The organism is Nitrosomonas communis (assembly GCF_024102715.1).
GTDB classification, from domain to species: domain Bacteria; phylum Pseudomonadota; class Gammaproteobacteria; order Burkholderiales; family Nitrosomonadaceae; genus Nitrosomonas; species Nitrosomonas communis_B.
Window position 1 is genome coordinate 1 of record NZ_JAGFJM010000143.1, and the last position, 43,464, is coordinate 43,464.

Consider the following 43,464-nt stretch of genomic DNA (forward strand, 5'->3'; position numbering starts at 1 on the left):
TCGCATGGTTGGAAAAATGCCGTCGGCTGTGGAAAAATTGTGAACGTAAACTCAACACCAGCCTACAGTTCGTCCATCTTGCTTTCTTGGCATTGTTACTGCAAAGACTTTGAACAGACTCTAAGAAGCGAGCCACAGAAGATTAACATTAACGCGAAATGCTCATTTACGGTTAAAATGCACGATTTAATTTCTGAGAGGTTAATTCAATCATGTATCGCATCGCTCCGAGTATTCTATCGGCAAATTTCGCCAAATTGGGCGAAGAAATCACCAATGTGCTCGATTCGGGCGCGGATATCATTCACTTTGATGTCATGGATAATCACTACGTCCCCAATCTGACGATTGGCCCGTTGGTATGTGAAGCAATACGCCCACTAACCAACGCAGTGATTGACGTGCATTTGATGGTTGAGCCGGTGGATCGCATTATTCCTGATTTTGCCAAGGCAGGCGCTAACATTATTTCTTTCCACCCGGAAGCATCCAATCATATCGACCGCACGATCGGTCTAATCAAAGAACAAGGATGCAAAGCAGGCTTGGTCTTTAATCCCGCTACACCACTAAGTTATCTCGATCATGTCCTGGATAAACTGGACTTAGTCTTGATCATGTCGGTCAATCCCGGCTTCGGCGGTCAAACATTCATCCCGGAAGCGCTTAACAAATTACAAGCCGTACGTAAGCGCATCGATGCCAGCGGCAAAGATATTCTGTTGGAAATCGACGGTGGTGTAAAAGTTGATAATATTGCTGAAATCGCGCGGGCAGGTGCGGATACTTTTGTTGCTGGATCAGCCATTTATGGCGCTGGCAAAGACAGTGACCCCCATCGCTATGATACGATCATCTCAGCAATGCGCGCAGAGCTAGCAAAAATTTAGTATTGATTTTTACCTACCACCCTAATAAAAACGAATGGATCAGAATAATTTGCAACGCACTGACTGCTGTACCACAGAAATTGAGTTTCCTCTCCAGATTAAGGCTGTCGTCATCGATTTGGATGGCACGCTGCTTGATACAGCCATGGATCTCGCCTTTGCCGCGAATAAGATGCTACTTGAACTGGGCAAACCGGAATTACCGCTCGCTACCATCCAATCCTTCATAGGAAAAGGCATTCAGAAATTGGTGAAACGTTCGCTGACAAATAGCCTGGAAAATGAGCCAGATCCTGAATTATTCACCAAAGCTTTGCCTATTTATGAGCGAAATTATGGTGAAAATTTGTATACTCATACCCACCCCTATCCGGGGGTGGTTGATGGATTAAATGCGCTCAAAAAGGAAGGGTTTCAGCTAGCCTGCATCACCAATAAAGCTGAAGCATTTACTTTGCCATTGCTACGTGCAACCAACTTGCTGGATTATTTCGAGATCGTATTGTCGGGTGACAGCTTGCCAAAAAAGAAACCAGATCCCATGCCATTGCTGCATGCCTGCAAACACTTTCAAATTGAACCTTGTGAATTATTGTTAATCGGCGACTCTCTCAATGACGCGATTGCAGCAAGGGCAGCAGGCTGCAATATCTTCTGCGTGCCCTACGGTTATAATGAGGGGCAAGACGTACGCAAGCTAGACTGCGATGCAATCATTGCTTCACTGCTTGAGGCATCCAAATTAATAAAAAAACGAATTAGCAGTTAACAAGGCGTGCTGAATAATTTTCCATGGCAGTCACGTCGCTCTATATTCTGGATAAACAATCTGCTTGATGCGCATCATTCTTTTTTTCGATGAGGTAAGCGTGTGACTCAAAGTGAATTCAATGATTTGGTAGCACAGGGCTACAACCGCATTCCTCTGGTACTGGAAACCTTTGCTGATCTTGATACACCGCTTTCAGTTTATCTCAAACTCGCCAATCAACCCTATTCCTATTTACTGGAATCAGTACTAGGTGGCGAGCGTTTTGGGCGATACTCTGTCATCGGGTTGCCTACAAAGACGCGCATAGAGGCGTATGGCAATAACGTCGAAATCATTGGGTATTCTGGCTCCAATAAAATCAATGTTGAAAATGTGCTGGACTTTATTGAATCCTACCTTGCTCATTTCAAAATTGCCCCCTACCCCGGCCTACCTCGTTTCTGTGGAGGGCTCGTTGGTTATTTTGCCTATGACACAGTACGTTATATCGAACCAAGACTGGTCGGCCATGCGCGCCCTGATACGTTGCATACACCGGATGTGCTGCTCTTGTTATCCGAAGAATTGGCCGTAGTTGATAATCTTTCTGGCAAACTTTATCTCATCATCTATATTGATCCAGCATCAGATAATGCTTATCAAGCAGGAAAAAACCGGCTAAAAGAGCTGTTGAGCAAACTGCGACAGCCATTAACTATTCCCATTGAGAAACCGAGCAGTCCCAGTGCTGCCGTGTGTGAATTCAGTGAAGCTGATTTCATCGCAGCCGTGGAACGGGCAAAACACTATATTGTCGAAGGGGATATCATGCAGGTCGTCCTTTCACAACGTACCAGCAAATCTTATTCAGCTTCCCCGCTTGCGCTTTATCGCGCGCTGCGCAGTCTTAATCCCTCCCCCTACATGTTTTATTATCATCTGGATCATTTTCATATCATTGGCGCCTCTCCCGAGATTCTGGTGCGGCTTGAAAATAACATGGTAACAGTGCGACCAATCGCCGGGACGCGTCCGCGTGGCAAGAGTATGCAGGAAGATTCAGCACTGGCGGCTGATTTGCTAGCAGATCCCAAGGAACGTGCCGAGCATGTCATGCTGATGGATTTGGGGCGTAATGACATCGGGCGTGTCGCCCAAACCGGCACAGTCAACGTCACTGAGAACATGCAAATCGAACACTATTCGCATGTCATGCATATCGTTTCCAATGTGGAAGGCCAACTCAAGCCCGGCTTGAATGCAATCGATGTATTACGCGCCACTTTTCCAGCGGGTACGGTCAGTGGCGCACCCAAGGTCAGGGCAATGGAAATCATCGATGAATTGGAAATTTCCAAACGTGGTATTTACGCCGGTGCAGTCGGTTATCTGGGCTTCAATGGTGATATGGACCTGGCCATTGCAATTCGTACCGGTGTGATCAAGGATGGCAAATTACACGTCCAGGCAGGCGCCGGCATTGTTGCCGACTCAGTGCCCCAGAACGAATGGATTGAAACACAAAACAAAGCCAAAGCCATCCTGCGTGCCGCTGAGATTGCCGAGAGCGGACTGGACAGTCAACTCGATTAGAATATTATGCCGCTACCGGCTCAGTCCAATCGCATCGATCTGGAAAGCCGCTCCACAATTTGAACCACTCTGGACGGGTGCATTCGCCATCAACCTTTCGAGATCTTCCCCCATTGTCAGCTCAGCACCCAGACTCATCTGCACTTCCACCAGCATGCCCTGCTCACATTTCAATTTAACCCGCTCGCGCGCCGCTGCTCCGAGGACAGCCGCTAGCCGATTTAAAAAATCATCAGTACGCACTGACTGTCCAATTCTGCGATTCATGAAATAAGCCATACCCGATTCATTGAATTGACGGGTTAGATCCACTGACAGATCAAAATATTCCTCCATTGACCAAGCTGTCTGGCAAGTCCCGTGCTTATGCCACTCATGACGTTCGAGACAAGAGCCTGCTTTGACGCTCGGCATGACTTCCGCCAATGAAACATGAGAATCTACATCTAATTTGATTTCCGGATAATCACAAAACTTGTCTCTCTTGGCACGAATCTCGCCGCAAAACCCATAACTAATCCCGCATTGCCGTTTATTGGGCCATAAGCCGTGCAGGGTAAAATGCCGCGCTTGATAAGAGGCAGGATCGTTAAGCTGGCACTCTGTTTTTTCGGGTTTCGTTTCACAAAATGCAGGTTGCCACGAGAGTGCGAGTACATAACTATCCAACTGACCAGCAATGTTGCAGACACTGCTTCCTGTTGCGTTATCTTGTCCAGTCTGGAACTGACCACATTCGGCGCTGACCCAGCGTGCCTTAGGATTGGCGTTAGGCACGATAATTCGATACCAGCTAGGGCGATCAGCTCTATTGACCTCAAGTGTCTCATAATCTTCACCCGCCATTATCTGGACATGGTCCGGGTTGGTCAGCTTATTTTTGGAAACATAGGCTGGGCATGATTGCTGCGCAGAAAAAAGCCCTGTTACTTTATCTGCCCAGCTCGCAGACACATAACTGATACCCAGCATCAGCAACAACATGCGCAAAGCAGCACTCATTCTTGCAGATATCATTCTTCTCTCCTCTCTATATCGATCCGATACGACATACAGCGATTCTTATGCTCTTTCGTACACCCAACTGATCAATGCATCCATGGCCGAGCGGGCGTTACCTGCTTGTGGATGATTGACAAAGAAAACAACCACGATACGTCTGTCTTTATGGTCCAGTAGATAGCCAGCAATCGCCGATACCTCATTAAGCGTACCCGTTTTCATATGTGCCTTCCCTGCAACCAGCCCCCCCCTGAAGCGGTTTTTCATGGTGCCATCTACTCCGGCAATCGCCAAGGAGGAGATGAATTCAGGCATCACCGGACTTAGGAATGCAGTTACCAGGAGTTCCCCCATCTGGTATGCGCTAATACGCTCCTTACGCGATAATCCAGAGCCGTTCTCCACAACCAGATCAGAAAAATTTAGGCGCTTAGCAAACAGCCATCGCTTAATAGCCATATCGGCCTGATCCGGCGAAACTGATGTGGTGCCATTGGGCGAAATGGCCGTTTCCCCGAGCGCCAAATAGAGCTGCCGGGCAGCAACGTTATTGCTGAATTTATTGATTCCGCGAATGATGTCTGCGAGTGGCGGTGATTGATACACTCTGAGAGGCGATATTCCTGCTGGCACCATACCATTGCGCACGGCACCACGAAATGAACCACCTTGCTGTCCCCATAACTTTTTAAACAAGTCATGCACATAAACCGAGTTTTCGTACAAGCTCATATGATAGGTATTCTGGCCACACTGACTCGAATAATCACCATTGAGAATAACTGTCATCCGGTCATTATTTCCCTTCTGTTTGCGCACATCGATACTAAGCTGATTACGCCAGTCACCACAATGATTGCGAGTCAGCTTCAAATTATTCTGTAAATCGAGCAAATCCGAAGCAGGATCAACTACCACGCGCACGCTGTTATTGTCTGCCTGAGGCATCAGATGCAAGGCTGAGGCGCGATAATTGACCAATATCGCCTCTGGAAAAACATTATAGGTTTTGTAGCGATCACCATCAAAAGCACCCGGGTCACCCGCCGCAACATTGTAATAGCTGGTATCCAGAATCAAATCACCCGTGATTTTTTTCAGACCAGTCTGCCGGATCTGGCGAACCAGTAACCAGAAATTTTCCAGATTGAGATGAGGATCGCCGTACCCCTTGATTGCCAGATCCCCATGTAAAACACCATCTTCCACCTTGCCCAGCGCATAAATTTCAGTGCGCCAACTGTAGGCAGGACCAAGTAGTTCCAAACCGGCATACGTCGTTACCAATTTCATCACAGAGGCAGGATTCAAGGCCATCTTCGAATTGACTGCAAGCATGGGTCGTTTGGCATTCACATCTTTGACATAAATACCGATCGCTTCCTCCGGAATCCCCACTCGCTTTAATTCCTGGCGGACAGTATCCGGAATGGCAGCAGATAGAACAGGTAACGCGACCAATGTTGAAAATACTAATAAAAAGGCAAGCGTGGCAGTTAATCCGGGCTTTAAGCTGGTCAAAAATGACTTCATCTGAATTAGCCAAGGTTGAACAATTTCGCGTGTTTGCACTTAACTAGCGTGCACCACGGCAAATGGCAAAGCCATCATCCCATCCCATCCGGTACTGCCCGTCGTCACGATAGCGCTGTTCATCCTTGTACCCATAGCGTGTTTTTTTCGCAGTTTCACAACCATCGATGTAACCCTCCTTGGTCGCAGGAGGATAACCACTGAGATTATAGGCTGGTCGCGTACTGGGTGGTAAAGAACCCGCCGGACGCTGGGCTGGCGCCGGCGTTATCTGTGATTCAGGCTGGGGTCTGACAGGCTTGGGCGATGGCGGGTATGGCCCAGTCGTTGCACAACTTGCAAGCAAAATAATGAAACTTACTACTGAAATTCGATGCATTACTCACTTCCTTTTTTATCTTTTATCTACAATTATTTGATATCCACATTGTCACAATACTGACTTGAGCAATTTACCCATTTCTGCCGGATTACGCGTGACACGAATGCCGCATTCTTCCATGACAGCGATTTTCTCCTGGGCAGTTCCCTTACCGCCCGCAATAATCGCTCCTGCATGTCCCATACGCTTGCCCGGCGGTGCTGTCACCCCCGCAATAAAGCCAACGACAGGTTTTTTCATGTTGTCTTTAACCCAGCGCGCACAATCCTCCTCATCCGAGCCGCCGATCTCGCCTACCATTAATACCGCATCGGTTTCATCATCTTCATTGAACAGTTTCATCACATCGAGGTGCTTCAACCCATTGATCGGATCACCACCGATACCAATGCAGGTAGATTGCCCTAACCCTAATGCCATGAGTTGTGCAACCGCTTCATACGTTAGCGTACCGGAGCGGGAAACCACCCCAATGCGCCCTTTTTTATGAATATAACCGGGCATGATACCAATCTTGATTTCATCGGGCGTGATGATGCCAGGGCAATTTGGCCCAATCAGCAGTGTTTTCCGTCCCGCCATCTTATAGCGGGTGCGCAGCATATCACGCACCGGTATCCCTTCCGTGATGCAGATAACCAGATCAAGATCTGCCGCCACCGCTTCATCAATCGCTGCCGCAGCAAAAGCAGGGGGAACATAAATGACCGAGACAGTCGCACCGGTAGCTTCCTTGGCCTCCTGCACGGTGGCATAAATGGGAATACCTTCAAACTGTTCACCCGGTTTATTAGGATTGACGCCCGCCACGAAACATTGCTGCCCATACGCATACTCACGGCATAGCCGGGTATGAAACTGCCCTGTTTTACCGGTAATGCCCTGTGTAATCACACGGCTATGGCGATTAATCAGGATAGACATGATCTAAGCCCCCTTTACTGCTGCACGCACGGCTTTCTCAGCAGCATCGGCCATATTCGTTGCTGAAATAACCGGCAATCCTGATTCAGCCAAAATTTTCTTACCCAGTTCCACATTGGTCCCTTCCAGACGCACAATCAACGGTACCGACAACTTCACTTCTCGCGCAGCAGCCGTGACACCTTCAGCAATGACATCACATTTCATGATGCCACCAAAGATATTGACCAAGATAGCCTGCAATTTTGGATTGTGCAGCATGATTTTAAACGCCTCAGTCACCTTATCAACAGTCGCCCCGCCCCCCACATCCAGAAAGTTGGCTGGATTACCGCCATAGAGCTTGATGATATCCATCGTGGCCATAGCAAGTCCTGCGCCATTTACCAGACAGCCAATATTACCATCCAGTGGAATATAAGAAAGTCCATGCTTGGCAGCTTCGATTTCCATCGGATCTTCTTCATCCAGATCACGCAAAGCGACGATATCAGGATGACGAAACAAGGCGTTATCATCGAAATTCATTTTTGCATCCAGCGCCAGCACCTGACCATCATTGGTCACGATAAGCGGATTAATTTCGAGCAGCGAAGCATCCGTCTCGTCAAAAGCCTGATAAAGACCTTTCAGTAAAACTTGCGTGGCCATCACACTGGATGCGGGGATGCCGATTTTGTGCGCTAGCGTCGCTGCATCCTGATCAGTCAGGCCGGCTATAGGGTCAATCAGAATCTTATGGATCTTTTCTGGCGTGCTGGCTGCAACTTGTTCGATATCCATGCCTCCTTCCGAACTTGCCATCAGACAGGCACGCTGCTGGCTGCGATCTATCACGATGCCAATATAATATTCATGTTGAATACTTACTCCCTGCTCAATGTAGAGGCGATGCACTACCTGGCCATCTGGGCCTGTTTGTGGCGTGATCAAGGGCTTATTCAGCATGGCTTCCGTCAGTGATCGGATTTCTGCCAGCGATCGTGCTAATTTCACTCCACCTCCTTTACCCCGCCCGCCAGCATAGATTTGTGCCTTTACTACCCAGCTGTCTCCCCCCAGTTTCTGGGCAGCGGCAACAGCCTCATCCATGCTGAAACATACACTTCCCTGCGGTGTTATCACACCATATCGGCGTAAAATTTCCTTAGCCTGGTACTCGTGAATTTTCATCATTACCCCTCAATTGCGATTTATCCAGTGTATCTAGACAAGCTTCCACGGCTGTTATTTCCGCTTCAAAATGCGGCAATAGGTCGGCTAATTCTTTTTCATTGTTATCTTTGGCTGCTTGTTCTATTTTTGCGCACCATTCCCCCAGTCTGACTGCCCCGACCGATCGCGCCGAGGATTTAAGTTTATGCGCGCTTGCTTTGACTTTATCGAACTGGCTGGCTTTGTAGGCAGCACGGAGCTGTTCACTGATTTCCCTGGCATTCGCACGGAAATCCCGCAGAAACTCCTGAATGATTGCAGAATCATTACCTACTAATGCTTCGAGTATACTCACATCCACCGCCATGGTTGACTGGCTGACAGGAATTTGTTCCTTAAGGGTGACAGGCTTATGCTCTGGTGCCTGCAACCATTTTTCCAGGACTGCTTTGAGCTGCTCCAGTTGTACCGGCTTACTTAAGTAATCGTCCATGCCAATAGCGCGGCATTTATCAGCTTCGCCCTTAAGTGCATTGGCAGTCAACGCAATGATTGGAATATGAGTTAGTCCTGTCTTCGCTGCACGAATAGATTGGGTGAGTTGATAACCATCCATTTCCGGCATATGCAGATCAGTCAAGATCAAAGCATAGTCACCACTTTCCCATCGATGCAATGCTTCTCTTCCATCTGCCACCACATCTGCCACATAACCCAGCAAAGTCAGTTGCTGCCGTATGACTTTCTGGTTGATTTCATTATCTTCAGCCACCAGAATCAGTTTACGCTGCTGCAAAGCCTCTTCGCGTGAAGGTGGCGTAATCCGCATAGTACCCTCGAGGGACGGCACTTCTTCCTCCAATTTTGCTCTGCCTGCAGCAGCGGCCACTGCCTGGAGGAACGCTTGACGATACAGGATATTTCCATCCAGCGTAACTGAACCATCTTCCTCAATGCGCCCCCGATGACGCCGACCCCGCTTAACGACGACAAAATGAGGCTTGTCATGCGAATTCAGATTTGACCGAGTGCGGAAAGCTAGTCGCAACTCATTCACTGGCGGCTCCTCATGCCCCGCGTCAATCACCAGTAACCATTGCCCAGAAGAAAGTGTGTTGATTCGCTGACGTGCCGCATCAAGATCAGCCACGCGCTCAACGTTTGCTCCAGCATGCTTCAGATAGGCAACCAGATCATTACCCAAACTATCTTCACCCCCTAGTACTAGACATGAAAGTCCTGTCAGATCAATCACATTCTTGCTAGTAACCGGTTTGGTCGGTGAAAGCTTAAATGGCAGGTGTACACTAAAGGTGGAGCCTTCATCCGGCGTACTGGTTACGGTAATTTCCCCTCCCATTAATTCAACCAGATGATGAGTGATTGTCAGACCTAAACCAGTACCGCCGAAACGCCGTGTCGTTGAAGCATCTCCCTGGCTGAATGGCACAAAAAGACGCGCCAACAACTCTTTATCCATGCCAATACCATTATCAGTTACCTGAAATGCAACGATCACCCCTTCTGGGTTTGATTCGATCATGGTCGCCTGGACCGACACTCGCCCTGGCTGCTGCTGTCTACTGGAAAACTTGATCGCATTGTTGATCAGGTTAACCAGCACCTGGCGTAAGCGCAAAGCATCACCCAATACTTCTTCCGGAATAGTAGGGTCAGTAAACAAAGTCAGTTCCACCCCCTTGCTGGTTGCCATATGCTCCAGCATACTGCACGCCTTTTCTACCACCGTCGCCAATGGAATGGGGGTCAGCTCTATCTCTATCTTGCCCGCTTCGATTTTTGAGAAATCAAGGATATCCTCAATAATTTCCAGCAGTGCAAACGCTGATTCACGGATCAGATTGGTCATTTCCATTTGATAACTGGTCAGGCTCGATTGCTGCAGAACTTCAATCATGCCAATGACCCCATTCATGGGAGTACGAATCTCATGGCTCATCGCCGCCAGAAAAGCTGATTTGGCCTGATTGGCTTGCTCCGCTTCAAGCCGGGCATTTTCCAGATCCTTCATGATTTTTACATGCTCGCGAATATCGCGCATCACACCAGTGAAATGACGCTTCCCGCCTACAAAATACTCACTGACGGCGAGATAGATAGGAATCAGCTCGCCGTTTTTATGCACTCCTTCCACTTCGCGTCCAAGGCCAATACCATGCGAGCCAGTTAAATACGGGCGGCCGACATATTCTTGCCCATGACCAGTCTTGCAATACCGCTCCATGTAATACTCGTGTTGGCTTCGATCCGGCTCAGGAACCAGGATGGCCACATTTTGTCCAATCACTTCATCGCAGTTATAGCCAAACAATTTTTCCATCACCGGATTGACAGATAGCATGACGCCTCTTTCATCGGTCGTGACGACGCAATCCACCATATGCTCGACCACTGAGCGTGTTTCTTCTTCCTTGATGGCCAACTCGGCATTAGCATATTCCAGCTCAGCAGTCCGCTCTGCCACCCGTGCTTCCAGTTCTCGATAGCTGGTATTCAACCGCTCGGTCATGGTATTAAAAGCATTCGCCAGCGTCCCGATCTCATCCCATCCTTTAACCGGTACTCGCTGCCGCAGATCTCCCGATGCAATCGCTTGCGCCCCATCATTGAGTTTCTTCAAAGGTGTCACTACGCGCCGGTTGAACAATAGCGCACCAAGCGTGACAAGAATAAAGGTCAGACCCAGAATCACGAGACCAATGATGCGTACTCTGAATACAGATGCAAATGCTTCCTCCACGTCAATCTGTACCACCATTCCCCAGCTCATACTTGGGAGATAACGCCAGGCAGCCACCACTTCATTGCCTCGATAATCGATAGTCAGCCCACCACCCACTTGACCATCCAGGCTTTTTTTGATGGCAGTAGCAAGAATAGGATCATCCAGAGAAATCATACGTTTTAAGGCGGCATCGGGCTCATCGCGCAAAGGCGCCATCACCAGTGCCTGATGTTTGTTCTCAAGGCGGGTAACGATCGTTTCGCCGCTTTTTCCGAGGCCGACATTATTGGTGAGCACCTCAAAGACATGTTCGCTATAAATTTGCAGGGCAAAAACGCCGTGCGCTTCACCTTCAATGATGATGGGAACAGCGACAAATGCGGCAATGGCGCCTTTTGAAGGCTCGTAATACTCAAAATTCGAGATGCTGCTCTTACGCGTCTCGAGTGCCTGACGAAATACCTGCCCCAGTCCTGTATCCCGATAAGGACCGGTCAGTAAGTTAGTGGCAAAATCAGACTCATGGCTGGCTGAAAAAACAATCCACCCATCCAGGGAGATCAGGAATACATCGTAATACCCTGCGCCTTCGACAATGCGCTCAAAGTGCTCACGATACTTTAAGTCAAGCTCATGATAAATCTCAGAATCAATGCCATGCTGATTAAACACATGGGTGAATTGCGCGATAGCTTCATGAGTGGTCTCTGTTGCCTGAATCAGCACGGCTTCACGCGAACGCTCATGCAGGTAAGAATTAATCTGTTCGACCTTTTTATCAGCAATCGCTGACACCTGCTGGATGGCTGCCTTATGCATCTCGGTCTCAAACGTTTGCAATAGACTATAGCCAATCAGAACAATAGGTAACAGAGCGACCAAGGCAAACCAGATCGCGAAGCGCTGCGTCAGGGAAGCAAAACGAATCAAGCTCATTCTAGCAAGCAATCCGCATTATGCTGCTGTTTCAGGCTGCGGCGCGCATAATAGGAAAATGCGGCTGCGCTGCGTTGTGCACGCAGAATCCAGTCATGTGCTTCACGGCCAAGCTCAGGGTTTATCGGCTTAATTTTGCCGACTGAGGCAGCCAGCAGATGCATGCGCGCAGCCCGCTCAAACGCAAGCGCCAGCAAACAAGCTTCTTCAATACTGCTACAGGCTACCAGCAAGCCATGGTGCGCCAATAATAGAGCACGTTTATTACCCAGCGCAGACGCAATCAACTCACCCTCCTCATTCCCTACCGGCACCCCCGGCCATTTTGGCAGAAAAACCACATCATCATACAGCACGCAATTATCCATATGGGAAATCTCCAAAGGGACTTCCAGCATGCTCAAAGCTGCTGTATGCACAGCATGAGTATGAATGATGCAACGCACATCGGGACGCGCCCGATAAACCCAGGCATGAAAACGATTGGCAGGATTAGCCATACCCTCCCCTTCCAGTACCTGTAAATGCTCGTCGACCAACAACAAATTACCTGCGCAGATTTCGTCGAATCCCAGGCCAAGCCGCTGTGTCAGAAAAGTAGCTGGTTGTTCACTACGCGCCGTGATCTGTCCTGCAAGACCGGAATCATGACCATTATCGAACAGAATGCGGCACGTCAATGCCAACTTCTGGCGTAATGTATAGTCAGCGCCCTGTACGTGCTGCTCCATTTGATCGAAGGCGCGTTGCACCAGTTGATTTTTATCGAGATTGAAAGTGTTATTACCCATGATAGCTTTTCTTTGAGTGCGAGTCATATAGGCATAAAGTGATTGGTAATTATCAGCATACCAAATAATATACCCATTGCGGCAACTATCTTTTTTCTATCAAGCATGATAAGGAATGTCGAGAAGTCGCAAAAAAATTATGATGAGCACCTCAGGCGCAAGACGACAGAACGCGGAGTCGATAAAACGAGCTTTGCAAATTTTGGTGAGATTGCTTATCAAATAGACGGATGAGGAAACAGGTACCGCCCAACACTATGATCGAGGCAATCAGAACACCCCAAAGATCGAACTTGGATTGCCATTAGCGCAATCTAGACTTATTTCTAATCAAGAATAATGCAAAGGTAAACTGCGACATCATGCTGCAGCAAACAGCAAAAAGTAGGCGATGAGTTAGAACCGGCCTCACAAATTAATACTGCGCCCGCCATCCACAGCTATAATCTGACCGGTAATATAAGGCGCATCCGCAATCAGGAAATAAACAGCTTTAGCAATATCCTCTGGCTCGCCCATACGCTTGAGCAGCGTCCTGTCTATGATCTCTTTGCGTAACGATTTATCAATCCATTCTTCATGCTCAGGCCACAGAATAGGGCCAGGTGATACCCCATTCACACGAATGGACGGTGCGAGTTCCAATGCCAGCGATCGGGTGAGTGCAGCCAATCCGCCCTTGGCGGCGTTATAGATGACATAGTTTTTTAGCGGCTGTTCCACATGAATATCCACGATATTGACGATGCAGCCATGCTGTTTTTCCAGATATGGCATCGCTGCTTGTGATAAAAACAAAGGCGCCTTAAGATTACTGCCAATCAAATCCACCCAGGCTTCTTCAGTAAGCTGGCCGATTGGCGTGGGAAAAAAACTGGAAGCATTATTCACCAATGCATCCAGTTTCCCGAATCGCCGGATGGTTTCTTCGATCAAGTCTGACAATCGCTCAATATCCAGCAAATCGGCCTGAATCAATCCAATTGAGTCTGGGCGCATTTGTTCGAGGGCCTGCCGTAACATTTGTGCATCATTCTGAGAAGAACGGTAGTGCACCATCAGCTTTGCCCCCTGGGTATGCAGCTTACAACAAATGGCCGCCCCCACACGCTTGGCCCCGCCTGTGACCAGAATCACTTTATTTTTCACAGTCATCCGCTTTTCCCCTTTCACATACGCTACACTTATTGATTACAATCTACCACAAACCGTTTCATTGCAAATGCCTACCAATACCTTACCTCCCCCCAGCGAAATTGCGCTGCGACATAGTCATGCGTTACAAAATGCTCTTCACGCAAAAATCATAACTGCGGGTGGCTGGATTTCGTTCGCTGATTTTATGGAAACAGCGCTCTATACACCGGGTCTGGGCTACTACAGTGCCGGTGCCGAAAAATTCGGTCATGCTGGTGATTTTGTCACGGCACCAGAAATATCTTCCTTATTTGGTAAAACCATTGCACGGCAGGCAGCACAGGTATTCGAACTGATTGGCGGGAACGACATTCTGGAATTTGGTGCAGGTTCTGGCAAGCTGGCGCTCGATCTACTGCTTGAGCTGGAGCAACTAAACTGCTTACCTCGAAGATACTTTATTCTGGAAGTCAGCGCTGATTTACAGCAACGGCAGCACGAATTATTCGAAAAATATGCACCGCATCTTGCCTCTGTCATTCATTGGCTCACTACTTTGCCTCATGAATTTAATGGACTTATCCTTGCCAATGAAGTGCTCGATGCCATGCCGGTTCATCTGGTGGTATGGCAGAATCAGCATCTCTATGAGCGTGGCGTTACCTCGAATCATGATGCTTTTGCCTGGCAAGAGCGCCCTTTGATTGCCGGAGAACTGTTTGAAATTGCCCAGGAATTACCGCCACACAAGGAGGCAGTAAATCACCATGCTTTCCACTACCTCAGCGAGATCAGTTTAACAAACCGCCATTTCATACGCACCCTGACGCAGTTACTTCACCGCGGTGTCATTTTGCTGATTGACTACGGTTTTGGACAAAGCGAGTATTACCATCCGCAGCGCAGTCAGGGAACATTGATGTGCCACTACCGTCACCATGTGCATGGTGATCCCTTTTATTTGCCAGGATTGCAGGATATCACCAGCCATGTTGACTTCAGTGCGATCACCCATGTTGCATTGCACAATGAGCTTCAGTTGCTTGGCTACACCAGTCAGGCGAATTTTCTGATCAATTGCGGTATTACCGAGATTTTGTCGCAAACACCTGCAGACAATACCTATCAATATTTACCATTGGCCAATCAATTACAAAGATTGGTCAGCCCGGCCGAAATGGGTGAATTATTCAAGGTGATCGCCTTCGGCAGGCAGATTGATCAATCACTATTAGGATTTAGCCGCGGCGACAAAAGCCGCTTATTGTGAGAATAATTAATATTGTGGTGAAAATGCACCACCCAGTTCAATATCAGCATGTTTTACCACCGACAGCAGCGTAGCACAGGCTGCACGCATACTCGGCGCTAGACGCAGCAAGGTACTCACATTGACCGACCGGCACAAAACTAACTTCAGCAAATGCAGTGTGTTGACGCTGCCATCAGGATAGATCGCTCCTAGTAAAGTCGGTGGTGGTGAAAACTCGAGTGGATCGGTAATCGCGCGTACTGCCACAAACGGAATACCGGCATTGGCCGCGATCTCGGCAATGGCGCCACTTTCCATATCGACCGCGCAAGCGCCATTTCTGGCAGAAAATTCACGTTTCTCAGCTTCTGAGGTTAAAACTTGATGACTGGTAGCCAATGTGCCGCCGGCAACTTTCACATGCCTAGGTAAATGCTGCATGATGCGTGCACGCCATTCCAAGGTAACAGGATGCGCATATTCCGCATGAATGCATTCAGGGAGAACCAAATCACCCGGGCGCAGGGTTTCATCCAGCGCACCTGCCACGCCAAAGCTCATGAGTGCCGATACGCCTCTACCGCGCATTCCAGCTGCAGCCTGCCGGGCAGCTTCCCCTCCCATGCCACATAGCCAGATGGCGGTGCCTTCTCTAAGACGCACCATTTCATTGAAAGGCAGTCGACGCGGTGTAATACATTTCGCTTCCGCGCGCAGTGCTGTGACTATCCCAACGAGGCTCACGCGATGCTCCCTTTTGTCAGCGCCCGATACCGGATTAACGCCCACAGCGGGAAATATTTCGAATAACCATGATATTTCAGATAAAACACCCGAGGAAAGCCTGGCGCCGTAAACCATGGTTCATACCATAATCCATCTGCACTCTGTGTCTCTATCAGATATTTAATTCCTCTCTGCACTGCATGACTATGGACCTCACCAACTGCCATCAGACCAAGTAATGCCCATGCAGTCTGAAATGAAGTACTCTGCTCAAATTGCCCCGCGCGCTGCGGGTCGAAATAGGTATCATTGGTTTCCCCCCAGCCGCCATCCTCACGCTGAACCGATTTCAACCACTGAACCGCACGGCGAACAGCCGGCTGCTCCTTGTCAACATTTGCCAGCCGCATAGCTTCCAGCACAGACCAAGTGCCATAAATATAATTACTTCCCCAACGACCAAACCAAGCGCCGCTGGTTTCTTGTTCACTAAATAAACAGGCCAGGCCACGTTCCACTGCATGCTTATGTCGCTGATCACCATACAAGGCCAAGAAACCGGTACAACGGGCCGTCACGTCGCTTGTCGGTGGATCAAGCAAAGCACCGTGATCGGCAAAGGGAACTTCATTGAGATAATAATAAGTATTATCAATGTCGAAAGCAGCAAATCCACCGTTACTTGATTGCATGCCTGCGAGCCAGTCTGCAGCACGCCTGACGCTTACCTGATAATCAGCAGAATCGGTTTGATGCAACGCCCAGGCTGCTGCCGCGGTATCGTCCAGATCTGGGTAATGCGGGTTAGCATACTGAAATGCCCAGCCACCACCTGGTAAGTTCGGGCGAATCTCACGCCAGTCGCCGGGTGCATCAAGTATTTGATTCGGAATGAGCCAATCAAGGGCTCGCCGAATGGGCCTCTGATCAGCATCCCTGTCTTCCTGTAAGGCAAGGCAGGTTAAAACAGTATCCCAAACTGGGGAGGTGCAAGGCTGACACCATGCACGTTCACCCTCATCGACCAACAACCCCTGAAGTGCCAAGCGACATTGCTGCCGATAGGGATGATCATAAGCATAGCCAAGTAGCGCCAGTGCCTCATAGGCATTGACCATAGCAGGAAAAATTGCCCCCAGTCCACATTCGCCATTGAGCCGTTCGATCACCCAGTGTTCTGCACGGCGTAAAGCCATTTTACGTACAAAGGATGGAATCAGCGGTTCAAGTTTCGCGCCCAATCGTTCCATATACAAAAAAAATCGATTAAGCGGCGTACGGACTGGAAAATAGTTCTGTTCTTCTTCGGGCGGAATCGTGAATAATTCCCGCACATGAATATTCCTTGGATTAGCCGCCTTCGCTTTTAGGGAACACAGAATAGAAAGTGGAATCATGACAGTGCGCGACCAGTATGCCACTTTCCTGAGATGAAAAAGAAACCAGCGCGGGAACAGAATGATCTCTGCCGGGACAAACGGAACACCACGCCAAGGTATCTGACCATACATAGCAAGCAATAATCGGGTGAACACATTGGCGCGCGCTGCCCCACCATGCGCCAGGATAGCAGAACGGGCGCGCACCATATGTGGCGCATCGGGAGAATCCCCAGCCAGTTTCAAGGCGTAATAAGCTTTGACGCTACAGCTTTGATCAAATGCGCCACCATAATAAAGTGCCCAACCGCCATGCATCATATCCTGCTGTTCGCGAATAAAGCGGGCTAGTTTGTTTTCCAACGCACTATCTACTTCATCCATGAAATGCATCATTAGGATATATTCAGCAGGAATAGTGCAATCTGCTTCTAACGGAAAACACCAATGGCCATCTTTTTTTTGTGAAGCAATTAATGTGTTGCGTGCTGAAGAGATTGCACTATTCAGCCTTGATGTATCGCCCTCTTCTACAGTTGTTCTGCTTGATTTCAACCATTGACCCACCAGAGCTGCTTTTTTTATATTTATAAAGTCAAAGATTTGTTGCGACATTCTAGACATAAATATTAGAACCTCTATTCAACATATATTGCAATATACTCATTTTAAAAGAAATTCTTTCTTTGATAGTTTGATCTAACTACGAAATCATGTTATCCAGGTGGGCTCCGTAGCATCAAACCGCATTGGTTACGACAATAAATCGCTCACGAAACTGATCTATTTAGCAACATCATTCACTTCTTCACTCTCCTCCTCGTCCAAAAGAAAATCATTATAGCGATCAGAAGGAGGATTTCCGTCATGAATCAAAAATTCACGCTGCTGCAAATAGGCTTCGCGCACAAACAAATACGGATCTAGAGCCGATTGATCACGTATTTTCATTGGACCCGAAAGTCGTGCGCGTTTATCTACAACTCTTAAAAATAGAATGGGAATCATTGCTGGTCCGCTGATCGCATAGCTTGCGTAGAACAATGCATCAGCAAAAAAACTTACTGGCAAATCCGCTATATCGCGGCGGTTACTTGGCCCATAAATGGGAATAAATACATAAGAGCCTCTATTGATACCCCAGACTGCTAAAGTCTGTCCGAAATCCTCATTATTTTCCTTAAAGCCCATATGGCCCGCCATATCAGCGAGCCCAAATAAACCAATCGTTGAGTTAATTACGAAGCGCAGCGTGTCCTCAAACCCTTGACGAACCTTCCCTTGCAAAAAAGCATTCAATGCCACATTGGGATAAGAGAGGTTGCGATAAAAATTGCTGATGGGACGCTGCATTGCTTGAGGAACATGTTCTATATAGACATCTGCCACAGGCTCTAAAATACTCCGATCAATCACATCCGTAAACCAATAAGATTTTCGATTAGCAGATTCATAGGGATCGCCCGCATCCATACCGTCCTCATTTTTTGGTGCGGAAGCGCAACCTGCACAGAGAATAATCAAGAAATATAACAATATAACTGCCAAGCAACTTAGTCTCATACCCAGAACTAGCCTACGACCCTGCTAAAATGATTGGCTTGGATAATAGACATTAAAATACCTTGCAGCAAGAATTAAACAAGATTCGATGAAGAAGCATGGTTTATCAAACATTTTGCTGTAATGGTAAGGAACGCGTCACGTATCCTTCTTTAACCAACCATTCTATTTGGTCGATCAATGCCTGACGGAGCGAACTTTGCTTGAAACCCAATTCTTGCACGGCCTTATCACTCTCAAAAAACATGGAGCGCGCTGCTAGTCTGACACCTGTCAATGGCGCCTTGGGGGAGGCATGCGTAATATAATCGGCTGTCAATTCAGAGAATGCGCCCACAATAAGAGCCACCCAATGAGGAATGCGCAATTTCGGCATGGCCAATCCAGTAATTTCTTCGATCATTCGCAGCAAATCACCCAAAGTCAGATTTTCATGCCCCAGGATATAACGCTCTCCCGGACGGCCATGCTGAGCTGCCAGGATATGTCCTCTGGCTACATCCCGTACATCAACCATATTAAATCTGCAATCGAGATAAGCAGGTATTTTACAGTTTAAAAAATTTAGTATCATGCGCGTGGGAGGAGTGATCCTGCGATCTCCAGGTCCAATTGGTAATGTCGGGGAAACGATGACTACTGGCAATCCATTCTTTGCCGCCTCGAAAGCTGCCTGCTCTGCAAGAAATTTTGAGCGACAATAGGGACCCGGCATTTCATTAAGTTCGCGTATGACCGATGAATCAATAGGATCGCCTCCTTGCCGCCTGCTAGTCAGAATCGATTCGGTAGAAGTATATACCAATACTTCCAGATCAGCTCGTGCTGCCTCTGACAACACGGTGCACGTCCCTTGATAATTCACTTGCTTGAAAATATGCTTGTCTTGTGCCCATAAATTTGGATTTGCCGCCAAGTGATAGAGACGCTGTACACCTTTTAGAGCACGGCGAACTGTATCGACATCATTCACCGAACCTTGTATCACTTCCACATCGCTCGGCAATGAAGTATCGGCAAGCTCTAATACTTTCACTGTTTCGCCTTGTTCCAGCAACTGCCTCACCAGATGCGCCCCGATAAAGCCTCCTCCCCCAGTAACAAGGGAACAACCTCGATTCGACAAAACAACTCCTTTAAAATTAAACAATAATGGAAAAGTGCAACTTCTCAGAGAAAGCAGCAGTAAAATGCTGTGGCATACATGTATGGATACGCCCGAGGAGGCTCAGTCAAATTTTAGATATGCCAGTAACCACCACACTGAATTCAACTTATGTCACACTTTCCTTGTTTAAATTTGCCGCTCACCGTGCACAACCTCAACCAGCTTTAACGCTTGCAATTCCATTTCCATGACCAGAGCATCTACTTTGGCACGAAAATGCCGGTAAAAAATCATACTCGGTATTGCCACCAGTATGCCAAACGCAGCATTATACAATGCTATAGATATGCCATGGGCAAGTTGTGCCGGATTACTGCCTGTGGGCGCATTGGAGCCGAAAATTTCGATCATGCCAATGAGTGTTCCGAATAATCCCATTAATGGGCTCAAGGAAGCAATAGTTCCAAGTGTAGTAAGATAGCGATCAAGCTCATGCGCCACCCCACGGCCCGCTTCTTCAATAGACTCTTTCATGATTTCCCGTGAACTGCCGACATTCCTGAGCCCCGCTACAAAGATACGCCCGAGCGGTGAATTGCTCTGCAAACGCGACAGCATTTCAGCGCTAATCCCCGCTTTATGATATTCCTGTAACACTTTTGGCAGTAAATCCCGCGGCGAGACTTTGCTCAGTCGCAGACTCCATAAGCGCTCGCCGATAATGGCAACTGCTACGATGGAAGCAAAAATGATCGGCCATATCGGCCAACCAGCAGCTTGGATAATTGAAAACACGCGCTAATCTCCCTGTTTGTTGGTGGCATTTACATTATTTTGCAATTGCAACATATTTTATTCAATAGATTAGATAACTTATGAAAAATACGAGAATATTAAACAAACGGCTCGATGTACTTAATTTTGAAAAATTCCGATATAAACCGAAAAGTAATGTAGCGTGCCTATGTATTTTCGACAAGAAAACATAGATATTTTCTTGTTCACAATTCTGTGGATAAATTTGTGAATAAATTATGGATACAATGATTAAATTATCTTATTAAAAGATTATTTTTCTATCATCCCAGTTCTTCATACAACAAATATCATTTAATAACAATGCATTACCATATAATACTATTTTTATGTGCTTTTTCATGTACCAAACAGTAATCAAAAAAAATGTGGATCATTGTAGAATGGCTAAATGAATTTTTCTTTCCCGTCTATTAGTTCTCAGCCAGTATTAAGTGTCACCGAATTAAACCGCAGCGCAAGGGAAATATTGGAGCACGCCCTGCCGCTACTATGGGTATGTGGTGAAATTTCCAATCTTAAACAATATCCATCCGGCCACTGGTATTTTTCTCTTAAGGATGCAAACGCTCAAGTACGTTGTGTCATGTTTCGCCACAAGAATCAATATCTGAACTGGCAACCCAAAGATGGCATGCAAGTGGAGGTTCACGCTTTAGCCACACTTTACGAAGCACGCGGTGAATTTCAGTTGACCGTTGAAAACATTCGGCGTGCAGGGCTGGGATTACTCTATGAAGCATTTGAACGGCTTAAGGTTAAGCTAGAACAAGCTGGATTATTCGATCCAGCACACAAAAAAATACTCCCTGCTTTCCCCAAGCAAATCGGTATCATCACCTCTCTCAATACCGCTGCATTACACGATGTGTTAACCACCCTACATCGGCGGATGCCTTTATTGCCTGTGATTATTTATCCTGCACCGGTACAAGGAGAAGGTGCCGCAGCTAAAATAGCTGCAGCAATCCAGTTAGCCATGAAACGAGTGGAATGCGATGTGCTGATACTCTGCCGTGGTGGCGGATCGATTGAAGATCTATGGGCATTCAACGAGGAAACGGTAGCGCAAGCCATCTATGCTTGCTCAATCCCTATCGTAACAGGTATTGGGCATGAAACCGATTTTACCATTGCCGATTTTGTCGCTGATGCGCGCGCACCCACGCCTACCGGCGCTGCTCAAATCGTCTCCCCCAACACTCAAGAAATTTCCAATCACCTATACCATTTAGGACATCGTATGCAGCATGGAATGCAACGTCGCATAGAACGCCGCATGCAAATGATCGATTTGCTTTCACATCGCCTGTTGCATCCCGGTGAACGCATCATCAATCAAATGAAACACCTTCAACATCTGCAGGAAAGACTGGCAAATACCTGGCTAAGACATACGGACGTATTCCGCTGGCAGCTAAATGCATTTAGTCGGCGGTTACATAACAGTACACCTAATATTCCTTTCTTGCTCAAGCAGCAATATGATTGGGCGTTGCGATTACGCCGTGTCATCACGTATCGTATTGAAGCTTTGGAAAATAATCTTCAGCACCAACAGGCGCATCTTGTCCATCTCAATCCTCAATCGGTGCTGGCGCGCGGCTATAGTATCAGCTATACAGCCGATGGGCATATCTTGCATGATTCCCAACAGATTCACCCAGGTGATGATATTCGAGTTACTTTTGCTCAAGGATGGGCGCAAGCTAGCGTGACTGAAACAGGAAAATAGCTCTTAATAGACATTTTTATCACAGTGATGCAGACTGTGGCAGTCTTCAGCAAAAAAATTTACCTTACCTTCATTTATTCGCAATTTAAAAGGAACTTAATCAATAATGCTCAGAATTTTTCTTATGCTCGGCACGATCAATGCATTCTTATGCGTTCTGTTCGGCGCTTTAGGCGCGCATGCATTGAAACACACTCTCACCCCTGACATGCTGGCGATCTTCCAGACTGGCGTGCAATATCATTTCTATCATGCACTGGGACTGATCTTAGTGGGAGTGGTGTTATTCAATTACCCGCAATCGCGGCTGCTGAAACTATCAGGTTGGTTGATGTTTACTGGCATCGTACTGTTTTCAGGCACACTTTACAGCATAAGCCTCACTGGTATCCGTGGACTTAGCATGATCGCACCATTGGGCGGTCTTTCTTACATGAGCGCATGGCTACTGTTTGCCTATGCAGCATGGACAGGTAAATAAACGACGCAATCTAATTCGATTGACCGTATGAAATCTCTTTATTTCTTCGCGCCATGTCCTCGCGGTCTTGAATCTGTACTGACCACGGAATTGTCACAGCTCGGTGCTACAACCATTCAAGCATCACAAGGCGGTGTTGCCTTCCAGGGCAGCTGGCATACCTGTTATCGTGCCAATCTGGAAAGTCGTATCGCGAGCCGTATCCTATGGCAAGTTACCAGTCAGCGTTATTTCAATGAAGCGGATATTTACAACATTACGCATACGCTGCCGTGGCATAAATGGTTTGGACCGGATCTATCCATTCGAGTCAATTTGGCTGCAATCAAGTGCCCGTTGCGCAGCCTGGATTTCGCCACGCTCAGAATCAAGGATGCCATTTGTGATGCCTTCCGCAATACTTGTGGTCAACGCCCGAATGTCGATACGGCCAACCCTGCCATCCGTATTCATGGCTTCCTTGATGCGCAAACGTTTACTCTCTACCTGGATACCTCAGGTGAAGCACTGTTTAAACGCGGCTTAAGGAAGAATGCCGGGGAAGCGCCGATACGTGAGAATCTGGCAGCAGGCATTTTACATCTTGCAGGCTGGCAGCCTGGCATTCCATTACTTGATCCGATGTGTGGCAGCGGCACATTTTTACTGGAAGCAGCCCAGATGGCCTGCTGTATTGCACCAGGATCAGGACGGCATTTTGCATTTGAAAAATTTAAACTATTTGATGCTGTATTATGGGATCAACTCAAGCATGCAGCGCGGTCTCAACAACGCCCCCTTACACCTCGACCCATTTTCGGGAACGATTTATACGGTTATGCGCTAGCACATGCTCGCAATAATCTGACTGCTACCGGATTAATCGACGTTGTTAGCCTGAAACAGGCCAATGTACTGGAAATCGCTGCTCCCGCTGCAAGCGGCATCATCGTGACCAATCCTCCTTATGGCATGCGTATTGGTGAGCAGCAAGCACTGGCGCAGCTTTACCCGAAACTGGGCGATGTACTGAAAAGGAAATTCAGTGGCTGGAACGCCTATATTTTTACCGCCGATCCGCTGTTGCCCAAATCGATACGGTTGACCGCATCACGCCGTATTCCCCTCTTCAACGGCGCATTGGAATGCCGTCTGCTCGAATACAAAATGGTGGCAGGCAGCATGCGCAAGGATCGAACAAATGCGGGTAACACTGTCCAATCAAATGCAACCACTCACTAAGCAGACCGTATTTCCTCCATACTCATACACTTCACTTATTGACCGGGCAATACACATAAAAATATGCGAGCCATTTTTCTGTTAATTTTTCTGAGTTGTGCTGGACTGATTAGCTATGCACTGTATCTGCAATGGGTAGAAGGGCTACTGCCATGCCCACTCTGTGTGGTGCAACGGATTGCTTACTGGTGTTTAGGGCTGACTGCACTGTTTGCTTTCCTGCACAATCCGCAAAAAATCGGGCACAGAACATATAGCAGTCTGATGCTAGTCTTTACTCTGCTTGGTGCGATTGTCGCCGGTCGCCATGCCTGGTTAATCCGCTATCCCGAATCAGTTGAATGCGGCATCAGCCCAGAGGAAGCTTTTTTGAACGCGTTACCGATCGCCGAGTGGTGGCCGGCCATGTTTGAAGCCAATGGTGACTGTGCAGATGTCAACTGGCAGTTTCTATCGCTCACTATTCCCGATTGGTCGTTGCTTGCCTTTTTGCTATTTACCGGAGCGATTGCTTATCTGTTAATCACCAGAAGAGGTTAATCTAACCTCTAGGATGATGCTTGGTGTGCAGTTGCTTCAATCTTTCCCGTGCAACATGGGTATAAATCTGTGTGGTGGAAATATCTGCATGCCCAAGTAAGAGCTGTACAACGCGTAAATCAGCCCCATGATTGAGCAGATGTGTCGCAAAAGCATGGCGTAGGGTATGGGGTGACAGCGACTTGATGATACCAGCCTGCTGTGCATGACGTTTGATCAGATACCAGAACGTCTGGCGTGTCATGGCATCGCTGCGGGCAGTCACGAATAACTTATCCGTCACTTTATCGCCGAGCAAAAAAGGACGGGCTTTCCCGATATAATCGTCGACCCAGTACAGCGCTTCTTCACCGAGAGGCACCAGGCGCTCTTTGCTTCCTTTACCCGTGACACGTACTATTCCCATATCCGCATTGATTTGAGCGAGTTTAAGACTCACGAGTTCGGATACACGTAATCCTGTGGCATAAAGTATCTCCAGCATGGCACGGTCACGCAAGCCCAATGGCTGAGTGACGTCGGGTGCACTCAGCAGCGCCTCGACTTCTGCCTCAGTCAGGCTATCGGGCAAATAACGTGGCAGTCTTGGACTATCGATATTGAGACTGGGGTCGATCCTGATTCTCCCTTGCTGCAACAAGAAACGATAAAACCGCTTTATGCTTGATAACTCGCGACTGGTTGTACTAGCTTTAGCCAGGGAAGAAACCCGGCTAGCCAGAAACGCCAGCAAGTCTGGCTGGGTCGCTTCTCTTAGTGAGCGTACACCCTGGCTTTGTTTAGCCAGCCATTCACCCAACTGCCATAAGTCACTACGATAGCTCGTCAGTGTGTTACGGGATAAACCATCTTCAAGCCACAGCGTATCAGTAAATTCATCCAGTAACTTGGTATTGACAGCAGATGCATTCATACATTTTCATGTTTGAGCAGCCAGCGTTTAATATTGAGCGGCATGCCATCGCTTGCGTGCATGAAGCCTCCCAGGCCGCCATTCTTGGCAATGACACGGTGACAAGGAATGATAATGGGAAGCCGGTTGGCACCACATGCCTGGCCCACTGCACGCGGTGCAGAATGCAGTTGCCGGGCGATATCGGCGTAACTGCGCGTCGATCCGCTAGGAATTTGCTGAATGGCTTCCCAGACGCGTTGTTGATGCGATGTGCCTCCAATATGAAGTGACAGATCAAAAACAAATGCTGGCTCTTCCAGATAGGCGATTAATTGCTGACTAACCTCTTCTGCTAGCAAAGTAGTGGGCGCAAGTGGAGGAGTGTCCAATGGCAGATAATCAATATCAGTCAACCAATCTTCTTCTGTACGGATACCCAACACCGCAAATGGTGTAATCAATCTTGCCTGGTAATCCTTCATTTGCCTCGGTTCATGGTTTGTCTTTGATTTACTCATTGTCTCCTCCACTCAGGTTACATGCCTTAACCTTTGATAACCGCTAAAGCATTTGCAGTACAATCACACTCCCCCGATCATCACTACGGGCTACACCTGGTTATTTTCCACTCAGTACATTTTGCAAGAGCAGGTCATTGAGTCTCTTGACAAAGGTAGCCGGATCCTCGAGCTGACCGCCTTCTGCAAGCAGTGCCTGGTCAAAGAGGATATTACTCCAGTCTGAAAACTTTGCTTCTTCATATTTTAGACGCTGCACCATCGGATGATGTGGATTGATTTCCAAAATAGGTTTGGTATTGGGAACCGTCTGCCCCGCGGATTTAAGCAAACGCTCCAGATTGCCACTCATGTCATAGGTATCTACCACCAGACAAGCAGGTGATTCGGTCAGACGGAATGTGACACGCACATCCTTAATCCGCTCACCTAATACCTCTTTCATTTTGCTGGTGAGCTCCTTGTATTCATCTGCTTCTTTTTCCTGCTCTTTTTTTTCTGCCTCGTCTTCCAGTTTACCCAGATCAAGACTGCCTTTAGCGACTGACTGTAATGTTTTGCCGGCATACTCAGGCAAATTGGCTACCAACCATTCGTCCACACGATCGGACAACAGCAAAACCTCAATCCCTTTTTTGCGGAATATCTCCAGATGAGGGCTGCTTCTCGCGCCTTTCAGATTATCGGCAGTCACAAAATAAATTTTTTCCTGCCCTTCTTTCATGCGCGTAATATAGTCATCAAGGGACACCGTTTGTTCGTCAGTCTCACTATGCGTTGAAACAAAACGAAGCAGCTTGGCGATACGCTCACGGTTGGCATAATCTTCTCCCACGCCTTCTTTCAATACCTGACCAAATTCCTTCCAGAAAATCTTGAATTTCTCATGATCTTCATCTTTATCGCTACTGGCGAGATCTTCGATCAAGCCGAGGATCTTTTTTACCGATCCCGCACGGATATTGTCAATGTCCTTTGATTCCTGCAGGATTTCACGCGATACATTCAGCGGCAAATCATTTGAATCGATAATACCCCGGACAAAACGCAAATAATTAGGAAGTAATTTTTCTGCGTCATCCATAATGAAAACGCGCTTAACATATAATTTAATACCATGACGGCGCTCACGATCATATAAATCAAAGGGAGCACGGGATGGAATGTAGAGCAATTGGGTATATTCCTGCTTGCCCTCTACCTTGGCATGAACATACGCTAAAGGCGGTTCGAAATCGTGAGCAACATGTTTATAAAATTCTTCGTATTGCTCTTGCGTGATTTCATTTTTAGGACGTGCCCACAACGCACTAGCCTGATTGATAGTTTCATTTTCATCGGTAATCTTGTACTCATTGCTTTCTTGCGACCATTCTTCCTTTTGCATGACGATCGGCAAGGTAATATGGTCAGAATAGCGGCGAATAATCGAGCGTAAGCGAAAACCACTCAAGAGCTCGTCTTCGTCTTCCCGTAAATGCAGAATAATTTCAGTACCACGCTCTTTTTTCTCCACTGTTTCCAGCGTGTATTCACCCTCACCCGTAGATTCCCAGCGTATACCATGTTCGGCTGTTAAACCCGCACGACGGGTAATCAGCGTTACTTTATCTGCCACGATAAACGCAGAATAGAAACCCACGCCAAATTGACCGATCAAATGCGCATCCTTGGCCTGATCCCCAGTTAATGAATTAAAAAATTCACGTGTCCCCGATTTGGCAATCGTGCCAATGTTATCAATGACTTCTTGCCTGGACATACCAATACCATTATCAGAAATGGTAATGGTGCGCGCCTCCTTATCATAGCTGACATGAATTTTCAAATCTGAATCAGACTCATACAAGGCCGCGTCCGATAGTCCTTCGAAACGTAGCTTGTCAGCGGCATCTGATGCATTCGAAATCAATTCACGTAAAAATATTTCCTTGTTACTGTACAAGGAATGAATCATTAGCTTTAGAAGCTGTTTAGCTTCAGCCTGGAAACTCATATGTTCTTTGTTTATTGCAGCCTGCATAGTTTTCTCCTTAAAAAATGCGGTAACATTGTGGGGATGAACTGCACAATTTCAAGTTGCCAATAAAAAATGAATTGTAATAAATGGCTTCTTGATTTTGATGTCATACGCTCAAATATTTTCCAATCAACGCTAACATCCCAATCACTCAAGTTATGAAATTATCGCTTTGTTTAGTCCTATTTTTGTTTGTTCTGTGTAATAGCATGCAAGCTGTCGCACAAGATACCAGCCTGCCACTTGAAAAAATCAACTTACCACCAGGCTTTTCCATCAGTTTATGGGCAAAAGTCCCTGATGCACGCACTTTGGCATTAGGTGATAGAGGAACCGTATTTGTCGGATCACGATCTGCAGGTAACGTTTATGCTATCACGGATCATGATGGCGAACGACACGTTAGAATCATTGCCAGCAAACTTAAGCTGCCTTCTGGTGTAGCATTTCATCAGGGTACTTTATTTGTTTCAGCAGTCAACCGCATTCTTCGTTTTGACCGCATTGAAGAAAATCTGGATCACCCTCCTCAACCTCACGTCATACTGGATAGTTTGCCCAAAGAAGTTTTTCATGGGTGGCGTTTTATTGCCTTTGGCCCTGACGATTTGCTGTATGTCGCCATCGGCGCACCCTGTGATGCTTGTGAAGCAGACCAATCGCATTATGCACACATCGCCCGTCTTAAACCCGATGGATCTAATTATGAAATCTATGCTCAAGGTGTGCGCCATTCCGCTGGGTTCGACTGGCATCCTGAAACAAAAGAGCTGTGGTTTACGGATATAGGTCGCGAGTGGATGAGTGATAATATGCCGCCTGATGAACTCAATCATGCTCCTGCTAAAGGCATGCATTTTGGTTTTCCTTATTGCCATGCTAGCAACGTTCTTGATCCGAAGTTTGGCGCAAAACGTGGTTGTGAGCGCTCTACCCCGCCAGCCATAGAACTAGCTGCTCACGTGACACCACTAGGTATGCGATTTTATACAGGCAACATGTTTCCATCTGAATACAGAAACCGGCTCATTATCGCTGAACACGGTCCATGGAATGTGCGAACAAAGACTGGCTATCAGCTGGAGTGGGTATATATCGAAAACAACCAAGTAACTAAAAAGGAAGTATTTGCGGATGGTTGGTTAGAAAACGGTAATGCCTGGGGCAGACCGGTAGATGTGCTCGTTATGCCAGATGGCGCACTGCTAGTTTCTGATGATCAAGCCGGCGCCATTTACCGAATCAGTTACACAAAGCCATAAGCAAAGCTCGATCAGCCGTAGTGGCAAGCAATAAAAGTACTTCGTCTGACGAAGTACTTTTATTGCCACTTAGTTGATTTGGTCAAGCTTACAGTCTCAGCAAAAAAAGCCCAGTAGTACATGCATGCTAAGAGCTTTAAACACAACTCCGCCTTGACGGAGAGGAAACCTCAAAAAGTACAAGCATTCTCCTCCATTGGAGGTTAGGCCGTCTCTATTGTTACATCGACTGTTGAATAACGTAGAGACTGAGCCCCATAAGAGTTTGTGGGAAAATACCTAGCATGATTACTGCCAAACCATTTATGCTGATCAGCATCTTAATATCCATCGCAGGTAAAATAGGTATATCACTTTCCGGAGCATCAAAATACATAAACTTGATGATGCGCAAGTAATAAAATGCACCAATCAACGAAAGTAAAACAGCTACAACCGCCAACCATATATAGCCAGCGCTTAATACAGCTTGCAGTACAGATAATTTCGCATAAAAACCAATCATCGGTGGTATACCCGCCATAGATAGCATTAAGAACATCATAATCAAAGCAAGTAAGGGATTACGTTGGTTCAATCCTTTGAAATCACTAATGTTCTCAGACTCAAAACCTTCTCGCGAAAGTATCATGACAATACCAAAAGCACCTAGTGTCATTAATACATAAGCCGCAACATAAAACAATGATGAACTATAACCATTTCCTCCTGCTGCAATAAAGCCAAGCAGCACAAACCCCATATGCGAAATAGTTGAATAAGCCAACATGCGCTTGATGTTTGTTTGCACGATAGCAACCACGTTGCCAATAGCCATAGATGCTACAGCCAGGATAACCAGCATCCCTTGCCAATCGCTTACTAGTTCGCCCAATCCATCTACTAACAAGCGCATAACAAAACCAAAGGCTGCCATTTTTGGAGCAGAACCTACAAAAAGTGTTACTGCAGTGGGTGCTCCCTGATAAACATCGGGTGCCCACATATGAAAAGGTACAGCACTTAACTTAAAGCTAATTCCTGCGACGATAAACACTAACCCTACAACCAATACTGCATGATCAATCATGCCTGACTGAATAATCTCGGATAACTTTGTAGTATGCAGCGTGCCTGTAGCACCGTAAACCATAGACATCCCATAAAGCAAAAAACCAGAAGCCAATGCACCTAGCACAAAGAATTTCATAGCAGCTTCGGTTGCGATTGTTGACTCCCGCTGCAAAGCCACCATGGCGTAAAGAGAAAGCGATAGCAGTTCTAAACCTAAATAAAGGGTCATAAAATGACTAGCAGAAATCATGACCATCATGCCGAGCGTCGCAAACAAGGCGAGGCTAAAAAACTCACCTTTGAACATACCACGTACACCTATATAAGTACGGGAATAGATCAGGACGGCCGCAACAGTTGCATACACCATCAATTTGAGAGTATCCGACATGGCATCATCAACAAACATACCTGAGAAGGTATAGTTAATTTCTGACGAGAAAGAGGTATACGTAAGCACTGCACAACCAATTAACGCAAATTGTGCCAGAAAGAAAGCAAAGTAACGTCTTTTCTCACCCACAATCAGATCAACAAGCATAACGACACATACCATTACCAGCAAAAATAGCTCTGGATAAGCAAGAGTAAAATCAGGCGGCAGAAAATCCATTAATTATCCTCAATTCCTGGGGAGTTAGTCTAATATGTTGTTAAAATTGTTATAGTTTGCTATGGGTCATATGTTCCAGCAAATTATCGACGGTAGCATGCATAATTTCCGTCAAAGGAAATGGATAAATCCCTAACCATAATACCGCGATTGCCAAAATGACTAGTAGTATAAATTCGCGTTTGGAAATATCTTCTAATCCTTCTACATTTGAATTTGCCACTGCACCAAATATGACACGCTTGTACATCCATAATGTATAGGCCGCACCCAAAATAAGCGTCATTGCCGCAAAAAATGCATACCAGAAATTAACTTCAATAGCACCCATAATGACCATGAATTCACCTACAAAACCGCTGGTGCCTGGCAAGCCAGCGTTGGCCATGGCAAACAACATGAAGAAGGCGGCAAAAATTGGCATCTTATTTATTACACCGCCATAATCAGCAATCTGACGCGAATGCAATCTATCGTATAAAACTCCGACACATAAAAACATCGCGCCAGAAATAAAACCATGTGAAATCATCTGTACCATTGCACCTTCCACACCCAGACCATTCAACATAAAAAAGCCAAGGGTGACAAATCCCATATGAGAAACAGATGAATAGGCAATAAGCTTTTTCATGTCTTGTTGCATTAAAGCAACCAATCCAATGTATACCACCGCAATCAAAGACAGCAGAACGATCAAGTCTGCCAGATAAAGACTCGCATCAGGTGCGATCGGTAATGAAAATCTTAGAAAGCCGTAGCCGCCAAGCTTCAGCAATATCGCCGCCAACACAACCGAACCTCCCGTAGGTGCTTCAACGTGCGCATCTGGCAGCCAAGTATGTACAGGCCACATCGGTACCTTGACAGCAAATGCAAGCAAGAAAGCAATAAAGATGAGTATTTGCGGGGTCATCGCGATTGGCAGCTGGTGATAATCAAGTATTGAGAAACTGCCATCCGATACGTGATACAGATAAATCAGCGCAATCAGCATCAACAGAGAACCCAGTAATGTGTACAAAAAGAATTTGATTGCAGCATACACTCTGTTTGGACCACCCCAGACACCGATAATGATGAACATAGGGATTAGTGAAGCCTCCCAGAAAGTATAGAAAAGCACTGCATCCAACGAGGCGAACACACCATTGACAATGCCTGACATGATCAAGAATGCCCCCAAATACTGCGAGACACGTTCACGAATGACTTCCCATCCGGCTATCACAACCAATGGTGTTATGAAACAATTCAGTAGGATCAATGGCATGGATATACCATCGACACCAACATGGTAGTAAACATTCAGCCGTTCAAACCATACATATTGTTCCACAAATTGCATCGTACTCAACGCAGGATCAAAGCGTGTGTAAAGTGGAAGAGCCACGATCAATCCGAATATCGCTCCAACCAGCGAGAGCCAGCGTGATAATAAGGTATTACGATCATTACCGATTGCCAGCACAATCAGACCAACAATAATAGGTAACCAGATAACTAAACTTAATAGCGGGAATCCAAACAACATGATTATTCCATTTCGTTTACATGTAAATGCGTTTTTGTTTTTTTAGAGCACCATGAAAACTACCGTCTGGTACTTTATCGTCATACTTCAATCAATTTTCTCAGAAATAGAATAGCCACAAGCTCATTAAAACAAAGATACCTACAATCATAGTAAAGGCATAATGATAAATGTAGCCTGATTGAAATTGCCGTGCTGCTGCTGCTATCAAAGCAACCACGCGTGCACTACCATTGACAAAAAATCCGTCGATGATCTTAACGTCGCCAATTTTCCATAATACAGTTCCTAACATACGCGTACCGCCTGCAAATACCCATGAATAAATTTCATCGATATAATATTTGCGATCGAGCAATGTATAAATAGGACCTGCTAATTTTCTGATTTTTCCTGGTATTTCAGTTTTATATAAATATAAAAACCAGGCTGTCAAGATTCCACCCAGTGAAAGCCAGAAAGGTGTTGTGGAAAAGGCATGCAATATCATGCCGAACACACCCGTGAACTCCGCTTTTAGACTGGCAACTGCTTCATGCTCTGGGCGTATTTGGATAGCATCACCAAAATAATCACCAAATACCATTGTTCCGATCAACCAGCCAGCAGCAATAGTTGGTACTGCAAGCACCATGAGTGGTACTGTCACAACCCATGGAGATTCATGCAGATGATCGCGCGTATGTGCATCCATCCTTGTTTTTCCATGAAATGTCATGAACATTAAACGGAATGTATACAGTGCAGTCACAAACACAGTAGTTAATACACAAAAATAAGCGAATTCTCCACCTGGAATATCAGTATATTTAACCGCTTCAATAATCGCATCTTTAGAGAAAAATCCCGAGAAACCCGGTACACCGGCGCTTGCCAAAGCCGCAATAAACATCGTCCAGTACGTAATCGGCATGAATTGTTTTAGTCCGCCCATCTGCCGCATATCCTGCTCATGATGCATTGCTATGATCACTGAGCCAGCACCCAGGAATAAGACTGCTTTAAAGAAAGCATGTGTCATGAGATGGAAAATCGCAATAGAATATGCCGATGCGCCTAATGCCACAGTCATATAACCAAGCTGCGATAATGTAGAAAATGCTACCACACGTTTAATATCATTCTGCACCACGGCGACCAGTGCCATAAACAAAGTGGTGATACCACCTATTACCAGAATTGCTGATAATGCCGTTTCGGATAATTCAAATAAAGGCGACATGCGGGCAACCATAAAGATACCGGCGGTTACCATGGTGGCGGCATGGATTAAAGCAGATATCGGTGTCGGGCCTTCCATTGAATCTGGCAACCAAACATGCAAAGGAAACTGAGCGGATTTTCCCATCGCGCCCACAAATAACAAGAGGCATATGACTGTCATCAACATCCAGGGTTGTCCGGGAATGATCTCGATGAAATGTGATGCGATATGTCCCGCATGCGCAAACACAATTTCATAGTCCAATGTACCAAAGTACATGAGCACCAATCCAATCCCTAGCAAGAAGCCAAAATCACCCACGCGATTCACTAAAAAAGCTTTTAAATTGGCGTAAGTAGCTGTTGGTCGGGTATACCAGAAACCGATCAGTAAATAGGAAACAAGTCCTACCGCCTCCCAGCCAAAAAATAACTGTAAAAAGTTATTGGACATTACCAGCATTAGCATGGAAAAAGTAAACAACGAAATATAACTAAAAAATCGCTGATAACCGGGATCGCCATGCATATAACCAATGGTGTAAATATGTACCATCAGTGATACTAAACTCACCACTACCATCATGGTGGCTGAAAGTGGATCGATTAAAAAACCGACTTCAAAATGGGTTTCACCCAGAACCATCCAGGTATAGACACTCCCGTTATAGATATTTCCCTGCAAAACATCAGTGAAAATAACCAAAGAAGCGATGAGCGATATAAAAACCAAAAAGATGGTTGTTCGATGACTCCAAGTTGTGCCGATAAAACGACCAAATAATCCTGCAATAATTGCCCCCGCTAATGGCGCCAGCGGAACCAATAAATAAAGTTTTTCCATCTATGTTATGAAATATTAATTGTCAGTTATCAAATCGATTTGTTTCCTTAACAAACAGATGCTAGCCTTTCAACTCATCCAAATCGTCCACATTAATGGTATGCAAATTGCGGAAGATCACAACCAATATTGCCAGTCCAATTGCCGCTTCTGCTGCTGCTACAGTAAGGATAAAGAAAACAAAAATCTGTCCTGCTACATCTTGGAGAAAATGAGAAAAAGCAACAAAATTAATATTGACTGCTAATAGCATTAACTCGATAGACATCAATAGAATAATTACATTTTTCCGATTAAGAAAAATACCAACCACGCCTATCGCAAACAATATTGCACCAAGTACAAGATAATGGGATAACGATATCAATTAACCACCTTTTAATCTGAACATATAGGAAAATGGCTACGCTTCTATATTTGTTTAGGAGCGATCATTCTTTATTTTCGGAAGGCATCGAAATTATCCGTAGCCGATCATCTCGTTTAACTGCAACTTGCTTTGAAGGATTGGTAGATTTCTTATCAGTACGATAACGCAACGTAAGCGCAATGGCAGCCACCATTGCTACCAGCAAAATAACTGCTGCCAATTCAAATGCATAGACATATTCAGTATAGATTAAACGCCCTAATTCCTTGGTATTGCTATAACTTATCTCATGCGATGGCGGAATAGGCATATTATCTAAATTGAACTGCCCACCCATCAAGACCATTCCAATTTCTATAGCTAAAACCAATGCAAGCAGCGTGCCAAATGGAAACCACTTCCAGAAACCTTCTCGTAATCGCTCTAGATTAATATCCAGCATCATGACCACAAATAAGAATAAAACCATTACTGCACCAACGTAAACCAGAACCAAGGTAATGGCTAGAAACTCTGCTTCCAAAAGCAGCCATATTCCGGCAGAAGTAAAAAAAGCAAGTACTAACAATAACGCAGCATAAACAGGATTACGTAGCGTTATTACTCCCAGCGCAGACAACACCAATACTCCAGAAAAAAAATAAAAAATAAAATCCTGAAAATTCATGAGTAATGAGTATCTTAATTAATATGTTTATCGGTAAGGTGCGTCTGCTGCCTTGTCTTTAGCAATCTGCTCTTCGTAACGATCACCAACCGCAAGAAGCATCTCTTTGGTATAAGTAAGATCACCCCGCACCTCACCATGGTATTCGAGAACACGTGTTTCCACAATCGCGTCAACAGGACAGGCTTCCTCGCAAAAACCGCAAAATATACACTTAATCATGTCAATATCATAGCGAGTTGTGCGCCGGGTACCATCTTCACGTTGCTCTGATTCAATGGTAATTGCCAATGCAGGGCAAACCGCTTCACACAATTTACAAGCAATACAGCGTTCCTCCCCATTGGGATATCGCCGCAATGCATGCAATCCACGGAATCGTGGTGACTGAGGTGTTTTTTCTTCTGGGTAATGTACCGTAATCTTGGGCGCAAACAGATAGCGCCCTGTAACTTTCATTCCTTTTAATAATTCAAACAGCAGAAAGGATTTAAAAAAATGCTTAATACGTTCCATTTCTCTACCTCCCCTTAGTAAAACCACAGATTAAGTGGGAACAATTCTCTGGTTGATTCAGGTAACTGCATCAGTCCGCCCAATAAAACAATCCATATTAAGGTGATTGGAATAAATATTTTCCAACCCAGACGCATAATTTGATCATAGCGATAGCGTGGAAAAGTAGCACGGAACCATAAGAAGAAAAATAACATGAATGCTATTTTTAGTAGTAACCATACTATCCCAGGTATCAAAGTAAAGGGTGCAATATTCACCGGCGGAAGCCAGCCACCCAAAAACATAATGCTGGTAAGCGTAGCCACCAGAATCATATTGGCATACTCTGCCAGGAAAAAGACAGTAAAGGCCATTCCAGAATAATCGACATGGAATCCAGCGACAATCTCTGATTCTCCTTCGGCAACATCAAATGGCGCTCGGTTCGTTTCTGCCACACCCGAGATGAAATAAACTAGAAACATTGGAAATAAAGGAATCAAGTACCAATTTAAGAAACTTTCGCCTTGTTGCCCCTTAACAATATCACCTAGATTCAGACTTTCTGACATCATCAACACACAAACCAGCGCAAAACCCATTGCCAGTTCGTATGAAACAACCTGTGCTGCTGAGCGCATTGACCCTAAAAACGCATATTTAGAATTAGAGGCCCAGCCGGCTATAATCACACCATAAACACCCAAAGAAGTCATTGCCAATATATAGAGCAAACCAGCATTGATATCTGCCAGCACTAGCTCTGGTGAAAAAGGAACTACTGCCCACGCAGCCAACGCAGGCGCAATCGTGAGGATCGGTGCAAGTAAAAACAAAAACTTGTTGGCGCCAGTAGGAATAATGATTTCCTTCATAATCGCTTTTACTGCGTCTGCGATAGGTTGACCCCAACCCCGCAACCATGGAATTCCAAAGAAAGTCACCCGGTTAGGCCCTACTCTAATCTGCATATAGGCAATTATCTTGCGTTCCGCAAAGGTAAGATAGGCAACCGCCAAAAGTAATGGCACGACAATCGCAAAAATATAGAACACATTCTTGACCAGTAAATAAACCGTCGCGCCCCACTCAGCACCAAACATCTGCTCAAACAGTTGTTGTGTATAATCCATTAACGAATCCCACTCGTATTTTTATAATTTTTCTACTGAAACTTCCCCAAACATTGCCCCGAGGGAGGACGTATGGGGGTGCGCGCAAGCTATCCGGATACAATTGAGAGGTATTCCATCGTCACAGGCTACTTCAAGCTGTGCTTCACCATTGCCTTGTCTTAATCTAACTATCTCCCCTTCCCTCGCACCAAGCTGTTCGAGCATCATAGTAGACATCCATGCTTTCGGCGATGCCGCATCACGAGTCAGTTGTAAAGATCCAGCGCGCCGTACAATGGTATCTGCTTGATATATAGGAACTTCTCCAATACGTTGCAAACCGTCCAACTTTTTGGAGGATATATTTACCTGATAATCTTTTAAATTATTATTGAGATATCTTGTGATGGCGTCTTCGGCTGGAATAACCTGCGCGCGAATTTGCTCCGAGGTTTCGTAATCAAAACCATCTAACTGCAACAAATTACCTAGTACTCGCAAAACTTTCCAGCCAGGACGAGTATCCCCCAAAGGCGTAACTACACCATTGAAACTTTGCACACGTCCCTCTGTACTGACAAAAGTTCCTGAAGTTTCAGTAAATGGTGCAATCGGTAAAACCACATCTGCATAGCTTGTAATGCTGCCTTTAAACGTGCTCAGAGAAATTACAAATTCAGCATCATTAATTGATTTCATCGCTTGCTGCGGATTGTATGCATCCAGCTCCAGCTCTAGATTCATGAGTATATAGGCCTGACAAGCAGGTCCAGCATTTGCATCATGACCAAGCATCCGGGCCGCATTAAATTGGAATCCATTCTGATCGCTTTTGATTTCAGATCCCAATACACCTCGACCTGGAATCGCGCCTGCGAGATAAGCGCCTACACTGTTGGCTGCTTCGCCGAGAAATCCAAGATTCGCTCCGGTTACCTTTGCAATTAGATGTGCGATTGCATGTATATCTGCGTATTGTGGATGATGCTGCGCTAAATTTCCTAGAAAAATCGCAGTAGAAGGATTAGTTGTCAGGCTTTTTGCGATTGCCCTTGCCACATCGGTGATACTCACGGCGGTAATTGCCTGCTTGATATGCGCAGAAACCTGTTCGAGGGATTTAGTCTCAGCTACTGCCTTAAGGACTTGCGCCAGCATGTGCACCATATCAGCAGGCGCTACAATTGCACGATGTGCGGTTCTCATTAATAGATCATCGTCTATTGGATTAATAATACTAAGTTGCGCTCCTTTTTTTACCGCCTGGCGGAAGCGATGAGCTAGCAGAGGATGATCTTTGCGCAAGGTACTGCCAATAATTAGAATTGAATTTAATTGTTCAATTTCGGCGATATTCATTCCTAACCATGGCACCCCCTCGAGGCTATCATCAGCCCGAAAATCCGATTGGCGAACACGATGATCGATATTTCCACTCCCTAGCATTCGTACTAATTTCTGCAACAGGAAAAGCTCCTCCAAGGTGCTGTGAGCTGATCCTAACGCACCGACACTGCTCGCGCCGTGTTTCTCCATTACCGATTTCAACCCTTCAACGGTAAATACCAGTGCTTCCTGCCAATCACATGTATGCCACTGACCATTACGCTTGATCATGGGAGTTGTCAGACGATCATCCGAATTTAACCCTTCGTAGGCAAAACGATCTTTATCCGATAACCAGCATTCATTAATCTCTTCATTCTCACGAGGCAAAACCCGCATCACACGGTTCTGTTTGATCTGCACAATTAAATTGCTGCCCAAGCCACAATGCGGACTGATCGACTTCCTCCGTGATAACTCCCAAGTACGCGCTGAATAACGGAATGGCTTACTGACCAGAGCACCTACTGGACAAAGGTCAATTACATTGCCTGATAATTCTGAATCAACTGTTTGGCCCACAAACGCCAAAATTTCTGAATGCTCACCACGGCCCGCTTGACCTAATTCCATGATCCCGGCAATTTCCTGACCGAAACGCACACAGCGTGTACAGTGAATGCAACGAGTCATATCAGTTGAAATAAGCGGCCCAAGATTCTTATTTACCACTACCCGTTTTGCTTCCTGATAACGAGATTCACTGGTTCCATAACCTACTGCAAGATCTTGTAATTGACATTCACCGCCCTGATCGCAAATAGGACAATCCAAAGGGTGGTTGATCAACAAGAACTCCATGACACCTTTCTGAGCTGTTACCGCCTGCTGAGAATGCGTAAATACTTTCATCCCTTCCGTTGCGGGGGTCGCGCAAGCCGGTAAAGGTTTGGGTGCTTTCTCTACTTGCACCAAGCACATACGGCAATTTGCAGCAATCGATAACTTTTTGTGATAACAAAAATGAGGAATATAAATTCCGAGCTGCCTTGCACCGTCCATTACAGTGCCACCTTTGGGTACAGTTACTTGCTTACCATTGATTTCGATATTGATCATCGATTACAAACTCTCGGCTTAATCACAGATAATAAAAAGATTCACATCGACTTAACGCACATCACACCATGCATTTCTTATGCTCAATGTGATAGGCAAACTCATCGCGAAAATGCTGGAGCATTGCACGTACCGGCATTGCCGCTGCATCGCCTAGTGCACAAATAGTGCGCCCTTGAATATTGTCAGCTAGATTATCGAGCAGATCCAAATCTTCTGGTCTACCTTTGCCATGTTCTATGCGATTGACGATACGATAGAGCCAGCCCGTCCCTTCCCTGCATGGCGTACACTGGCCGCATGATTCCTCGTAATAGAAATAAGAAAGGCGTTCCAGTGCCTTCACCATACATGTAGTGTCATCCATGATGATGACTGCCCCTGAACCAAGCATTGACCCAGCTTTAGCAATTGAGTCATAGTCCATGTCTGTTTTCATCATTACATCTCCCGGTAGTACTGGCATTGATGACCCGCCTGGAATACATCCTTTTAGCTTCCTGCCACCGCGCATACCTCCTGCCATTTCCAATAATTCTGCAAATGGAGTTCCTAGCGGCACTTCATAATTTCCCGGTTTATTCACATGACCTGATACTGAAAAAATCTTGGTGCCGCCATTATTTGGTCTGCCGAGCTGCAAGTATTTCTCCCCGCCATGACGAATAATCCAAGGTACTGAAGCAAATGTTTCAGTATTATTGATCGTAGTTGGTTTACCATAAAGACCAAAGCTTGCGGGAAAAGGGGGTTTAAAGCGGGGTTGCCCCTTTTTACCTTCTATTGATTCTAGTAACGCTGTTTCTTCACCACAAATATATGCACCATAGCCGTGGTGATTATAAAGCTGAAAGCTAAAATCGGAGCCCAGGATCTTGTTGCCAAGAAAACCTGCCTGACGCGCTTCTTCTACCGCCTCTTCCATACGCTCATAGGTTTTCCAGATTTCACCGTGAACGTAGTTGTATCCCGTTTTTACACCCATAGCATAGGCAGCAATCAACATACCCTCTATCAGGATATGTGGATTGTATTGCATGATGTCGCGATCTTTAAATGTACCTGGCTCGCCTTCATCTGAATTACATACCAGATACTTATCCCCCTCATATTGCCGGGGCATAAAACTCCATTTCAAACCTGTTGGAAAACCCGCACCACCACGACCTCGTAATGCAGATTTTTTGACCTCCTCTATGATTGCCTCAGGAGGTATTTTATTAGCAATAATTTTCTTAAGAGCAACATAGCCATCACGCTTAAGATAGTTTCTCAATCTCCAGTTATCAGGTTCAGCAGGATCCACGCCAGCCAAGATTATCTGCACAGGCTGAGTCATTTGCGCAATTCCTCCAGCAATTGATCTATTTGATCATTGGACATAAAGCTACACATTCGTTTGTTATTAACCAACAAGACAGGCGCGTCGCCGCATGCCCCCATACATTCACCTTCCTTTAAGGTAAATAGTCCATCCGCAGTAGTTTCATTAAATCCAATTCCAAGCTTTTGCTTTAAGTAATCCGCTGCAACATTTCCGCCCGATAAAGCACAAGGCAGATTGGTACAAACCGTGATTTTATATTTGCCCAACGGTTTCAGATTGTACATATTATAGAATGTGGCAACTTCATACACTGCAATAGCCGGCATCTCCAAATATTTGGCAATGAAATTCATGGTTTCGGTAGCAAGCCAGCCTTTCTCATCCTGTGCAATAGCAAGTGCAGACATAACTGCCGATTGTTTCTGATCAGCAGGATACTTTGCTATTTCTCGATTTATTTTTTCCAAGGATTCAGCACTTAACATTTTTATTTATCTGTCTATTTCACCAAAAACGATATCCTGTGTACCAATAATTGCCACTAAATCAGCAATCATGTGGCCACGTGACATTTCATCCAAGGATGCTAGATGGGCAAATCCCGGAGCACGAATTTTTAAACGGTAAGGTTTATTAGCACCATCAGAAATAATATAGATACCAAATTCCCCTTTAGGATGCTCTACCGCTGCATAGACTTCACCTGGCGGAACATGAATACCTTCAGTGAAAAGTTTGAAGTGATGAATCATCTCCTCCATATTCTGCTTCATGGCTACGCGTGATGGAGGAGCAACTTTATGGTTGTCAACGATGACTGGCCCGGGATTATTGCGTAACCATTCGACACATTGCTTGATGATACGGTTAGACTGACGCATTTCTTCGATACGCACTAAATAACGATCATAGCAATCCCCATTAACTCCTACGGGTATATCAAAATCAACCTGATCATAAACCTCGTAAGGCTGTTTCTTGCGCAAATCCCACTCTACTCCGGAACCTCGCAGCATTGGCCCGGTAAACCCTAAAGCCTTCGCCCGCTCTGGTGATACTACACCAATATCAACCAATCGCTGTTTCCAGATACGATTGTCAGTTAAAAGTGTCTCATACTCATCCACATATTTCGGAAACCGATTAGTGAAATCCTCAATAAAATCGAGCAATGACCCCTGACGGTTCTCATTTCTTTTCTTTGTTTCTCTTTCGTCATGAATATGTGATGGCTGATACTGGGGCATTGTGTCAGGCAGATCCCGGTACACCCCACCCGGGCGGTAATAGGCAGCATGCATTCTCGCGCCAGAAACTGCTTCATAGCAATCCATCAAATCTTCTCTGTCTCTGAATGCATAGAGAAATACGGTCATTGCTCCCACATCCAGCGCGTGCGCTCCCAACCAAAGCAGGTGATTCAATATCCTCGTTATTTCATCAAACATGACACGTATATATTGAGCTCGCAAAGGAACTTCGATTTGCAGTAATCGCTCAATTGCCATCACATAGGCATGCTCATTTGCCATCATGGAAACGTAATCTAGCCGATCCATATAGGGTACCGACTGAATATAGGTTTTGTTTTCAGCTAATTTCTCTGTAGCACGATGCAGCAGCCCAATATGCGGATCTGCTCGCCTGATCACTTCACCATCCAACTCCATTACCAATCGCAACACACCGTGTGCAGCAGGATGTTGCGGTCCAAAATTCATGGTGTAATTACGTATTTCAGCCATACTCTAAGCAATCCCAGCATCAAAAAAGATATTTTTTGATTTCATGTTTAATCGACTTTATCACCCTCACCGTAATAGTCCTCACGGATTACATACGGCGTTATCTCCCGAGGCTCTATTGTGATGGGTTGGTAAACAACTCTTTTCTGATCAGCATCGTAACGCATTTCCACATGTCCAGATAATGGAAAATCCTTGCGGAATGGATTACCAATGAAGCCATAATCAGTAAGAATTCTACGCAAATCTGGATGATTGGAAAAAATGATGCCGTATAGATCAAATGCCTCACGCTCAAACCAATTAGCCGCCGGCCAAATACCCATTACTGAATCCACCATCGGAAATTCATCATCATCAACGAATATCCTTACTCGCAACCGATGATTATGCTTTACCGAAAGCAAGTGATAAACAACTGCAAAACGCCTGCCCTGACGCCGCTCCCCTGCATATGATTCATTGGTATAGGCAGAGTAATCAACGCCACACAAATCAATGAGCATATCAAAATTCAAATCTGGATGATCGCGTAACACCTTGACCGCATCCAACAAATCTTGCGACTGGACTACGATGGTTATCTCTTTCAGGTGCTGGTTTAAACTAATCAGCTTATTACCAAACGCATTCTGTAACGATGAGGTGAGTTTTTCAAAACGACTGGTCGACATGGTAAGGCCTAGCGTGCAAT

37 protein-coding genes and 1 pseudogene are annotated in these 43,464 nt (G+C 45.9%); 10 read left to right on the top strand and 28 right to left on the bottom strand.

From position 1 onward, the window contains the following. The 4 genes and pseudogenes from J5I83_RS14035 to trpE form a co-directional block, all read left to right on the top strand. Positions 1–113, top strand: a pseudogene (locus J5I83_RS14035) (IS5/IS1182 family transposase); the annotation flags it as partial. A 99-nt stretch (positions 114–212) separates the two neighbouring features. Continuing rightward, entirely contained in the window at positions 213–890 is a 678-nt protein-coding gene (gene rpe, locus J5I83_RS14040) for a ribulose-phosphate 3-epimerase (RefSeq protein ID WP_304057257.1), read from the top strand. Between the two features lie 34 nt (positions 891–924). Next, positions 925–1,659, top strand: coding sequence for a phosphoglycolate phosphatase (locus J5I83_RS14045; protein WP_304057260.1), 735 nt, complete (start codon positions 925–927; stop codon positions 1,657–1,659). 102 nt (positions 1,660–1,761) lie between these two features. Continuing rightward, positions 1,762–3,234, top strand: coding sequence for an anthranilate synthase component I (gene trpE / locus J5I83_RS14050; RefSeq protein ID WP_304057263.1), 1,473 nt, complete (start codon positions 1,762–1,764; stop codon positions 3,232–3,234). A 12-nt stretch (positions 3,235–3,246) separates the two neighbouring features. Here the strand turns inward: trpE and J5I83_RS14055 are convergent, their stop codons facing one another. The 8 genes from J5I83_RS14055 to J5I83_RS14090 all read right to left on the bottom strand — a co-directional run bounded on the left by J5I83_RS14055 (position 3,247) and on the right by J5I83_RS14090 (position 13,852). Then, positions 3,247–4,251, bottom strand: coding sequence for a ribonuclease T (locus J5I83_RS14055; protein WP_304057265.1), 1,005 nt, complete (start codon positions 4,249–4,251; stop codon positions 3,247–3,249). A 45-nt stretch (positions 4,252–4,296) separates the two neighbouring features. Further along, complete coding sequence (dacB, locus tag J5I83_RS14060; RefSeq protein ID WP_304057267.1) at positions 4,297–5,757, bottom strand: D-alanyl-D-alanine carboxypeptidase/D-alanyl-D-alanine-endopeptidase; 1,461 nt, start codon at positions 5,755–5,757, stop codon at positions 4,297–4,299. Positions 5,758–5,812: 55 nt separating this feature from the next. Beyond that, the gene (locus J5I83_RS14065; protein ID WP_304057270.1) at positions 5,813–6,148 is read right to left on the bottom strand and encodes a hypothetical protein; all 336 of its coding nucleotides are present in this window, start codon (positions 6,146–6,148) and stop codon (positions 5,813–5,815) included. Positions 6,149–6,199: 51 nt separating this feature from the next. After that, positions 6,200–7,075 (bottom strand): succinate--CoA ligase subunit alpha, encoded by an 876-nt coding sequence (sucD, locus tag J5I83_RS14070; RefSeq protein WP_304057272.1) that lies wholly within the window; start codon positions 7,073–7,075, stop codon positions 6,200–6,202. Between the two features lie 3 nt (positions 7,076–7,078). After that, on the bottom strand, positions 7,079–8,248 hold the full coding sequence (gene sucC, locus J5I83_RS14075) for an ADP-forming succinate--CoA ligase subunit beta (RefSeq protein ID WP_304057274.1): 1,170 nt from the start codon (positions 8,246–8,248) through the stop codon (positions 7,079–7,081). Then, positions 8,223–11,912, bottom strand: a complete 3,690-nt coding sequence (locus tag J5I83_RS14080) for an ATP-binding protein (RefSeq protein WP_304057277.1) — start codon at positions 11,910–11,912, stop codon at positions 8,223–8,225. Before J5I83_RS14080 ends, sucC begins: the two co-directional genes overlap by 26 nt. Continuing rightward, the gene (locus J5I83_RS14085; RefSeq protein ID WP_304057279.1) at positions 11,909–12,703 is read right to left on the bottom strand and encodes an aldolase; all 795 of its coding nucleotides are present in this window, start codon (positions 12,701–12,703) and stop codon (positions 11,909–11,911) included. Before J5I83_RS14085 ends, J5I83_RS14080 begins: the two co-directional genes overlap by 4 nt. Before the next feature lie 408 nt (positions 12,704–13,111). Then, positions 13,112–13,852 carry a pteridine reductase gene (locus J5I83_RS14090; protein ID WP_304057340.1) on the bottom strand — a complete coding sequence of 247 codons (741 nt, stop codon included), beginning with the start codon at positions 13,850–13,852 and terminating at the stop codon, positions 13,112–13,114. A 73-nt stretch (positions 13,853–13,925) separates the two neighbouring features. On the opposite strand from J5I83_RS14090, the gene J5I83_RS14095 reads away from it, so the two are divergent. Further along, positions 13,926–15,110 (top strand): class I SAM-dependent methyltransferase, encoded by a 1,185-nt coding sequence (locus J5I83_RS14095; protein ID WP_304057282.1) that lies wholly within the window; start codon positions 13,926–13,928, stop codon positions 15,108–15,110. 6 nt (positions 15,111–15,116) lie between these two features. Here J5I83_RS14095 and J5I83_RS14100 read toward each other — a convergent pair whose 3' ends face one another. From J5I83_RS14100 to J5I83_RS14120, 5 genes are all read right to left on the bottom strand, one after another. Further along, a complete protein-coding gene (locus J5I83_RS14100) occupies positions 15,117–15,836 on the bottom strand; it encodes a phosphorylase (RefSeq protein WP_304057285.1) in 720 nt (239 codons plus the stop codon). After that, entirely contained in the window at positions 15,833–17,812 is a 1,980-nt protein-coding gene (gene shc, locus J5I83_RS14105; protein ID WP_304057342.1) for a squalene--hopene cyclase, read from the bottom strand. Before shc ends, J5I83_RS14100 begins: the two co-directional genes overlap by 4 nt. 168 nt (positions 17,813–17,980) lie before the next feature. Then, positions 17,981–18,670: a VacJ family lipoprotein gene (locus J5I83_RS14110; RefSeq protein WP_304057288.1), complete on the bottom strand. Its 690-nt coding sequence runs from the start codon at positions 18,668–18,670 to the stop codon at positions 17,981–17,983. 196 nt (positions 18,671–18,866) lie between these two features. Then, on the bottom strand, positions 18,867–19,886 hold the full coding sequence (gene hpnA / locus J5I83_RS14115) for a hopanoid-associated sugar epimerase (protein ID WP_304057290.1): 1,020 nt from the start codon (positions 19,884–19,886) through the stop codon (positions 18,867–18,869). A 168-nt stretch (positions 19,887–20,054) separates the two neighbouring features. After that, positions 20,055–20,663 carry a MotA/TolQ/ExbB proton channel family protein gene (locus J5I83_RS14120; protein ID WP_304057293.1) on the bottom strand — a complete coding sequence of 203 codons (609 nt, stop codon included), beginning with the start codon at positions 20,661–20,663 and terminating at the stop codon, positions 20,055–20,057. Positions 20,664–21,075: 412 nt separating this feature from the next. On the opposite strand from J5I83_RS14120, the gene xseA reads away from it, so the two are divergent. The 4 genes from xseA to J5I83_RS14140 all read left to right on the top strand — a co-directional run bounded on the left by xseA (position 21,076) and on the right by J5I83_RS14140 (position 24,661). Further along, positions 21,076–22,419, top strand: a complete 1,344-nt coding sequence (gene xseA, locus J5I83_RS14125; protein ID WP_304057295.1) for an exodeoxyribonuclease VII large subunit — start codon at positions 21,076–21,078, stop codon at positions 22,417–22,419. 106 nt (positions 22,420–22,525) lie between these two features. After that, entirely contained in the window at positions 22,526–22,900 is a 375-nt protein-coding gene (locus tag J5I83_RS14130; protein WP_304057298.1) for a DUF423 domain-containing protein, read from the top strand. Between the two features lie 27 nt (positions 22,901–22,927). Beyond that, entirely contained in the window at positions 22,928–24,121 is a 1,194-nt protein-coding gene (locus J5I83_RS14135) for a class I SAM-dependent RNA methyltransferase (RefSeq protein ID WP_304057301.1), read from the top strand. A gap of 63 nt (positions 24,122–24,184) precedes the next feature. Then, positions 24,185–24,661, top strand: coding sequence for a disulfide bond formation protein B (locus J5I83_RS14140; RefSeq protein ID WP_304057302.1), 477 nt, complete (start codon positions 24,185–24,187; stop codon positions 24,659–24,661). Position 24,662: 1 nt separating this feature from the next. Here the strand turns inward: J5I83_RS14140 and xerD are convergent, their stop codons facing one another. From xerD to htpG, 3 genes are all read right to left on the bottom strand, one after another. Next, complete coding sequence (xerD, locus tag J5I83_RS14145; protein WP_304057304.1) at positions 24,663–25,574, bottom strand: site-specific tyrosine recombinase XerD; 912 nt, start codon at positions 25,572–25,574, stop codon at positions 24,663–24,665. After that, a complete protein-coding gene (locus J5I83_RS14150; protein ID WP_304057307.1) occupies positions 25,571–26,074 on the bottom strand; it encodes a methylated-DNA--[protein]-cysteine S-methyltransferase in 504 nt (167 codons plus the stop codon). The genes xerD and J5I83_RS14150 overlap by 4 nt, the downstream gene beginning before the upstream one ends. A gap of 100 nt (positions 26,075–26,174) precedes the next feature. Continuing rightward, entirely contained in the window at positions 26,175–28,097 is a 1,923-nt protein-coding gene (htpG, locus tag J5I83_RS14155) for a molecular chaperone HtpG (protein ID WP_304057309.1), read from the bottom strand. 155 nt (positions 28,098–28,252) lie between these two features. Here htpG and J5I83_RS14160 point away from each other — a divergent pair, with 155 nt between their 5' ends. Beyond that, on the top strand, positions 28,253–29,356 hold the full coding sequence (locus tag J5I83_RS14160; protein ID WP_304057312.1) for a sorbosone dehydrogenase family protein: 1,104 nt from the start codon (positions 28,253–28,255) through the stop codon (positions 29,354–29,356). Positions 29,357–29,576: 220 nt separating this feature from the next. On the opposite strand, the gene nuoN is transcribed toward J5I83_RS14160, so the two are convergent. From nuoN to J5I83_RS14220, 12 genes are all read right to left on the bottom strand, one after another. Further along, positions 29,577–31,022: an NADH-quinone oxidoreductase subunit NuoN gene (gene nuoN / locus J5I83_RS14165; RefSeq protein ID WP_304057315.1), complete on the bottom strand. Its 1,446-nt coding sequence runs from the start codon at positions 31,020–31,022 to the stop codon at positions 29,577–29,579. Between the two features lie 49 nt (positions 31,023–31,071). Further along, positions 31,072–32,556 (bottom strand): NADH-quinone oxidoreductase subunit M, encoded by a 1,485-nt coding sequence (locus tag J5I83_RS14170; protein ID WP_304057318.1) that lies wholly within the window; start codon positions 32,554–32,556, stop codon positions 31,072–31,074. A gap of 100 nt (positions 32,557–32,656) precedes the next feature. Then, positions 32,657–34,603: an NADH-quinone oxidoreductase subunit L gene (nuoL, locus tag J5I83_RS14175; protein WP_304057320.1), complete on the bottom strand. Its 1,947-nt coding sequence runs from the start codon at positions 34,601–34,603 to the stop codon at positions 32,657–32,659. 61 nt (positions 34,604–34,664) lie between these two features. Next, positions 34,665–34,970 (bottom strand): NADH-quinone oxidoreductase subunit NuoK, encoded by a 306-nt coding sequence (gene nuoK, locus J5I83_RS14180; RefSeq protein WP_304057323.1) that lies wholly within the window; start codon positions 34,968–34,970, stop codon positions 34,665–34,667. Positions 34,971–35,034: 64 nt separating this feature from the next. Continuing rightward, positions 35,035–35,640, bottom strand: a complete 606-nt coding sequence (locus J5I83_RS14185) for an NADH-quinone oxidoreductase subunit J (protein WP_304057324.1) — start codon at positions 35,638–35,640, stop codon at positions 35,035–35,037. 27 nt (positions 35,641–35,667) lie between these two features. Next, positions 35,668–36,156 (bottom strand): NADH-quinone oxidoreductase subunit NuoI, encoded by a 489-nt coding sequence (gene nuoI, locus J5I83_RS14190; RefSeq protein WP_304057326.1) that lies wholly within the window; start codon positions 36,154–36,156, stop codon positions 35,668–35,670. A gap of 14 nt (positions 36,157–36,170) precedes the next feature. After that, the gene (gene nuoH / locus J5I83_RS14195; protein WP_304057329.1) at positions 36,171–37,271 is read right to left on the bottom strand and encodes an NADH-quinone oxidoreductase subunit NuoH; all 1,101 of its coding nucleotides are present in this window, start codon (positions 37,269–37,271) and stop codon (positions 36,171–36,173) included. Positions 37,272–37,292: 21 nt separating this feature from the next. Beyond that, complete coding sequence (gene nuoG, locus J5I83_RS14200; protein WP_304057332.1) at positions 37,293–39,698, bottom strand: NADH-quinone oxidoreductase subunit NuoG; 2,406 nt, start codon at positions 39,696–39,698, stop codon at positions 37,293–37,295. Between the two features lie 61 nt (positions 39,699–39,759). Beyond that, entirely contained in the window at positions 39,760–41,037 is a 1,278-nt protein-coding gene (gene nuoF, locus J5I83_RS14205; RefSeq protein WP_304057334.1) for an NADH-quinone oxidoreductase subunit NuoF, read from the bottom strand. Further along, the gene (gene nuoE / locus J5I83_RS14210; RefSeq protein WP_304057336.1) at positions 41,034–41,510 is read right to left on the bottom strand and encodes an NADH-quinone oxidoreductase subunit NuoE; all 477 of its coding nucleotides are present in this window, start codon (positions 41,508–41,510) and stop codon (positions 41,034–41,036) included. The genes nuoF and nuoE overlap by 4 nt, the downstream gene beginning before the upstream one ends. A gap of 6 nt (positions 41,511–41,516) precedes the next feature. Beyond that, positions 41,517–42,770, bottom strand: coding sequence for an NADH-quinone oxidoreductase subunit D (locus J5I83_RS14215; RefSeq protein ID WP_304057338.1), 1,254 nt, complete (start codon positions 42,768–42,770; stop codon positions 41,517–41,519). A 47-nt stretch (positions 42,771–42,817) separates the two neighbouring features. Beyond that, on the bottom strand, positions 42,818–43,444 hold the full coding sequence (locus J5I83_RS14220; protein WP_304057345.1) for an NADH-quinone oxidoreductase subunit C: 627 nt from the start codon (positions 43,442–43,444) through the stop codon (positions 42,818–42,820). Positions 43,445–43,464: the final 20 nt, after the last annotated feature.

What these genes read in the sequence shown, in the direction of transcription:
- nuoH (WP_304057329.1), bottom strand. Translation starts at nt 37,271, where the DNA reads ATGGATTATACACAACAACTGTTTGAGCAGATGTTTGGTGCTGAGTGG.
- J5I83_RS14140 (WP_304057302.1), top strand. Translation starts at nt 24,185, where the DNA reads ATGCGAGCCATTTTTCTGTTAATTTTTCTGAGTTGTGCTGGACTGATT.
- nuoE (WP_304057336.1), bottom strand. Translation starts at nt 41,510, where the DNA reads ATGTTAAGTGCTGAATCCTTGGAAAAAATAAATCGAGAAATAGCAAAG.
- J5I83_RS14170 (WP_304057318.1), bottom strand. Translation starts at nt 32,556, where the DNA reads ATGTTGTTTGGATTCCCGCTATTAAGTTTAGTTATCTGGTTACCTATT.
- J5I83_RS14055 (WP_304057265.1), bottom strand. Translation starts at nt 4,251, where the DNA reads ATGATATCTGCAAGAATGAGTGCTGCTTTGCGCATGTTGTTGCTGATG.
- rpe (WP_304057257.1), top strand. Translation starts at nt 213, where the DNA reads ATGTATCGCATCGCTCCGAGTATTCTATCGGCAAATTTCGCCAAATTG.
- J5I83_RS14135 (WP_304057301.1), top strand. Translation starts at nt 22,928, where the DNA reads ATGAAATCTCTTTATTTCTTCGCGCCATGTCCTCGCGGTCTTGAATCT.
- sucC (WP_304057274.1), bottom strand. Translation starts at nt 8,248, where the DNA reads ATGAAAATTCACGAGTACCAGGCTAAGGAAATTTTACGCCGATATGGT.
- xseA (WP_304057295.1), top strand. Translation starts at nt 21,076, where the DNA reads ATGAATTTTTCTTTCCCGTCTATTAGTTCTCAGCCAGTATTAAGTGTC.
- nuoF (WP_304057334.1), bottom strand. Translation starts at nt 41,037, where the DNA reads ATGACTCAGCCTGTGCAGATAATCTTGGCTGGCGTGGATCCTGCTGAA.
- J5I83_RS14085 (WP_304057279.1), bottom strand. Translation starts at nt 12,703, where the DNA reads ATGGGTAATAACACTTTCAATCTCGATAAAAATCAACTGGTGCAACGC.
- htpG (WP_304057309.1), bottom strand. Translation starts at nt 28,097, where the DNA reads ATGCAGGCTGCAATAAACAAAGAACATATGAGTTTCCAGGCTGAAGCT.
- J5I83_RS14045 (WP_304057260.1), top strand. Translation starts at nt 925, where the DNA reads ATGGATCAGAATAATTTGCAACGCACTGACTGCTGTACCACAGAAATT.
- J5I83_RS14095 (WP_304057282.1), top strand. Translation starts at nt 13,926, where the DNA reads ATGCCTACCAATACCTTACCTCCCCCCAGCGAAATTGCGCTGCGACAT.
- shc (WP_304057342.1), bottom strand. Translation starts at nt 17,812, where the DNA reads ATGTCGCAACAAATCTTTGACTTTATAAATATAAAAAAAGCAGCTCTG.
- nuoG (WP_304057332.1), bottom strand. Translation starts at nt 39,698, where the DNA reads ATGATCAATATCGAAATCAATGGTAAGCAAGTAACTGTACCCAAAGGT.
- nuoN (WP_304057315.1), bottom strand. Translation starts at nt 31,022, where the DNA reads ATGGATTTTCTGCCGCCTGATTTTACTCTTGCTTATCCAGAGCTATTT.
- J5I83_RS14150 (WP_304057307.1), bottom strand. Translation starts at nt 26,074, where the DNA reads ATGAGTAAATCAAAGACAAACCATGAACCGAGGCAAATGAAGGATTAC.
- J5I83_RS14130 (WP_304057298.1), top strand. Translation starts at nt 22,526, where the DNA reads ATGCTCAGAATTTTTCTTATGCTCGGCACGATCAATGCATTCTTATGC.
- nuoI (WP_304057326.1), bottom strand. Translation starts at nt 36,156, where the DNA reads ATGGAACGTATTAAGCATTTTTTTAAATCCTTTCTGCTGTTTGAATTA.
- xerD (WP_304057304.1), bottom strand. Translation starts at nt 25,574, where the DNA reads ATGAATGCATCTGCTGTCAATACCAAGTTACTGGATGAATTTACTGAT.
- nuoL (WP_304057320.1), bottom strand. Translation starts at nt 34,603, where the DNA reads ATGGAAAAACTTTATTTATTGGTTCCGCTGGCGCCATTAGCGGGGGCA.
- J5I83_RS14065 (WP_304057270.1), bottom strand. Translation starts at nt 6,148, where the DNA reads ATGCATCGAATTTCAGTAGTAAGTTTCATTATTTTGCTTGCAAGTTGT.
- J5I83_RS14215 (WP_304057338.1), bottom strand. Translation starts at nt 42,770, where the DNA reads ATGGCTGAAATACGTAATTACACCATGAATTTTGGACCGCAACATCCT.
- sucD (WP_304057272.1), bottom strand. Translation starts at nt 7,075, where the DNA reads ATGTCTATCCTGATTAATCGCCATAGCCGTGTGATTACACAGGGCATT.
- J5I83_RS14185 (WP_304057324.1), bottom strand. Translation starts at nt 35,640, where the DNA reads ATGAATTTTCAGGATTTTATTTTTTATTTTTTTTCTGGAGTATTGGTG.
- J5I83_RS14080 (WP_304057277.1), bottom strand. Translation starts at nt 11,912, where the DNA reads ATGAGCTTGATTCGTTTTGCTTCCCTGACGCAGCGCTTCGCGATCTGG.
- J5I83_RS14220 (WP_304057345.1), bottom strand. Translation starts at nt 43,444, where the DNA reads ATGTCGACCAGTCGTTTTGAAAAACTCACCTCATCGTTACAGAATGCG.
- J5I83_RS14160 (WP_304057312.1), top strand. Translation starts at nt 28,253, where the DNA reads ATGAAATTATCGCTTTGTTTAGTCCTATTTTTGTTTGTTCTGTGTAAT.
- J5I83_RS14110 (WP_304057288.1), bottom strand. Translation starts at nt 18,670, where the DNA reads ATGGATGCGGGCGATCCCTATGAATCTGCTAATCGAAAATCTTATTGG.